At 60.2% G+C, this 57,671-nt stretch carries 50 protein-coding genes and 1 pseudogene (1 of these 51 running past the window's edge); 19 read left to right on the top strand and 32 right to left on the bottom strand.

Annotation, left to right across the window (positions count from 1 at the left end; genetic code table 11):
- The 3 genes from SB749_RS15080 to SB749_RS15070 form a co-directional block, all read left to right on the top strand.
- On the top strand, nucleotides 1-1,485 hold the 3' portion of the coding sequence (locus tag SB749_RS15080) for a relaxase/mobilization nuclease domain-containing protein (protein ID WP_410711035.1). 534 nt of this gene lie to the left of the window's left edge; 1,485 of the gene's 2,019 nt are visible here — the last part of the coding sequence; the start codon falls outside the window, past its left edge; the stop codon is at nucleotides 1,483-1,485.
- A gap of 71 nt (nucleotides 1,486-1,556) precedes the next feature.
- Nucleotides 1,557-1,769 (top strand): hypothetical protein, encoded by a 213-nt coding sequence (locus SB749_RS15075; RefSeq protein ID WP_410711034.1) that lies wholly within the window; start codon nucleotides 1,557-1,559, stop codon nucleotides 1,767-1,769.
- A gap of 29 nt (nucleotides 1,770-1,798) precedes the next feature.
- Nucleotides 1,799-2,344 (top strand): hypothetical protein, encoded by a 546-nt coding sequence (locus tag SB749_RS15070; RefSeq protein ID WP_410711033.1) that lies wholly within the window; start codon nucleotides 1,799-1,801, stop codon nucleotides 2,342-2,344.
- A 71-nt stretch (nucleotides 2,345-2,415) separates the two neighbouring features.
- Here the strand turns inward: SB749_RS15070 and SB749_RS15065 are convergent, their stop codons facing one another.
- Together SB749_RS15065 and SB749_RS15060 are read right to left on the bottom strand one after the other, a co-directional pair.
- Nucleotides 2,416-3,765, bottom strand: coding sequence for a TraM recognition domain-containing protein (locus SB749_RS15065; RefSeq protein WP_410711032.1), 1,350 nt, complete (start codon nucleotides 3,763-3,765; stop codon nucleotides 2,416-2,418).
- A gap of 166 nt (nucleotides 3,766-3,931) precedes the next feature.
- A complete protein-coding gene (locus SB749_RS15060; protein ID WP_410711031.1) occupies nucleotides 3,932-4,204 on the bottom strand; it encodes a hypothetical protein in 273 nt (90 codons plus the stop codon).
- A 162-nt stretch (nucleotides 4,205-4,366) separates the two neighbouring features.
- Here SB749_RS15060 and SB749_RS15055 point away from each other — a divergent pair, with 162 nt between their 5' ends.
- From SB749_RS15055 to SB749_RS15020, 8 genes are all read left to right on the top strand, one after another.
- Complete coding sequence (locus SB749_RS15055; protein WP_169252858.1) at nucleotides 4,367-4,570, top strand: hypothetical protein; 204 nt, start codon at nucleotides 4,367-4,369, stop codon at nucleotides 4,568-4,570.
- The gene (locus tag SB749_RS15050; protein ID WP_410711030.1) at nucleotides 4,567-5,433 is read left to right on the top strand and encodes a hypothetical protein; all 867 of its coding nucleotides are present in this window, start codon (nucleotides 4,567-4,569) and stop codon (nucleotides 5,431-5,433) included. Before SB749_RS15055 ends, SB749_RS15050 begins: the two co-directional genes overlap by 4 nt.
- A gap of 13 nt (nucleotides 5,434-5,446) precedes the next feature.
- Nucleotides 5,447-5,992 carry a hypothetical protein gene (locus SB749_RS15045; protein ID WP_410711029.1) on the top strand — a complete coding sequence of 182 codons (546 nt, stop codon included), beginning with the start codon at nucleotides 5,447-5,449 and terminating at the stop codon, nucleotides 5,990-5,992.
- Nucleotides 5,992-6,135 carry a hypothetical protein gene (locus SB749_RS15040; RefSeq protein WP_410711028.1) on the top strand — a complete coding sequence of 48 codons (144 nt, stop codon included), beginning with the start codon at nucleotides 5,992-5,994 and terminating at the stop codon, nucleotides 6,133-6,135. Before SB749_RS15045 ends, SB749_RS15040 begins: the two co-directional genes overlap by 1 nt.
- Nucleotides 6,135-6,725, top strand: coding sequence for a hypothetical protein (locus tag SB749_RS15035; protein WP_410711027.1), 591 nt, complete (start codon nucleotides 6,135-6,137; stop codon nucleotides 6,723-6,725). Before SB749_RS15040 ends, SB749_RS15035 begins: the two co-directional genes overlap by 1 nt.
- Nucleotides 6,726-6,789: 64 nt before the next feature.
- Entirely contained in the window at nucleotides 6,790-7,068 is a 279-nt protein-coding gene (locus tag SB749_RS15030; protein ID WP_410711026.1) for a VRR-NUC domain-containing protein, read from the top strand.
- A gap of 116 nt (nucleotides 7,069-7,184) precedes the next feature.
- A complete protein-coding gene (locus tag SB749_RS15025; RefSeq protein ID WP_410711025.1) occupies nucleotides 7,185-7,790 on the top strand; it encodes a recombinase family protein in 606 nt (201 codons plus the stop codon).
- 2 nt (nucleotides 7,791-7,792) lie between these two features.
- Complete coding sequence (locus tag SB749_RS15020; protein WP_410711024.1) at nucleotides 7,793-8,134, top strand: hypothetical protein; 342 nt, start codon at nucleotides 7,793-7,795, stop codon at nucleotides 8,132-8,134.
- Nucleotides 8,135-8,458: 324 nt separating this feature from the next.
- On the opposite strand, the gene SB749_RS15015 is transcribed toward SB749_RS15020, so the two are convergent.
- The 4 genes from SB749_RS15015 to SB749_RS15000 form a co-directional block, all read right to left on the bottom strand.
- Nucleotides 8,459-9,937, bottom strand: a complete 1,479-nt coding sequence (locus SB749_RS15015; protein ID WP_410711023.1) for an APC family permease — start codon at nucleotides 9,935-9,937, stop codon at nucleotides 8,459-8,461.
- A gap of 512 nt (nucleotides 9,938-10,449) precedes the next feature.
- Nucleotides 10,450-11,904, bottom strand: a complete 1,455-nt coding sequence (locus SB749_RS15010) for an APC family permease (RefSeq protein ID WP_410711022.1) — start codon at nucleotides 11,902-11,904, stop codon at nucleotides 10,450-10,452.
- 79 nt (nucleotides 11,905-11,983) lie between these two features.
- Nucleotides 11,984-12,958 carry a D-2-hydroxyacid dehydrogenase gene (locus SB749_RS15005; protein WP_410711021.1) on the bottom strand — a complete coding sequence of 325 codons (975 nt, stop codon included), beginning with the start codon at nucleotides 12,956-12,958 and terminating at the stop codon, nucleotides 11,984-11,986.
- Nucleotides 12,959-13,006: 48 nt separating this feature from the next.
- Nucleotides 13,007-14,767, bottom strand: a complete 1,761-nt coding sequence (locus SB749_RS15000) for an IlvD/Edd family dehydratase (RefSeq protein WP_410711020.1) — start codon at nucleotides 14,765-14,767, stop codon at nucleotides 13,007-13,009.
- Nucleotides 14,768-15,093: 326 nt separating this feature from the next.
- Between SB749_RS15000 and SB749_RS14995 the strand changes: the two genes are divergently transcribed.
- Nucleotides 15,094-16,278 carry a Gfo/Idh/MocA family protein gene (locus SB749_RS14995; RefSeq protein WP_410711019.1) on the top strand — a complete coding sequence of 395 codons (1,185 nt, stop codon included), beginning with the start codon at nucleotides 15,094-15,096 and terminating at the stop codon, nucleotides 16,276-16,278.
- Between the two features lie 413 nt (nucleotides 16,279-16,691).
- On the opposite strand, the pseudogene SB749_RS14990 reads toward SB749_RS14995, so the two are convergent.
- From SB749_RS14990 to SB749_RS14930, 13 genes and pseudogenes are all read right to left on the bottom strand, one after another.
- Nucleotides 16,692-18,089 (bottom strand): annotated as a pseudogene (locus SB749_RS14990) (IS1380 family transposase).
- Between the two features lie 365 nt (nucleotides 18,090-18,454).
- Entirely contained in the window at nucleotides 18,455-19,816 is a 1,362-nt protein-coding gene (locus SB749_RS14985; RefSeq protein WP_410711018.1) for an NAD-dependent succinate-semialdehyde dehydrogenase, read from the bottom strand.
- A gap of 80 nt (nucleotides 19,817-19,896) precedes the next feature.
- The gene (iolD, locus tag SB749_RS14980; RefSeq protein WP_410711017.1) at nucleotides 19,897-21,843 is read right to left on the bottom strand and encodes a 3D-(3,5/4)-trihydroxycyclohexane-1,2-dione acylhydrolase (decyclizing); all 1,947 of its coding nucleotides are present in this window, start codon (nucleotides 21,841-21,843) and stop codon (nucleotides 19,897-19,899) included.
- A gap of 129 nt (nucleotides 21,844-21,972) precedes the next feature.
- Complete coding sequence (locus SB749_RS14975) at nucleotides 21,973-23,433, bottom strand: PucR family transcriptional regulator (protein ID WP_410711016.1); 1,461 nt, start codon at nucleotides 23,431-23,433, stop codon at nucleotides 21,973-21,975.
- Between the two features lie 98 nt (nucleotides 23,434-23,531).
- Nucleotides 23,532-24,674: a Gfo/Idh/MocA family protein gene (locus SB749_RS14970; RefSeq protein ID WP_410711015.1), complete on the bottom strand. Its 1,143-nt coding sequence runs from the start codon at nucleotides 24,672-24,674 to the stop codon at nucleotides 23,532-23,534.
- Between the two features lie 164 nt (nucleotides 24,675-24,838).
- A complete protein-coding gene (locus SB749_RS14965; RefSeq protein ID WP_410711014.1) occupies nucleotides 24,839-26,620 on the bottom strand; it encodes a hydantoinase B/oxoprolinase family protein in 1,782 nt (593 codons plus the stop codon).
- A gap of 2 nt (nucleotides 26,621-26,622) precedes the next feature.
- Nucleotides 26,623-28,710 carry a hydantoinase/oxoprolinase family protein gene (locus tag SB749_RS14960; RefSeq protein WP_410711013.1) on the bottom strand — a complete coding sequence of 696 codons (2,088 nt, stop codon included), beginning with the start codon at nucleotides 28,708-28,710 and terminating at the stop codon, nucleotides 26,623-26,625.
- A 57-nt stretch (nucleotides 28,711-28,767) separates the two neighbouring features.
- Nucleotides 28,768-29,661: a fumarylacetoacetate hydrolase family protein gene (locus SB749_RS14955; RefSeq protein WP_410711012.1), complete on the bottom strand. Its 894-nt coding sequence runs from the start codon at nucleotides 29,659-29,661 to the stop codon at nucleotides 28,768-28,770.
- 23 nt (nucleotides 29,662-29,684) lie between these two features.
- Nucleotides 29,685-30,950: an aspartate aminotransferase family protein gene (locus SB749_RS14950; protein WP_410711011.1), complete on the bottom strand. Its 1,266-nt coding sequence runs from the start codon at nucleotides 30,948-30,950 to the stop codon at nucleotides 29,685-29,687.
- Between the two features lie 18 nt (nucleotides 30,951-30,968).
- Nucleotides 30,969-31,922, bottom strand: coding sequence for a C-terminal binding protein (locus tag SB749_RS14945; RefSeq protein WP_410711010.1), 954 nt, complete (start codon nucleotides 31,920-31,922; stop codon nucleotides 30,969-30,971).
- Between the two features lie 514 nt (nucleotides 31,923-32,436).
- On the bottom strand, nucleotides 32,437-33,825 hold the full coding sequence (locus SB749_RS14940; RefSeq protein ID WP_410711009.1) for a GntP family permease: 1,389 nt from the start codon (nucleotides 33,823-33,825) through the stop codon (nucleotides 32,437-32,439).
- Nucleotides 33,826-34,100: 275 nt separating this feature from the next.
- Nucleotides 34,101-35,246, bottom strand: a complete 1,146-nt coding sequence (locus tag SB749_RS14935; RefSeq protein ID WP_410711346.1) for a D-arabinono-1,4-lactone oxidase — start codon at nucleotides 35,244-35,246, stop codon at nucleotides 34,101-34,103.
- Nucleotides 35,247-35,809: 563 nt separating this feature from the next.
- Nucleotides 35,810-37,606, bottom strand: coding sequence for a sigma-54-dependent Fis family transcriptional regulator (locus tag SB749_RS14930; protein ID WP_410711008.1), 1,797 nt, complete (start codon nucleotides 37,604-37,606; stop codon nucleotides 35,810-35,812).
- A gap of 689 nt (nucleotides 37,607-38,295) precedes the next feature.
- On the opposite strand from SB749_RS14930, the gene SB749_RS14925 reads away from it, so the two are divergent.
- Entirely contained in the window at nucleotides 38,296-39,372 is a 1,077-nt protein-coding gene (locus tag SB749_RS14925; protein WP_410711007.1) for a tartrate dehydrogenase, read from the top strand.
- A 622-nt stretch (nucleotides 39,373-39,994) separates the two neighbouring features.
- On the opposite strand, the gene SB749_RS14920 is transcribed toward SB749_RS14925, so the two are convergent.
- From SB749_RS14920 to SB749_RS14900, 5 genes are all read right to left on the bottom strand, one after another.
- Nucleotides 39,995-40,909, bottom strand: a complete 915-nt coding sequence (locus tag SB749_RS14920; RefSeq protein ID WP_410711006.1) for a metallophosphoesterase — start codon at nucleotides 40,907-40,909, stop codon at nucleotides 39,995-39,997.
- Nucleotides 40,906-41,265, bottom strand: coding sequence for a hypothetical protein (locus tag SB749_RS14915; protein WP_410711005.1), 360 nt, complete (start codon nucleotides 41,263-41,265; stop codon nucleotides 40,906-40,908). Before SB749_RS14915 ends, SB749_RS14920 begins: the two co-directional genes overlap by 4 nt.
- Before the next feature lie 33 nt (nucleotides 41,266-41,298).
- The gene (locus SB749_RS14910) at nucleotides 41,299-41,703 is read right to left on the bottom strand and encodes a hypothetical protein (protein WP_410711004.1); all 405 of its coding nucleotides are present in this window, start codon (nucleotides 41,701-41,703) and stop codon (nucleotides 41,299-41,301) included.
- A 126-nt stretch (nucleotides 41,704-41,829) separates the two neighbouring features.
- A complete protein-coding gene (locus SB749_RS14905; RefSeq protein WP_410711003.1) occupies nucleotides 41,830-42,747 on the bottom strand; it encodes a hypothetical protein in 918 nt (305 codons plus the stop codon).
- A gap of 220 nt (nucleotides 42,748-42,967) precedes the next feature.
- On the bottom strand, nucleotides 42,968-43,360 hold the full coding sequence (locus tag SB749_RS14900) for a hypothetical protein (protein WP_410711002.1): 393 nt from the start codon (nucleotides 43,358-43,360) through the stop codon (nucleotides 42,968-42,970).
- A gap of 371 nt (nucleotides 43,361-43,731) precedes the next feature.
- Here SB749_RS14900 and SB749_RS14895 point away from each other — a divergent pair, with 371 nt between their 5' ends.
- A complete protein-coding gene (locus tag SB749_RS14895) occupies nucleotides 43,732-43,896 on the top strand; it encodes a hypothetical protein (RefSeq protein WP_410711001.1) in 165 nt (54 codons plus the stop codon).
- A 10-nt stretch (nucleotides 43,897-43,906) separates the two neighbouring features.
- A complete protein-coding gene (locus SB749_RS14890) occupies nucleotides 43,907-44,095 on the top strand; it encodes a hypothetical protein (RefSeq protein WP_410711000.1) in 189 nt (62 codons plus the stop codon).
- A 234-nt stretch (nucleotides 44,096-44,329) separates the two neighbouring features.
- On the opposite strand, the gene SB749_RS14885 is transcribed toward SB749_RS14890, so the two are convergent.
- The 3 genes from SB749_RS14885 to SB749_RS14875 all read right to left on the bottom strand — a co-directional run bounded on the left by SB749_RS14885 (nucleotide 44,330) and on the right by SB749_RS14875 (nucleotide 46,060).
- Nucleotides 44,330-45,214 (bottom strand): hypothetical protein, encoded by an 885-nt coding sequence (locus SB749_RS14885; protein WP_410710999.1) that lies wholly within the window; start codon nucleotides 45,212-45,214, stop codon nucleotides 44,330-44,332.
- 73 nt (nucleotides 45,215-45,287) lie between these two features.
- Nucleotides 45,288-45,746: a hypothetical protein gene (locus SB749_RS14880; protein WP_410710998.1), complete on the bottom strand. Its 459-nt coding sequence runs from the start codon at nucleotides 45,744-45,746 to the stop codon at nucleotides 45,288-45,290.
- Nucleotides 45,743-46,060, bottom strand: coding sequence for a histone-like nucleoid-structuring protein Lsr2 (locus SB749_RS14875; protein ID WP_410710997.1), 318 nt, complete (start codon nucleotides 46,058-46,060; stop codon nucleotides 45,743-45,745). The genes SB749_RS14880 and SB749_RS14875 overlap by 4 nt, the downstream gene beginning before the upstream one ends.
- A 144-nt stretch (nucleotides 46,061-46,204) precedes the next feature.
- On the opposite strand from SB749_RS14875, the gene SB749_RS14870 reads away from it, so the two are divergent.
- Nucleotides 46,205-46,447 (top strand): helix-turn-helix domain-containing protein, encoded by a 243-nt coding sequence (locus tag SB749_RS14870; protein WP_410710996.1) that lies wholly within the window; start codon nucleotides 46,205-46,207, stop codon nucleotides 46,445-46,447.
- 244 nt (nucleotides 46,448-46,691) lie between these two features.
- Complete coding sequence (locus SB749_RS14865) at nucleotides 46,692-46,859, top strand: hypothetical protein (RefSeq protein ID WP_410710995.1); 168 nt, start codon at nucleotides 46,692-46,694, stop codon at nucleotides 46,857-46,859.
- A gap of 42 nt (nucleotides 46,860-46,901) precedes the next feature.
- On the opposite strand, the gene SB749_RS14860 is transcribed toward SB749_RS14865, so the two are convergent.
- Genes SB749_RS14860 through SB749_RS14840 form a run of 5 tightly spaced genes read right to left on the bottom strand, consistent with a single transcriptional unit; the run spans nucleotide 46,902 to nucleotide 55,403 of the window.
- Nucleotides 46,902-47,714: a GIY-YIG nuclease family protein gene (locus tag SB749_RS14860; RefSeq protein ID WP_410710994.1), complete on the bottom strand. Its 813-nt coding sequence runs from the start codon at nucleotides 47,712-47,714 to the stop codon at nucleotides 46,902-46,904.
- Nucleotides 47,711-48,916: a hypothetical protein gene (locus SB749_RS14855; RefSeq protein WP_410710993.1), complete on the bottom strand. Its 1,206-nt coding sequence runs from the start codon at nucleotides 48,914-48,916 to the stop codon at nucleotides 47,711-47,713. Before SB749_RS14855 ends, SB749_RS14860 begins: the two co-directional genes overlap by 4 nt.
- Nucleotides 48,917-48,919: 3 nt before the next feature.
- The gene (locus SB749_RS14850; protein WP_410710992.1) at nucleotides 48,920-52,123 is read right to left on the bottom strand and encodes a type I restriction endonuclease subunit R; all 3,204 of its coding nucleotides are present in this window, start codon (nucleotides 52,121-52,123) and stop codon (nucleotides 48,920-48,922) included.
- Nucleotides 52,124-52,128: 5 nt separating this feature from the next.
- Entirely contained in the window at nucleotides 52,129-53,403 is a 1,275-nt protein-coding gene (locus SB749_RS14845; RefSeq protein ID WP_410710991.1) for a restriction endonuclease subunit S, read from the bottom strand.
- A complete protein-coding gene (locus SB749_RS14840) occupies nucleotides 53,400-55,403 on the bottom strand; it encodes an N-6 DNA methylase (RefSeq protein ID WP_410710990.1) in 2,004 nt (667 codons plus the stop codon). Before SB749_RS14840 ends, SB749_RS14845 begins: the two co-directional genes overlap by 4 nt.
- Nucleotides 55,404-55,809: 406 nt before the next feature.
- On the opposite strand from SB749_RS14840, the gene SB749_RS14835 reads away from it, so the two are divergent.
- Together SB749_RS14835 and SB749_RS14830 are read left to right on the top strand one after the other, a co-directional pair.
- A complete protein-coding gene (locus SB749_RS14835; protein WP_410710989.1) occupies nucleotides 55,810-56,127 on the top strand; it encodes a VOC family protein in 318 nt (105 codons plus the stop codon).
- A 536-nt stretch (nucleotides 56,128-56,663) separates the two neighbouring features.
- Nucleotides 56,664-57,518 carry a hypothetical protein gene (locus tag SB749_RS14830; RefSeq protein WP_410710988.1) on the top strand — a complete coding sequence of 285 codons (855 nt, stop codon included), beginning with the start codon at nucleotides 56,664-56,666 and terminating at the stop codon, nucleotides 57,516-57,518.
- Nucleotides 57,519-57,671: the final 153 nt, after the last annotated feature.

Here is a 57,671-nt window from a genome sequence, read left to right as displayed (position 1 = left end):
CTCGCCGAGCAGGGCTTCGTCCAGCGCGAGGACATGCGCGAGCTCGTCGCCGATGCGAAGCGTCGGATGGACGAGGCCCGAGAACAGGTCATCGCCGAGCATGGCGCTAAGATCAGCGACAGCCAGCTGCGCCGCAAGATCACAGCGGCCGAGAACCGCGTCACGCTGACGAATGGCGAGGACCGCGCGCTCCAGCAGAAGCAGCGACCCTCGGCTTATCAGGTGCGCGAGGACCGGAGGCAACGCGAGTTCCACCGCTACGAGCTGCGCGAGCAGGAACGCGAGGCCACCCTCGGCATCGGTGCCACTCCCCCACCGGAGAGGTTCAGCGAGATCGTGCTCGAGTCCCGTATCCGGGAGACCCTGAACGATCCGCGCGTGCAGTCTTGGGATGATGCGGCGGAGATCGGTCGCGAGAACGGCGTGACGATCAAGCGCCGAGGCAGGGACGTCAGCTACGGCATGATGCTCGCCCAGTCCGACGGCGCTCTCGCCGAGCCGGCGCGCGCCCACACCCGGCGAGGCGGCGTCAAGGACTCGGGCAAGGGACTCGGCGACGGGTACCGGGTCGCAGACGTAGAAGCGGCGATCGCGCGGAACGCCCAGCTGCAGCGAGCGGCCGATCGCCAGCGCGAGGACCAGACAATCGCGGCGTCGGTGAAGGCACGGGTCGCCCGCGACGATGCGGCCATGCAAGCCCGCTTCGACGCCGACACTCATGACGCGCTCGACAGGATCCAGCGTGGCCCTGTCGAAGACCAACAGAAGCCGGTCGACAAGGTGCCAGAGACGGAGCCCGTCTGCGTTGTGCCTGAACCAACAGAACCGGCAAGGCCAGAGCCGGCCAGGTTCCGCTCCGGCCTGCGCGGTGTGAAGTCGAAGGACGGCTCCGAGAAGATTCAGCAGCGCATCGTCGGCATGGCTCAGCTCGAGGAGGACTACCGCGGCGAGCTGCCCGACGCCGAGTACGAAGCGCGCCTCAACGCATTCGGTATCGGCCCGCACTTCATGCGGCATTACGGCGAGCACCTCGAGCCGGAGACGCGCCGTCAGCTCACGTGGCGCGTGCAGGCCAAGGCCGCCAGCGCCGCCGAGCGCCAGCGCGGCCAGGAACACGCCGAGCGGGGGCAGCGGCTGCGCGAGCAGTACGACCACCTCCGCGTGGACGGCGAACGCAGCGATCCTCACGGCTGGGTGCAGCGACAGGAGGTGCTGGAGGTGCACAACCGGATCCTCGCCTCCGACAGCGGCATCGAGAAGACGAACGGGCGGAGGAAGGAGATCCACGGACTCGTCAGGGACGGCCGGTACGAGGAAGCCGCCCGAGCCGCCGAGCGGCACCAGGAGCAGGACCGGAAGACCCGCGAGGCGATGGAGAACTACAGCTCCGGCCTCGACCACGACGAGGAGCCCAGCGCCTCGGACCGCTTCAGCGCGCGGGCGAAGGCGGCGCAGGAGCGTGACCGCGGCTCGATGAGCCGCTGATGACAAGGACCCGACGCCGCCAGCGGCGGCAGGAGCGCACACCCGACGAGAGACGAGAGGAGGCACTGGTGATGGACCCGATGACGGCGATCGAAGTCGAGGGGCTCGAGAAGCTGGCGGCGCTGCGCGAGCAGCACGCCGACGAGCGCGAGGCACGTGCTGCCGTCTACCACGGCGGCGGCAGCTCCGCCTACATCGAGACCTTGCTGATCGCCGAGCAGTACAGGAACGAGGCCCGCGAGCTGCGGGCCCGGGCGACGCACCTGCGTCGGCAGAACGCATGACACGAGAGAACGAGTGAGAGGACAGGACGATGGCACAGAGGACCCAGGAGCAGATCGACCGTGAGAAGACGGCGCAGATCCAGCAGATGCTCGCGCAGCAGAACAAGGAGGCCGTGGCCCAGCGCTTCGGCGAGCAGGAGCTGGACTCCCCGGAGTACCAGCGTGCCGAGCGAAACCTCCGGGCGCAGCGCGAGCGCCAGCAAGAGATGCGTGAGCGGGCGGCCCAAGGCGAGGGCGTCGGACAGCAGCCGGCCGAGATCGCTCGTCAGCAGCAGGAGCAGGCTCTCGCCGAGCAGGAGGCGCAGCGGCAGGCTCAGGAGCAGGAGCGCCAGCAGCAGATCGAGCAGGAGCGTCAGGCCGAGGTCGAGCGTCAGCACGATGTGGCGGAGTCCCAGGACGCTGAGAAGGAGCACGACGACCGCGGCCGCGTCGAGGAACAGAAGCAGGCGAAGGAGGTCCAGCACGAGACCGAGCCGCGGGAGGAGCCGGAGCGCGAGACGAGCGCTTCGGACCGTTTCAGCGCTCGAGCCCGGGCCGCGCAGGAGCGTGACCGGGACCGTGGCATGAGCCGCTGAAGCACAGCGCGTCGAGCGCATGACAAGAGGCCGTGGACCATCGGGTCCACGGCCTCTTGTCAGCCCCGGTGTCAGGCGGCGTCCGGGAGGTTCCAGATCCCCGGGAGCTGGACCAGCGTCCCCTCCTTGCCGTACAGCAGGAGGCGACCCTCCTCGACGCTACCCGGGAGCATCTCCGAGACAGTGCGCCGCGGGGCCTTCTCTGCCGTCATGGTCCTCGTCTGGTCGGCGTTGATCGTCTCCCGCCAGACGTCGTGCTCACCGGACCACTTCTCGGCGAGCTCCAGCGCCTCGAACTCGGGGGCACCGTCGAGGATGAGGAAAGCCGGGAAGACCTCGCGCAGAACCTTCGCGCCCACAGAACCCCAGCGCAGCTCCATCTGGTTCGTGCTCTGCACGGCGATCACGCAGGCGACGCCGAGACCGCGGGCCTCGGTGATGTACGTGGGCAGCTTCGGCAGCGGCGCGGTGTTCACCGCCTCGTCCACGCTGAGGAGCAACCGCATGAGCCCGCGCTCGACGCCGCGCCGCCAGTGCCGGATCACGGTCTCGATCGCGCCGACGGCAGCGCCCGCGGCGACGCCGTCGGACGGCGCGATGATCGCCAGCGTCGGCTCGCTCGGCCCCTCGAGCATTGACGGAGCGAACGGCACCGAGCCGCGCTGGCCCCTGACGTTCGTCAGCAGCCACGGCGCGAGACCGGCCTTCATCGTCGCGATGACCGAGTCCCGGAGCTTCGCCTCCATGTCCACGACCGCATTCAGGCTCTCCGCGTGGAAGCTGTTCTTCTCCACGAGCTCGTAGGCGTTCGCCCACGAAGGCGAGTCGTCGTTCTCGTCGTCCTTCACCGTCTTCGACGCCGCCCGGACGGTCCACGCGATGCCCTTGCCGGAGGCCTTGCCCGCCAGGAGCAGCGCAGCGAGCGGCTGAGCAGCCTGGGTCTGCCAGAAGGCGTCGTCGCCGCTGCCGGAGTCGCCGCCGTCGGACGCGCCGAGCGAGCCGACCTTCATCAGCAGCGATGCCATGGCCAGCGCGTCGTCGTCGTTCGCGATGAGAGACGTCGGATCGGACGTCACCATCTGGTAGTCGACGCCCTGAAGCCAGTCGAAGCTCGGGTCCAGCTCGCCGGCGAGGTCCATGACGAACAGCGGGCCGCGCCGAGCGATGCCCTTCTTCACGACCCACTTCAGAAAGTCGGTCTTCGAGCTGACGATGACCCTGGGGCCGACCCACTGCACCGCCCCCATCGACAGGATCCTGGTGGTCTTGCCACGACCGGTGGGACCACTAACCAGGACGTGGGGCGCGGTCTCGACGGGCACTCCGTCGATCGAGCCGGCATACGGCGTCTGCTTCTCGTTGATCTCAGCGAAGGTGGGCTCCGTGGCCGCACCCGCCGTCTTGTTCTTGCTGCGCAGCATGAGACTGCTCCTTGTTGTTCTCCAATCCTCACGGTAAGTCCGGGGTCCCGGGGCCGCGTTCTACCGTCGTCTCGTGACGTCTGACGCCCCTTTCGGGGATCGAGCGCGCGTCGGGCGCTCCGGGTCTCTTGGGTCGACCGTCGCCGGGTCAGAAATTAAATGCGGGTCATTCCTGTGCGGGTGCGTCGGCACCGTGCCAGCGCGCCTTCATCGCTGCCTGGCCTGCCGCGGACTGGCGAGCCTGTTCGGCCTCAATCTCCCCAGTGAGCCGTGCTTGGACCCGCGGGTCATCAAGCATGTCGATCCCGGCCTTGATCAGCGCACGGCCGAGCAGACCGGGCCCTACGCCGTTCTCGGCAGCGAGCACGCGCAACCGCTGTCGGTCCTCTGGGCGCATCGGCACCGATTGCGAGACCGAAAGTTCTTTGCCTGCTACCACGACGTTTTCTCCTCGTATACGAGCGTTTCTATGATCCTCGCCCATCGTATCGACCCTCCTCTCGCCCGAGAACTTCCGCGGTACGGTTCCCTAGAATCATAATCCTACGGTACCATAGGAGCTTACAGCGAACACAGGCACATATCGCAGGAGGACAGCCGCATGAACTTCGGCTTCATCTTCAAAACGATCGCGTTCCTCGTGATCGTCGGTTCGATCTTCGGGCTCGGCGTCATCGTCGGCGGCAGCTTCGCCACCGGAATGACCCAGGATGCCGTGCTCCGGTACATGGAGAAATGCCTGCCCGCCGATACGGCCGATCAGCTCGAGCCGTGCCTTGCCACCGACGGCGGTGAGCAGCCGTGACGAAGACCGTCGAGCGCTACGAGAAGGTCAGGGCCGACTGGCTCCTGGCCAACGAGGCGTCGTGGCATCTGTCCGATCGCCGGATGGCGAATGAGCTCAAGAGAATCGCCTCGAAGAAGGACCGTAGTGCGGCCGGTGCCGCTGAGAGCTCCCACCACGAGGGCAGGATCAGGCCCATCGTGTCGCGCTTCATCGCCGGCGGCGAGGACAGCAAAGAGCGAGGCCTGCGCGCCCTGTTCCTCGTCTTCTTCATCCTCCCGACGTTGGTCGTCTGGATCGGACCGGCGCTGGTGATCTCGCACGCGGCCTACTCCGTTGGCACCGAGCGGCGACTCAAGCAGGGACGGGTGCCCGAGCGGAGGCAGTGGTACCTCGCGGCGGCAGCCGTGCTCGGCGCGGGCGCGCTCTTCGCCGTCGTCGCACGGTTCGTCGCCCTGCACCTCATCACCGTCGCGACGGTGACCTACTGGCCCTCGCTCACTCTCGACGTCCACTGGACGACGGTCGGGCTCATCTATCTCTGGGGCCAGGTCGTCCTCGGGCTGCTACTCGCGGCCTGGCAGGTCCGCCGCCACGGCTGGCTCGGCGTGGTGATCAAGACGGGCGCGAAGACGCCGGAGGTCCCAGCGACTCCTCGAACGCCCGTCGCACCGGCCGTGCCCACGGCACCGAAGAGCGTGGGTGCCGACGACATCACCGCCGAGGAACCGGACGGTGAGCCAGCGGCTCCGAAGGCACCTGCTGCGCCGATGGTGCCAGCGATACCCGAACCGCCCGCCGTCGCCGAGTTCGATGACGAACCCGTCTTCGATGACGACGAGCCGGTGTTCGACGACGAGAGCTACGAGACCAAGACCTTTTGAAAGGACAAGACCGATGAATGACGAGCGCGAGATCCACATCCACAACAACACGAACATGGATTCCAATGCCCACATCTTCACCGTGATCGGCACCGTGCTGGCGATCGGCGGCGTGGGGATGCTCGCCTGGGCCCTGTCCAACGCCGGGATGCTCGACTTGGCCGCGACTGGGCTCACCATGTTCGGTTTCCAGCTGGTGAGCATGATGATGAAGGTCGGCCTCATCGTCCTCCCGGAGAGGACCGACGGCAGCTTCGCCGAGACGTCCGGCCACCTGAAGACCTTCCTGCGCGAATTCCACGAATGGCAGGCCAGGTCGCCGATCTGGCGGCTCGCCGCTATGGCCCTGGCCTACACGATCGGATTCCTCATCGTCCGCTGGGGACTCAGCGTCGCCCTCGGGATCTTCGCGAACATCTGGGTCGCCGGAGCGTCGGCCGCCATCGTGGCTTCGATCATCGTCGCCCCTCGGCTCTTCTCGAACATCTTCCACGCGATGAAGACGAGGTCCGGCGTCCAGATCAAGACAACGACCGGCAAGGGACAGGAGGCAGCCTGATGGAGATCCTCATGATCATGCTCGGCTTCGCGACGGCATTGCTCGTCGTGCCGCCGAAGGTGTCGAAGACCCTCCAACGAGCCGTGCGCCGCAAGGTCGGCCACCTCATCCGAAAGAACACGAACAAGAAAGACAGCGTCTGATGAAGACCACGCAGATCTCCACCGCCGTTGCGAGCCTGGCGCTGGCCGTCCTAGCCTTGACCGGCTGCGTCGTCGAGAACGCCCCTGCCGGTGCGAAGGGCCCGAAGACCCCGGCCACCTCGGCACCATCGACCGAGCCGGAGACGCCAGGCGAGGACGACGAGAGCACCGCGGAGGACGGTAGCCAGGACGAGTCGAAGGGCGAGACGACCGACCTCGGTGTCGAGGATGGACAGGTCCAGTACCTCAGGGCGATCCAGAACTTCTCCCCCACGATGGAACGCTGGGTCGTCGACGAGGACGCGGCCGAGGTGACGTACTCGACCATGAACTGCCTAGGACAGCCCGAGGCGGAAGGCGTCGCGACCCTCGAGCAGGCCGGCGGCAACGAGGGGACCGCTTTCGAAGCGACGTGGATCGGCAAGTCGCCGCTGAAGAACGTCGCGGCCGAGTCAGTCCGACTCGAGATCACCGAGGACACCTTGACCAACTTCTCGGACGTCGCCACCTCGCGCACGGAGATCGAGGCACGGAACTTCTCGCGGATGTGCGTCGACGCCGGCGAGACCGCCGCCGACTTCGTGTTCTGAGAAACCGCGGCGATGATCACCATGGTGTCTCAGGTCCACGAAGCCAACCGGACGGCGGCTCCCGATGCTTGAACGCGAGGTCGAATCCCATTTACTGGCCCGGTGTCGGCAAATGGGATTCCTCTGCATGAAGTTCACCAGCCCCGGGCGGTCCGGCGTCCCCGACCGCGTCGTCGCCACGCCGCTGGGCACCGTGTTCGTCGAGACGAAGCGGCCCGGCGGGAAGCTCCGTCGACTGCAGGAGGTGGTCATCGAGAAGATGCGCAGAGCCGGTGCCGAGGTCTACGTCGTCGATTCCGTCGCCGGCGTCGACGAGCTGGTCGGGCACCTTGCGACGGGGTAGCCCAGTGCGATGTCCATCTGGGTCTACCCCGCAGGACAGCGAACCAGTAGCCCACGAACGCGTCCAATGAGGTCGGGACATATGGCATTCAACACAAGTGAGGAGAAGGTCAGGACATGGTTGGACAGAAACAGGGCCAGATGGTCGGGTACGTACGAGTCAGCACAGCCGACCAGAACGAATCGCGACAGATAGAGGCGCTCGGCGAGGTCGACCGGCTGTTCACCGAGAAGGTGTCCGGCAGGAACATCGACAATCGGACACAGCTCAAGGAGATGACCGCCTACGTCCGCGACGGCGACGTCGTCCGAGTGAAGAGCCCGGACAGGCTGTCGCGCTCGACGACCGACCTGCTCTCGCTCGTCGAAGAGTTGAAGGGCAAGGGAGTCGCCGTCGAGTTCGTCGACAGCCCGGAGCTGAACACAGACACCCCGCAGGGCGAGTTCATGCTCACGATCCTCGCCGCGGTCGCCCAACTCGAGACGGCGACGATCCGGGAACGCCAGGCCGAGGGGATCGCAGTCGCCAAGGCGAAGGGAGTCTACGACCGAGAGCCGAAGCTCTCCGATTTTCACATTTCCACGGCGCGTGAGCTCATCGCCCGCGGTGTACCGAAGGCAGCGGTCGCTCGGGAGCTCAGCGTAAGCAGGCAGACGCTCTACACGGCACTGAAAGGCGAAGGTAATTACGGTGCCGACGCAATCACCGAAGGAAAGGAATAGCAATGACCGACCTCCAGGACGAGATCGAACGCTTCGACCGACTCGCGGAGGGACTCGACGACGCCGAGCTCGAGAAGAGGCTCACTAACGAGATCTCGGACCTCTCGCACAAGCAGACGTTCACCGCGGTGTTGTCCGAAGAGCAACGGGTCGAGGCCGGTGCCGAAATCGACCTTGACGGGCAGGTCGAGTCGGTGACGGTTTACCACGCTGTGAACGAGCAGCGTCTCGACCCGACGCCGGTCGAGCCATGCATCGGCGTCTGGCGGACTGTCGTGATCTGGTGGGAGCACATGCGCACTACCGTCCGACGACACCTGCTCGTCTCAGGAGGTCCCATATGAGACTGCACTGCACGAGACACAGATTCGAGGCTGAGACGCCCGCGCTTCTAACAGGAGCGCGGGCGTCTCAGCCTATTAAATTCTACGAGACGTAGTACTTGCCTTCCAACGGTCATCTGTATACGGAGAACCATCTTCGATGTTGCAAACACGGCGGCAATTCTAGCATTAAGTCCCACAGAACTCGAAAGTATTTACCCACTTCGAGGTCTTCATATATGGGGCTGTAGGAGTGCCATCGATCTGCGTAGTTGGAAGAGTTTCTCAGACCAGTGCGCATCATCGTAACCTCGTTTTGATCCAGCGATATGAGGTGTATCTCAATTAAGAGTCCGCCAGGTCGCGCTCCAAATTTTGACGGCCCAGCCTCTTATAGATGGACGGCCGTTTCGCGCGGAGCACGAAGGCGTAGATGAAGCCAGCGAAGAAGAGAGCGAATGTAAAAGTAATAAATACGATGGTGAGAGTATTCGACCCCCCAATGAGCTCTGGGTAGTTCACGATCGCCATATATGTCACGAACCCAAGGAAAAGGACCGCAATAGCTGGTGCTACGACGGTCTTCCACCCGGATTCTCTGTAACTACCTTTATTCTTCTGAAAGTATGCCACGACGGCGGCACTGGCCAGAAGCATCACTAATAGTACTGCAAAGGTTCCACTTCCGCTTGCAATTGCGTAGAGGCGTTCTGGATCTGTATTGAGGATAGCGAAAGTGAAGGTGGCACCACACCACACGGCACCGACCGCAAGCGCAGCTACGCTCGGCGATTTGTGCTTGGGATGTACGTAACCGAACACCCGGGGAAGCGCGCGGTCATTTGCCAGTGCGAAGCCGTATCTGGCTGAAATGTTCTGCACAGAAAGCATGCTGGCCAGCACCGAGGTGATCAACAACACCACGCCGACATCCGCAACGATCTTCCCGGTCAGTGCGATCATCGAATCGTTGAATAGGGATACCGTGTTGGATGTGGCTTGATCTCGCACGTCGGACTTGCCGATGTAGACCACGTATGCCCACGCGGCCAACGCATAGAAGAGCCCGATGCCGACTACAGCGAGGTAGGTAGCGCGGGGAATCGTCTTGTTGGGATTGCGCACTTCTTCTCGGTAGACGACTGTCGCCTCAAACCCGAAGAAGTTGCCGACGGCGAAGAGCAGAGCCAGGCCCAGGCTCGGATCGGTGATCCAGGGCATGTCGAAGACAAACGAGTGCTCGCTCCCAGTGCCGGAAACGAAGGCGTAGACATCGAAGGTGACAATTAGCGCGACTTCAAGGATCATGATCACTGTCAGTACCTTTGCCGACAGGTCAATCCTCCTGTATGCCAAGATCGTCGTGAGAAGAATCAGTATGAGCGCGTACCAATACCAAGGGATTTCAGGCCCATGCAGAGTGTTCGATACGAAGCTCTGCACGGTCACGGCGAAGAACGATGGTGCGAAGAATCCAATGAAGAGGTACCCGAACAGCGCCAAGAAGGCAGCTCCCAAACCAGCGGGCTTTCCGAAGCCAGCAGTGACGAAAGAGTAGAATCCGCCTGGATTCTTCATGTGCTTGCTCATGGTGACCAGCCCTACCGTGAACAGTAGCAGGAAGGCCGTGACTATGAGGTAGATGCCTGGTGCGGAGGGACCGCTGAACATGAGTAGCACGGGCATCGTTCCGCCGACCGTCGCAATCGGCGACGAAAAGGCAAGGACGCTCATCACCAAGGCGGCTACACCCATGTTCCCGCTCAGCCGGGATTGTCCGGAAGTATCCTCTGGGCTTGCGCTTTCGTTCGATACAGTCGTCATCATGGCTCCTTTGCTCGACGTTGAGGTACTGTCGCCGACAAATCTAGGACGGGGCGCAACCGGGCGGGTGTGCCACTTTGGAACAAGGGCAGTCCACACCTCGCTGCTTCCTGCTAATAGGTTTCGAGGAACGGATCGGCGCGTTCCGTTTCGCCTAGTTAAACTGTCAAGGGGCACGATGTACGCATAGATGACCATTGCGGCAATTGCTCTGCCGAAAGCGATAGGCGCAATAGGAGCTGGCAGTATTCACCACAGGAGTTGGCAGGTCTGAACTTGATTGATGAGTTCTGTTGATCAATCAGCACGATGCTCGCCACGGTCCTGTAGTGCTCACTAGTGGAACTGGTAGGACGGGTGAGACATGCTTCGGGAAGCCGATCGCCCCACGAACCATTACGTGGCGTAAGAGTGCCTGGGGCGACAGCAGAGCCACCGGTCCGAAGAACGTTTTCTGAGTATCTGATCTCGTCGTGCCAGTTGAACGGCGGCAAGAGCGCCGTCCCAACCGACTATGGTTGCTGGTGACCGAGCCGAGCGTAGGCGTCTGGACGGTTCCGGCGCAGGATCAGTGCGTAGATCACTCCCCCGACGAACAAACCGAAGGTGACACCGAGAAATACCCACGAGAGAGCTCCTGAGCCGCCAATGAGTTCAGGAAAATTGGTGATTGCCACGTAAGTGACAAAGCCGAGGAAGCATGCGCTGATAAGGGGAGCCAACAATGTCTGCCAGACGGGGAGATCGATTCGCCTTCTGCGTCGGAGAAAATAGACGAAGACAGCGACGCTAGCGATGAACATCAACAGCAGGACTGAAAACGTTCCGCTTCCACTGGAAACCGGGTAGATCGTCTCGGCTGGAATCTTCAACAACGCCAGCACCACTGTGGCGAGAGCCCAGAATACACCGACAGAAGCGGCTGCGATATAGGGCGAGAAATGCCTGGGATGGACTTTCCCGAAGAGTCCTGGGAGTGCGCGATCTTTGGCGAGCACGAAACCATAGCGTGCAGCGATGTTCTGGATCGAGAGCATGCACGCCAGCGCCGAGGTCAGAATGAGGATGACGACGATGTCGTTGAACAACTTTCCGAGAAGAGCGCTCACGGACCCGGTGAAGAGATTTGCGGTGTCTGCCTCGGCAGCGGCCTGTGCATGGTCAGAACCGAAATAGGCGACATAGGCCCAGGCGGCGAGAGCGTAGAAGACCCCGATCCCGGCCACGGCCAAGTAGGTTGCACGAGGAATTGTCCGCTGCGGGTTCTTCACCTCGTCCCGGTAGATGACGGTGGCTTCGAATCCAAAGAAGTTCCCGATTGCGAAGAGCAGTGCCAAGCCCAGACCGGCATCCGTGATTGCTGGAAAAGACAGACTGGCATCGTGTGCGACCTGCCCTGTGCCCTGAACGAATGCCGCGACGTCGAAGACAATTATCACGAGAACCTCAAGAGCCATGACCACAGTCAGCACCTTCGCTGACAGGTCGATCCTGTGATAGGCAAGAAGCGTCGTGATGGCAATGATTCCGAGCGCATACCAGTACCAAGCGATCTCCGGGCCGTTCAACGTCGTCTCCACGAAGCTTTGCATAGTCACGGCGAAGAATGCCGGCACGAAGAAACCGATGAATAAGTAGCCGAATAGGGCGAGAAATGCACCCCCCATCCCTGCCGGTTTGCCAAGTCCTTCGGTAACGAACGAGTAGAAGCCGCCGGGCTTGTCGATATATCGACTCATCGCCACGAAGCCCACGGAGAACACCAGCAAGAGTGCAGTCAGAATGAGATAGATCGCCGGTGCCGTGTTTCCCCCGAACATCATGAGGACTGGCATGGTTCCAGCAACCGTGGCAAGAGGAGACGAAAATGCGAGCACGCTCATGGCCAACTCGCCTACTCCCATATTGCCGCTGAGCCGTCCTGACTCTGTCGAGACGTCGGTTGTCGAGTCCTGATTATTGAGCATGTGATCTCCGTTGATAGGCAAATAGCGTTGTCGGGCCCCGATGCGCTAAGCGAACGGGGCCCGGCAGAAGTCAGTTGTGTCAAGTGTTGGTTGACGCCGTCGAGACTCCCATCCTCTTGAGATCGACGATGTCGTGAAGTTCCTCTCCAGCTTTCCAACGTTTCAGGTTCTCCGTGAACACGTCCACGACGCGTCCCCGCCAACCCACGAGATCGCCTGATGCATGGGGAGAGACCAAAATGCTACTGCGCGACCAGAAAGGGTGCTCTTTCGGGAGTGGTTCGTGCTCGAAGACGTCGAGAGCCGCTCCTCCAAGCCGACCATCATCGATCGCGTCGAGCAGGTCATCGGCTACGACGACAGCTCCGCGCCCGACATTGACGAGGTTCGCTCCTGCACGCATTCGGTCGATGCGCTCGGCATCGAACATTCCCCTGGTGTCTTCTGTCAGTGGAAGCGTCAAGACCACATCGTCAATGGCTGGCAGCGTGGAGTCCAAAACGTCAAGAGACTTGATGTGTCCCAAGTCAGGATCGATTCGTTCCGAGCGTCCGATAACAGTGACGTCCATGCCTGCTGCGCGAAGCAAGAGGGCTGTCTCCCGCCCAACCGGGCCCGGCCCAACAACGACAACTCTTCTGCCCAAAATCGGCTGTGTCTCGCGGTGCAACCATCGCCGCTCCTGCTGCAACTCAATAGTGCGACGCAGATCTTTGGCAAACAAGATGAGAACACCAAGAACCCACTCCGCGATGGGTCGCTCGCATACGCCTCGGGAGTTGCTGACCAGGATATCGCTGTTGACGATCTCCGGGGTCAGGAGAGGGTCGACACCGATGCTCGAGGTGTGTATCCATTTAAGATTACCCGGCCCCACCTCCCGTAGCAATGTGGTCTTGAAATCGTTGATGAACAAGATTTCAGATGACTTCTGCGCGGTGCGCAACTCGTCTGCAGTGCGCACGACAGTGACATCAGCTTCTTTGTGAAGATTGTCCAGCGGTGGCTCGCTCGATCCGGCCGGGACGATGACGATGACTGATGGTTTAGACATGTGGCCTCCTGTGGCGACGTCCGTGTAGTGTCCTTTCGACGACCCTTGTCACCAGCCGCCCTGCCAGCCGCTGAAAAGTCCGTAGGGAAGTCGTTGCGGCTCTTCGTCCGGGAGAGACTGCAGGAAGTCGAAGTCGCATCCTTCGTCAGCCTGGAGCACATGATCGACGAAGAGTCGACCATAGCCACGACGATAACGCGGGTCGGGAAGTTTCAGCTCTTTCAAGCGACGTTCGATCTCGTCGTCGGGGATGTCGAGATCGAGACGTTGGTTTTCGACGTCGAGGACGATGGGGTCGCCGTCGCGCACGATGGCGAGTGGGCCGCCGACAGCTGCTTCGGGAGCGACATGCAAGACAGTGGTTCCGAACGCAGTTCCACTCATGCGCGCATCAGAAATCCGAACGATGTCGCGAATACCTCGTTTGAGCAACTTCTCCGGTATCGGCAACATTCCCCATTCGGGCATACCCGGTGCGCCGGCCGGCCCACAGTTGCGAAGAACGAGAACTGAATCCTCGGTGATTTCCAGATTCGGGTCGTCGATCCGTTCTCCCAAGTCGTAAATCCCATCGAAGACAACTGCGGGACCTGTGTGCGTGAGCAGTTCGGGAGAGGCAGCACTGCGCTTGATCACTGCGCCTTTGGGAGCAAGCGAACCCCGGATGACTGCAATCCCACCTTCGGTATCATAAGGCTGGTCCAACTTGCTGATGACTTTTCCATCTGGCTCGGGGGCATCGATGTAGCCGTCTTCCAGCGTCTTTCCGGTGACAGTCAGCGCCTCTGAATTAAGCATCGGTGCCAATTCCTTCAGAACGGAGGCCACTCCCCCAGCGTGGAAGAGTTGTTGAACGAGGTGCTCGCCCGACGGTCGCACATTCACAATCCGTGGTGTGTGCTCTGAGATCTGGTGGAAACGGTCCAAGTCGAGCTCGTAACCGACTCGACGTGCGAGGGCGAGAAGATGGATGACAGCATTCGTCGATCCACCGATGGCCATGAGGAGAGTGATGGCGTTGTCGAACGCTTCCGGAGTCAGGACCTCGCTGGGCTTCGGTCCCTGAGACGCAGCCATCTCGGCTGCCCGACGTCCCGTGGCCTCAGCAAACTGCGACCTCCGTGCGGCAACAGCGGGAATCGATGCACTGGAGGGAAGACACATGCCCAACGCCTCAACAATTGAGGTCATCGTCGAAGCAGTTCCCATCTCGCTGCAGTGACCGGCCGAGGGTTTAGCCGAGGCTTCGAGCTCGTCGAAGTCTGACTGGGTCATCTTCCCTGCCCGCAATTCGTCGGCATATTTCCAAGTGTCAGTGCCGACGCCCAGCTGCTTGCCTCGAAAGTATGCCGGTTCCTGCGGACCACCGGTCAACATGATCGTCGGAATGTCGGCACTGGCAGCTCCCATCAGCTGTGCTGGGACTGTCTTGTCACATCCTCCGAGCAGAACGATAGCGTCGAGCGGGTAGGCGCGTATCGACTCCTCAACATCCATTGCCATCAGATTGCGAAATTGCATGGCTGACGGTTTCATCAGGCTTTCGCCGAGGGAGATCGTCGGAAACTCCAGTGGCAAACCGCCAGCCATGAGGACTCCTCGTTTGACGGCATCGGCCAGGAGTCGGAAGTGGATGTTGCAGTTGACTAGCTCTGACCACGAGTTGGCGATACCAACCACTGGACGGTCCTTGACTGCAAAACCGGAGAATCCCTCCGCTTGGATCGCCGTTCGGTGCACGAATCCAGTGAGGTCGTGAGATCCGAACCATCGTGCGCTACGGAGTCCGCTGACGTCTGATTCTTCCATTGCCGTGAAGCCCTTCTACTTGTTGTCAATGCCGATCACAATCCGTCACCAGCAAGAACGAAAGTTCTTGATACATCCATCGACTACCTGATAAACCGTCTGTTCTGATTGAAACGAATACTGAACTCGTTAGACGCAATCGATTGACATTCCTCTGTGCTGGTCGGATGACTTCAACCAGTAGACCAGTCCGATCGAGGCGAATTATGTCCCAGATTGAGACGGCTAGCTGACGATCGCAGCTCCTAGGATTCTTCACAGACGGTTGTTCACGGCTTATCGGGAGCAGCATCGTCGAACGCAAATCTGACACTCTAGGAGTTCATGTGAACCAGCAAGACCGTATCGGAGTAGGGCTCATATCAGTGGGTTGGATGGGACGTCTGCATTCGCGGGCCTACCTTGCCACTCGACAGTTCTTCCCCGAGCTGCCCCAGCAACCAGAACTCATCGTTGCTGCGGACCCAGATGAAGAGGGGCGTCTGCACGCGGAACAGTCTCTTGGCTACCGTGAAACGACCCCCGACTATCAGGAGCTGCTCGAGCACCCTGATGTCGATGTCGTCTCAATCTGTGCACCCAATTTCCTTCATCGTCAGATCGCTCTCGACACGATCAAGGCAGGAAAGCCGTTTTGGATCGAAAAGCCAATGGGTCGTAGCGCTGTTGAGTCGAAAGAAATTGCCGAGGCCGCCCGAGCAGCCGGCCTCGTCACCGCGGTCGGTTTCAACTACCGTCATGCCCCTGCACTGGCGGAGGCGCGACGGATCATTCGATCCGGAGAACTAGGTCACATCACCAATATCCAAATTCGGATGATGGCAGATTACGCCGCCGATCCGTCGTCAGTGTTTACTTGGCGCTATGAGAACGACCGTGCTGGATCAGGAGTTCTCGGTGACGTGCTCTCTCATGGGTTCGATCTGGCTCAGTATCTTGTAGGAAGGATCTCATCGGTCACTTCAGTTACCGATACCTTTGTGCCTGAACGCTCATTGCCGGCCGGTACATCAACGAACAGTTTCAACAAGGGCGAGGCATCACCGGAAAAGCGGAAAGTCGAGAACGAGGATTACACGGCCCTCCTCGCCCGCTTTGACGGGGGTACTTTGGGAGTCTTCGAGTCGAGTCGAGTCGCCACAGGACCGCACACTGAATACACAGCCGAAGTGTACGGCTCGTCAGGTTCACTGCGATGGAACTTCGAGAATATGAATGAACTCCAGCTCGCAGATGATCCGCGCGGCTACCGTTCAATTCTTACCGATTCGTCGCACGGCGAGTTCGGTCGATTCCAACCCAACGCGGGGCCGGCCATCGGATTCAACGACCTGAAGACGATCGAAGCTTCGTTGTTCCTCCGATCGGTCGCAGAGAACAAGCAACTCGCCCCTTCAGTCGCCGACGGTTGGTCAGCGGCCGAACTTGTCGATGCCACCCTGCGCAGCGCGGAGTCCGGAGCTTGGACATCCGTGCCAAAGGTCACTGGCGAAACGACGTACGACAGCTGACAAAGCTGAAGCGCGCGAGTGGTAGTTCAGCTCTCCCCACTGCAGAACGGCTCGTCTCGTGCTTCACGTAGCAAAGTGAGCGGTGCCCACCTCAGACCGAGGAGGGCACCGCTCTATTGTGGACTTAGCCGACGCACACTGCATCGCTCCATTTGGGCCGTGTCGGGACCTCAACGAACCAGCACGAGAAAAAGAAGCGTCATCCCTCTTATGGTGTGGCCGAAGAATGGCATGCTCTATTAACCTCGATTTTTCACGGTGTGGCTCGCGCCCGTGATTCTCGCGCTATGGAGCGCATTCGTTTCTGATTTTGTCATTCGGGTAGGACGCGGTGACCGTGTCTCGCCACGGTTCGGCGGAGTTTCCACCTCAGCTGTTTTCCTCTACTCGAACGAACACGGGCACCAGGACGGTCATCCCGGCGCGGGTCCTGGCAAGGCACGCAGTCGGTTCAGGCCGACGACGATGTCTTGAGCGAACCGGGCAGTGTTCTTCATATGCACCACGATCCGGCGGGCGGTCCTGGCGATCGTGGCCGGCGCGGTGTAGATGTGCATGCGCAGTCGCTTCGGTTCCCACCGACGAATCTCGTGGTCGGCGAATGCCAACAAGCCACTCCAGGCCTGCAGATCACCTGCGAGGGCGACGATGGCCAACCAGATCCGATTCTGGTCGAAGCCCTTGAGCGGGAAATTTGCCAGCCCGGTGTCTTTGGCGATCCGGATCCGGTCCTCATCTCTGGCCCGAGATCGGTGTCGGACTTCGAGATCGGCGAGTTGGCTGCCTTTCGTGTTCGTCGCGAACGTGGTCAGCCGGTACCCGTCGACATCATCAAACCGCAGCTACGCGCCCGGGTGGGGGCGCTCCCGGCGGACGATGACGCGCATTCCTTCTGGCCAGTCGTCGAGGTCGACGACGCCGGTGAGTTCGGCGACGTCGGCACCCTCACGCGGGGCACCGTTAGTGTCATAGGCCGGCTCCCATGCGCCCAGTTTCGTCAGCTGGTGGTAGAGCTCGGGCATCGTCGCAGGCAACATCCACCCAACCGAGTACGACAGACGCCTGTTGGTGAGGAAGTTCAGGAAGTCATGGGTGCCGCCGGCGGTATCGGTCCGGATGAGCACCGACTTGCCCGGACGAGGCTTGCTGCCGGGGAGACCGGCGAGAACATCCTTGACCAGCCGGATGTGATCGGCGGCGGTATTCGACCCGGCATTGCCTGGCCGCAGCAGCCCGGCGACGGGTTCGCCGCAACCTGGCCTTCCGTGGTCGATGAACGCCAGCAAGGGGTGGAACCCGAACCCTTTCTTGTAGGTGGGTTGCGCGTCTTCTTTCTCGCTATGGGCGGTGACCAGGGTGGCATCGATATCAACGATCAGCGGAGTCTGGGCATCACTGTCATGGTTCGGTGCCTGAGTCCCGGCGAGTTCCCACACGCGGGCACGGGCGGCTGCCCGAGCAGTGTTGATCGCCGTTAGCGCGGTATCGGCATCGGTGGCGAGAGTGCGGATGAGGCGGGTGATCGTCGGGTTCGACGCCACCGGGCCGTAGAGGTCGGGTTCGTCACGGAGGACGGAACTATCGGACAGGGCATCGCCGCCGAGAGCCAAGGTCATTGCGACGTCGGTGAGGATCTTTCCCGGGTCGTGGGCGGCGAAGGGCTTCTTCCACGCCGCCAAGGCTTGCTTCAGGTGGTGGCCGAGGCTGCTGGTGTGTACGGTTTCGGTCAGCAACATGCCACCGGCTTGGCCGAGAGCGTTGCTGGGCGCGGTATCGATGTGCAGGCGAGGGTAGGTGCGGGTAGGCTTCACTCTGAGAGTGCTCCTTTTCAGTGGACTGATGTTGTCTTCGCAAACACCATCATCCCTGGTCAGGAGCACTTTTCTCTTATCGGTCCGGCATCTGGCCCACACTAATCATGAAATCCCGAGGTTAATCACCTGAGCACTCTGCTGCCATTGGACAGTCTCGTCAACTCACTGGTGCCTATGAGTCTGTGATCGTGAGCTTCAGTGGCCGAACATCCGGATTGCCACTGTCGGAGACCATTCAAACGCATCGCCTTATTCCCGCGTAGAGATCACGGCCGTCGATGGAAGGTCCATCGACGGCCGTGCCACGGCTCAATTGCTGTCAATCATGACAGGAGTAGATCGTCATAGACGGAAAGACGTGCTCACGACTCTTTAGCAAAACGAAAGAGCTTCTTGTTCGCGAATTCCAGCATCCCTACTTTGCCCATCTCCCGGCCATAGCCCGACTTCTTGACTCCGCCGAATGGTACGTCGGCCCCGACCAGCCCAGCCGCGCCGACAAAGACCATGCCGACGTCAAGCCGAGTCCCAACGTCCTCTGCGCGTTCGATGTCATCGCAGATGACAACCGAGCCGAGTCCGTAGGGCGACGAGTTGGCGATATCAATCGCCTCATCGTCGGTGGAGGCTCTGTACAGCTGCGCAACGGGACCGAACAGCTCCTGGCTGTACACTTCCATCTCAGGAGAGATACCGCCCAGCGCTGAAGGCGTGTAGATGTTCCCGTCCGGATCATTGTCACCGGTCAGAAGCTCGGCACCCTGCTCAAGCGCTGTCTTCACTTGCACCTGAAGATCATCGGTTGCCGATTTCGACGAAAGCGGGCCGAAATCTCCGCGATCATATGAAAGAGCTCGGAGCGCCTGGACGAATTTGACAGAGAACTCGTCGTAGTACTTCTCCAGCACAATAATCCGCTTCGAGGCTGTGCAGCTTTGCCCGCTGTTGTCCATGCGACCCTTCACCGCCTCGGCGACTGCGAAATCGATATCATCGGTGTCGAGGACGATAAAGGGGTCCGCTCCGCCGAGTTCGAGCACACACTTCTTCAGATGACGCCCTGCCTGCTCTGCCACGATCGCCCCGGCTTTCTCCGAGCCCGTCAGTGATACTCCCTGAATGCGGTCGTCGGCGATCATCGTCGAGATCTGGTCGTGTGACGCAAACACGTTTGTGTAGGCGTCATCGGGAAATCCTGCGTCGGAGAAGAGCTTCTCCAGTGCCAGAGCTGAATTGGGGCATTGCGACGCATGTCGCAGAATCACGGTGTTTCCCAGGATCAGGTTCGGCACCGCGAACCGAACGACTTGGTAGTAGGGAAAGTTCCAGGGCATGATGCCCAGCAGCGGGCCGATGCCCTGGAACCGGAAGAAGCTCCGCAGACCATCTTCGACCTCAAGGACCTCGTCTGCGAGCCATTCCTCTGCTTTCTGAGCGAACTTTCTCGTGATTGCACTGGAGAATTCGACTTCGCCCCGTGCCTGAGCCAGAGGTTTGCCCATCTCCAGGTTGATGATCGACGCGAGTTCGTCCTTCCTTTCGAGGAAAAGTCCAGCGAGCCTCTCAGCGTGTTTGGCTCGATCTGCAACGGACGTTTGCTGCGACCAGGACCGGTACAGCGTATGGCTTAGATCGAGCGCTGTCTCGATCTCCGAGTTCGACGTCTCGGGGTACTCGGCGATGACCTTGCCGGTCGCCGGGCTGGTTACTGCAAATACACTCATTGCTACGTGTCTCCTTACTATTCGACAGGATTGACCATTTTGTGGGCTCCGGTCCCCGCCCCTATGCTCCAGATGTTGACCTACTTGTCAGTCGAGGGGACCGTGGCGGCATAGAACCGCTGAGTGGCCCTGCCTTCAAGGTGCTTCGCGGTGCCGGCTTGGTTCCCGGGCCGTTCGGACGTCATTGGCACCCCGACGTCCCAGAAGGCTCCGTTCGAGGTGAGATAGCGCCACGGTTCCACATGTGCGACCACGACTGCCGGGCGATCCTGGTTCTTGGCTTCATCCAGGGCGGTGTCGAATTCCTCGAGAGTCGTGGCCGACCAGGACGCGCAGCCGAAGCTGGCCGCGTTCGCGGCGATATCGACATCAACAATGGGGCCGTCGAGTCGTCCGGTCTCAGGGTTGCGTTCGCGCAACTGAGTGCCAAATTCTGCCGGGGCACCCTTGCCAACCTGAAGAGGCCAGATGCACTGGTGCCCACGGTTGTCGATGACGATCACGATGATCTTCTTGTGCTCCTGAGCGGCTGTCACCAGCTCAGTTGGCTGCATGAAATAGGCACCGTCGCCGATCACCACATAGATCTCGCCCGGATCATCAGGTTTCGCAAGACGATGACCAAGACCGGCCGGGAGCTCGTGGCCCATGCAGGAGTTAGCGTATTCGAAGTGAATCTCGGTGCCGTTCGATGGATCCCACGCTTTGTGAATTCCTTCAACCACACCGCCGGACCCTACGACCAGAGTATCTTCATTCGTGGAAACCTGATTGAGCGACTCGATGACCTGTGCCTGACTCATCAATTCGTCGGAAAAGTCCTGAAGATCATGATCGCGGATCTCTTGAGTGGCCGATTGTGCTTGTGCGATCTCCTCACGGTATGCGGCGGGGGTCTCGTACCTTGTCAGGGCCAGCCTGTCATGCAGCGATGTCAGCGACGTCCGAGCATCTCCGATGACGGGGAACGACCCCATCTTGTGAGCATCAAAGGAGCCGACGTTGAGGTTGACGAACTTGACGTCGGGATTCTGGAAGAGTGAGTGAGAGGCGGTGATGAAGTCTTGCAATCGTGTGCCCACGCAGATGACGACATCGGCGTCGTGTGCCAACCGATTCGCTCCGATCGTGCCCGTTGTTCCAATCCCTCCGACTCCGAGGTCGCCGAGAGGCCCGGAGCCTTTGCCGGCGAAGGTCTCTGCCACTGGAATTCCGAACGCAGTGCTGAACCGTGCCAGTTCTGATTGCGCCTTGGAGTATCGGACACCTCCGCCAGCGATGACAAGTGGTTGCTTTGCTCCACGGATGATTTCGGCCGCAGCATCGATCTCGTCCTCTGTCGCCGGACGGCGGCGAATATTCCACACTCGTGGGGTGAAGAAGCTCTCGGGGAAGTCGAATTCGGCACCCTGAATGTCCTGTGGCAGGCAGACGACGGCAGCTCCGGTATCGACGGGATCTGTCAGAATCCGCATTGCCTCGGGCAGAGTCGACAGCAGCTGGGCCGGGTGAGTGATCCTGTCGAAATACCGGCTCACCGGTCGAAAGCAGTCGTTGGCTGAGACGTCCCGTTCGACGGGATGTTCGATCTGCTGAAGGACAGGATCACCGAAGCGGTTGTTGATGATATCGGCAGGGAACAGCAGGACCGGCAACCTATTGGTCGTCGCCGTCGCCGCACCAGTGACCATGTTGGTTGAGCCTGGACCAGCAGACGCCGTGCACGCCAACGTCGCCGCGCGATTCGAGGCCTTGGCGAACCCGATTGCGGCATGGACCATGTTCTGTTCGTTCTTTCCCTGATAGTGCGGGAAATCAGTTCCGTATTCATCGATGCCCTGCGCGAGTCCCACGGAGTTGCCGTGACCGAAGATTCCATACATTCCTGGAATCAGACGGCGGCGTTCGCCGTCGTACTCGCTGTACTGAACTTGCAGATACTCAACGATCGCCTGGGCAACAGTCCTACGTCGGACTGTATTCGCAACGTCTCTTGTCGGTGATTCTGCAGCGACAGTGGTGCTCATGGTTGCTCCTTAGTAGTTGAAGGTCGTCGGCGATAATGCCGGTGTGAACGTTGTCCAGGATCACACCCCTGTTCTCCAGGAATGTGTACCACTTTGAAACGCACGCTGCGCTCGAGTCGAAGACTTCTCTCATAGGGGCGTCGAAGAAAAGTTTTCGACTGCTAACCAGAGTTCGAACGCATCTCGATATGATTTGATATCGCGCCCGGTCAATTGCCCGATGCGCTTCAGCCGGTATCTCAAAGTATGCTCATGGATGTACAACTGCGCCGCCGTCGCCCGCAGTTGTCCCTGGTTGTGAAAGAACAGCCTCAAGGTGTGCAGCAGTTCCGTACCTTCTGCCTCGTCGTACTCGAGCACCGGCCGGAGAGTATCAACAGACAGGGTCTCGATCTGACCTTGATCAGGGTTCAGCCAAGGTGCGAGAGTGTGATGGTCTTCAGCAAAGACAGCACAGTTATTAGTCTCTTTGTTGGCCAGAGTCAGCGCCCACAGTGCTTGCCGGTGCAGTCTCGTCATGCCCCGGACATCTGTCGACATCGCGCTGACACCGATCTTCGCGCCGGTGTCGCAGGCGAGCTGCGAAATCACGTTGTCGCCGCAGGCGACTACAGCAATCAGAGCGCCCTGAGACGTCATTAGGTGAGATCGTGCCCGATCGGCGAGCCAATCGCGTAGTGCGATTTCGAAGTCGTCATTGTTCGAACGACTCTCGATCGCCAGCAGCCGGAAACCTTGTTCGGGCGGGATGCCCGCGTTGATGAATCGAGCCTCTAGCAGCTCGGGTGATTCACTCTGCTCCAGAGCCGACGATAGGGTCGTACTGTTCTGGCGATGTTCGGCTTCACGGCGTCGTTGAACGTCCACGGCGTCGAGTGCAGCCACAGTGCTGATGTGCTGCAGAACTGTCAGACCCTCAGGAACAGAATCAGCGTGTTCCTGTGCGACGAGATACGCGGTGACACGATGACCGACGAAGAGCGGAACAACATACCCACCGTGCACGACTTGCAGCTCATCGCTGAGGTCGAGCTCGAAATCGGAAGGCACCCAAGGCCAGTCAGTCAGCAAGGGACTCTTCGCCGGAGTCACTAGTGCAAGCCTGTAGCCAGACACTCTCTCCAGCTGCTTGTACATCTCTTTGACGTTGTTTTCAGCGGTGTTTCGCAGGCGAAGAGTGTCGTAGATGCCCACGTGTCTGGCCAAGCGGTCGCGTGAAGCACGTTCGTTCGCGTTCGCGACAATGTAGGACAACTCGATGAAGGGTACCTGGCGAGGAATGCGCAGGATGGGAAAACTGGCCTGATTGGCCGCACGGAGTAGTTCGTCCGTCAGAATCGGAGCTCGGACACTGACAACGATTCCCGCCAGTCGGTGCTCGGCCAAACGCTGCAGATACTCAATTTGCCGGTTCGGAGTCTGAGGAATTCCGAACCCGTTGACGATCAGCAATTCGCCGCCCTCGAACCATGGGCCCGGATCCTCAAGCTCCGAGGTGTGAGTCCAACGCACGACGTTACCCGCGCCAGCAGCCCCCGCGATGAGCTGCAGACCGAGGTGGGGTATCGCCATCAGCTCAGCGATGGTCATGCTGCCGTCAGCGGGCCTGCTCCTCTGGACTCCCATCAAGTCATTCCTCACTCCTGGAACTGTCGTGCCCTCGAATGATGACGGGACACGGCCTTCCCTCAGTCGAACTTGTACGGTTCGTGTGGCCCGACCGATGGCAGCGGCCGGGGCCTCTGGCAGGTACTTTGCACGTCGATGTGCTCGCCGCGTTGAGATGACTCTTCGAAGGCCAGCAGCACTTCGAGGACGTGGTATGCGAAACTCGCTCCGGTCCGCGGTTCGACTCCGGTGCGAATCGCGTGTCCGAACTCTGCAAGACCGATTCCCCGGTATGCGTCGTCGCGGTGAGTAAGCAGAGTCTCCCGCCAGTCTCCGCCTCCGGGCGGAGTCATATCGAGGGCAAGGTCGCGCGCCTCTCCCCTGCGGAGAATCGGCGCTCCGTCGAAGTGGTCAGGATTCGGGGCAGCGATCGAACCTGACGATCCGTAGATCTCGAAATGAGGAAGATTGTGATTCCACACGTCCCAGCTGACAATGACTGTCGCCACTGCTCCGGATTCGAAGTCGATTGTCCCTGACACATGGGTCGGGGTTCGAATGTCGATCTCGCCGTCATAACCACCTTTGCCGTCTGGACGTGGCCGTGTCTCTGAGCTGCGTTGAGCGGAGGCTGATACGCGCCTGACCGGACCAAAGAGGTTGATGAAGTTAGTGACAAGATACGGTCCGATGTCGAGCATCGGGCCGGCACCCGGGCTGTAGAACGGATCGATGTTCGGATGCCAGTGCTCGTAACCGTGGTTGGCGAACGAGGCGAAGGCCGCGACCGGATCTCCGATCCACCCGTCATCGACGAGTTTGCGAGTCGTCTGCATTCCCGACCCGAGAAATGTCGTCGGAGCGGATCCGACCTCGACTCCTGCTTGCCGTGCAGCGTCAACGACCTTTCGGGCTTCCTCGAGTGAAGTCGCGAAGGGCTTTTCGGACAGCACATGTTTTCCGGCATTGATCGCCTGCAAAGACACAGGTGCGTGAAGGTTCGGCGGCGTGAGGTTAAGCACCAACTCCACATCTTGGTCCGCGAATAGCTCATCCGGTGTCAGAGCCTTAGGAATGGAGTACTCTGTCGCCCGTCTGGTGACAGCGTCGGCGTTCACGTCAGCCAGGGCGACGACGTCGACATCGGGATGTACTCCGATCTTGTCGAGGTATTGGTTGAGAACATTGCCAACACCGATGATTCCTACTCGAATCGGTTCCATTTGCATATTCCTTCAGTAATAGAGGTGGTCAGTCTCGGACTTTAAGCGGATCTGAGTAATGACTGTTCACGTCGGCGGAAGTGTTGAGGCAGCCGGCGTGCGAGCCCAACGGTCAGGTCGTCTCCGCTATGTACGCTTTCAAAATGGACGGCAACGCTACTGTGTCATTGCGGGACACTTCCGCTGCCCTGCGAGAGATTTCGCCGCTGCTTCTCGGTGGCTGATGAATCAATCGTGCCGTGCTCGTCGATCCGCACGCCATAAACTTCCCACGCGGCTCTGGCCGAAACTCGTCCGTCATTGACGTCGACCAGGACCGCCTGGGGGTCTCGCTCCAGTGGATCACCGTAACCGCCTCCTCCTGGGGTGATCGACACCACTTTCTCACCCCGACAAAGGTCGTAACGGCCGACGACGGGTACCGCGCGCGGCTCGCCGCCCGAGACGTCTTCCACCCACGCTTCCGGCGCTGCTCCGCCGAGTCCGCCGCGGACTCCCTTCGGGGGATTCTCTTTTCCTTCGATCCCATAAGTCAGCGTGACCTGGTCAACCCTTGGCTCAAAGGTCACTCGCGATGCGAGGCCACCACGCTGTTTCCCCGCGCCTCCGGAGTCGGCGACCAGGGCTCGTTCGTGAATGAGGATCGGATAGCGCTGTTCATCGACCTCGACGCTGTCATGGTAGAGCAAGGCACCGCAGACAGGACGCTGATAGGTCGGCCAACCGTCTACATACGGGGTCGCAGGGCCTCCCACGCCTCCGACGAGGATCTGATTGACATAGGCATTCCCGTTGCGCTCGTCAGTGCCCGAGATCACGGCCTTCGCCGGTGTCTGGCCTGCAGCGCCCTCGGCGGAGCCATACCCGTCATCGATCCGAGCGAATGATGATTGGACGATGTTGACAACGCGGTCGGCCAAGTTCGTCGTCCCGGACGAGCATGAATGTGGGTGCTTCGGCACACCAACGGCACAACCTTCTCTCAGTTTGACCTCGATCCGTCGGAACGTGCCCGCGTTACTCGGCAGGGTCTCAGGAAGACCGGACAGAATTCCGGCAAGCGCGGCCCCTGTCGCTGTAGCCCGGGTGAGGTTGAGACCGTTGGGCAGGTTGTCCGGATTGTCTCGAAGGTCGATCGATACACGTCCCTGTGTCGGTTTCACAGACACCGTCGCTTGAATGTGCACGCCCTCGGGATCTGTCCCCGGGAACGGGTCGTGGGTAGACTCACCATGCAGATCGACTTCCGGCAACGTCTCGATCGCGTTCTGGGCCAGACGTTCTGAATAGTCAAACCACGCTTCGACGAAGTCGACGACGTCATCGGTGCCGAACTTTTCAGCCAGTTCCTGAATGCGACGTTCTGCGATGCGCGAAGCACCTACAGACGCCAGATAGTCGCCATACCACTGATCGGGCACCCGGATGCGAGAACGGCACATCCGCACGACGTCGTCGACGTCGGTATAGTCACGCTGGACTCGCACGCAGGGAAAGATGAGTGCGCCCTCTTCGTAGACATCTCTCGCAGTGGCAAAGAACGTCGTCGGCAGCGAATCACCGCAGTCTGCCTGGTGAGCCTTGGTCACCGCCGTGAAAAGATGCTGACCACCGATGAAGATCGGCACGAGAATACAATGGTCCGCAGCATGCGAGTTCCCGAGATAAGGATCGTTATGCAAGAAGGCATCGCCTTCTCGGATGTCATCGTGCAATGCGATCATGTCTTCACCGAGTGGTCCAGCTCCGAAGACATGTACAGGAACACCTTCCGCTGCGGCGAGAAGTTGGTTGTCGGCCGTGAGCACCGCGCACGAAAAGTCGCGAGCGGTATTGATCACTGAGGAACGAGCCGATCGCAGGAGTCCATTGGTCATTTCTCGCACGATGCCGTCGAAGGCGTTCGCCAGTACCGAGAGTTTCACAGGGTCGAATTCGCGTGTCATATTCACGCCTCCTTGGTGTTCAAGTAGAAATTGGAGTTCTCGTCCAGTTGGGCGTTCCACGTCGGTGGGATGACGATAGTCGTCGTCGGCAAGTCGACCACAGCAGGACCTGAGATCACATCGCCTGGACCCAACGTGCCGCCTCTGTAGCGAGGTGCGGAGTACTTCTCACCGTCGAACACCATCAGATCAGTTCGGTGCGTCTCTGGTGTTCGCGAGGCGTGGGCGTTCGAATCGATGAGCTCGGGGCGTGGAATTTCGACGCGCGCGCCCCAGGCAATGATTTCTACGCGGCTGCTGGGATCGTGAGTCCCATTTCGGTGGTCGTGTTCCTTGTGGAAGGCCGCTTCGATGTTCTCCGCGGCACTGTCAGCCACGGGGGCTTCGCTCAGATACACGCGAAGGTCCCAGGCTTGTCCCGGGTACCGGGCGTCGACGAAATAGGTGAACTCGGCGTCGGCACCGGTTCCAGGGAATCGGCGCGCGAACTCGTCTGCCTTAGCCGACACCTCTTTCACCGCGTTGGCTGCCGAATCGACATCGAAGCTTCGTGTGTCATTGTGCAGCGGGGACAGGAACTCTGTGGCAATGGGCGCTTTGTGCGCGCCAAAGGCTGCGAGTACTCCCGCAGTGGCGGGGATGAGCACAGTATCGGTTTCCAGCAGCGATCCGATTGCCGCTGCCACCATTGCTCCTGCCCCTCCGCCTGCAACGATGAGAGCACCGCGGGGGTCGACCCCCTGCTCCAGGGCGGACTGTCGGATGGCCGTTGCCATGTGGTGGGCCGAGACGTCCAAGATCGCCTGAGCGGCCTGCTCGATCGTCATGTTCAGTGGTGTGGCGATTCGAGATTCGATCGCCTTCTCAGCCGCCTTCCGGTCGAGCGTGAAGCCACCCTCGAATCCCTGGGCATCAAGATATCCGAGAGCCACACACGCATCCGTAACGGTCGGTTCTTCTCCGCCGAGGCCGTAGGCTGCGGGACCCGGTGTGCTTCGCGCACTCTGCGGTCCGACTCGAAGCAGGCCCCCTGCGTCGATCCATCCGATCGATCCACCACCGGCACCGATGCTCGTAACCGCTACCGACGAAAGGCCGGTCAGATGGCCGACGAACGGTTCTCCGAGCCACGCCTCGCGGGTATGGCGTACGGTGCCCTTCTCAACGAGGGAGACGTCGAAGGTCGTGCCCCCCATGTCGCAGACGACGACTGTCTCCCGGTTCGGAGCGGCAGAAGCACCAACGAGCGGAGCCATTGAGGGTCCGGAATTCAACAGTAAGACCGGTCGGTCGAGAACGTCGTCGACGTCAAGTACCGCGCCTTCGGATGTCACGACGAGTAAATCACCGTCGAACCCCGACCCGACGAGGTCTCGACGCAGATCCCCCAGGTGAGCTGCCATCAGTGGCTTCAGCGATGCGTCGATAGATGCGGCCGATGTTCGACGATACTCGCGGATGATGGGGTTCGCGTAGTTCGAGAGCGTGACCGGCACGCCAGGAAGGATTTCCTCAATGAGCTCGGCGACCCTTCGTTCATGAGCGTCGTTGACGATCGACCAGAGGAACGAGACTGCGATAGCCTCAACCCCTTCTGCAGCAAGGCCCTCTAGCAGGGTTCGGACATGGTCTTCGTCCAGCGGTTCGAGGACTGTGCCTTCGGCCGAGACTCGTTCGCGAACTTCGTAGGTGAGTCCCCGGGGAATGTAGGCCGGAGGGTAGGCAGCCTTCGAGTCGAACGCGTCACGCCTTCCACCCTCGCGCAGGAGCAGGGTGTCGGCGAAGCCTTCGGTGACGAGGAGAGCGGTTTTGGCCGTTTTGCCAGTCAACACCGCGTTCGTCGCATGTGTCGTGCCATAGACAATGACTTCGGCGTTGCGCAAGACCTCGTCTCCGCTCCAGCCGACCGACTCGGCAGCGCGTCTGACGGCGGCTTCAAAACCAGTGAAGACGCGATCATAGGTCGTTAACGCCTTACCCATGGCAATTCCACCGGTACTGCAACCGACAACAACGTCGGTGAACGTGCCGCCGGTATCGACCGCGATTCGATAGTGGACTTTCTTCGACAGAGCAGTGTCGTTACTCATGTGATTTCAGCACCTCCAAGGTGGTAACTCAAGTTCAAATCGATGACTCCTTTGAGCTCATCGACGGGCGACGGTGTTGCGCAGAATTCCGACCTCTTCAATGTCAATCTCCACCACGTCACCGGAATCCAGCCAAACTGGCGGATTTCGCTTCGCACCGATTCCTTGTGGTGTACCAGTGGCGATGACATCGCCTGGATTGAGAGTAAGAAAACTAGAGAGGTAGGAGACTATCCGAGCGATCGAGAAGATCTGGTGTCGGGTATTCGACCGTTGATACTCGACCCCGTTGATTCGAGTCACCAGCTCCAGCGACTGCGGGTCACTGATGTCGTCGAGAGTCACGAGAGCAGGGCCCCACGGCGTTGACCCATCAACGGCCTTGCCCGGAAGCCACTGCGTCCCCCGATACTGAAGATCGCGTGCGGTGATGTCGTTCAAGATAGTCATGCCGGCGACGTACTCCAATGCCTCGTCTTCGGAAACGTTCGCGGCGGCTCGGCCGATCACGACGGCCAGTTCACCTTCGAAATCAAGGTTGTCAGTGACATTGCGTCCGCCGATCTCATCGTCGGGTCCGATGAGGGTCGAAGCAAACTTCGCGAAGACGTCCGGGTGTTCTGGAAGGGCCCGGCCGGTTTCAGCCACATGGTCCTTATAGTTCAGCCCGACGCAGAGTACTTTCGACGGCCCGACCACAGGACCGACAAGATGTACGTCGTCGAGGTTGCCGACTCGGGATCGCGGGGACCTCGAGAGCGTCTGGCTGACCGAGTTGGACAGCGGGGTGATGGCGTCGCCGTAGTTCTCGAGCAGATCCGTCACGGAGTTGTATGCGCCTCGAGTGGCCTCGGGTGTGTCATTTAGCAGCTCTTCGAGATCGTAGATCTCTCCATTGAAGACAACGCCTCCGCGCGTGCCGGACTGGTTGCGGTAGGAAACAATTTTCATGGTTTGGGTTCTCTGCTTTCGTCTTAGCGTGCTGTGGCGACGTCGGCGATTGCAGCGGAGAGCCCCTCGGCAATCTCAGCGCCGACCTTGTCGTCCATGGGGGTCGACAGGGAGAGAAGGTTCGCCGGCGAGCCGAGAAGTCCGCGCCGATACGTTGCCCACCAGAGTCGGTGTTGAATATCTTCGGCGACTTTGTCCGCCCCTTCGGGGACGGCGCGTAGCAGGGAACCTCGTCCGCGGACCTCCCACCCCAGACCCGCAATCGACTTGCTAACCGTTTGACGCACGGAGTCGCCAAGGTCGTTCAAGCGGTTTACCTGATCTTCGGTGTACAGTCGCAGCGCGGCAGCTCCGGCAGCCATGCTGACTGGGTTGCCGGAGAAGGTTCCACCGTGAGGTAGATTGCCGGATCGCGTCGGGTCTACTTCCGCCATCAGGGAACCGAGGCCAGCGACGGCTCCGACAGGGAAGCCACCACCAATCAGTTTCCCGGTTGTCAGCAGATCGGGCTGAACTCCGTACTCTCCACTCAATCCGTTGTAACCGAGACGGAGACTGATGACTTCGTCGATGATCAAGACGATGCCGTGCTTCGTCGCAAGATCACGTGCCGTTCGCGCGAACTCCTCCGAGACGCTGACGAGTCCAGCGCGGTTCGGAAGCAGGTCGAGGATGATCGCTGCATAATTGGTAGGTGCCGACTCCACCACGTGCGTGAGGTGTTCGATGTCATTGAGCGGAACAGTGGTGACATCGTCAATCACCCCTTGTGGGACTCCGCGGGTGTAGCCGGGTCCTCCCGGAACAAGGGCCAAATCGGACGTGCCGTGGTACCCGCCCTTGGTGACGACGACCTTGTCTCGACCAGTGCTGGCGCGAGCGATACGCACCGCTGACATGACTGCCTCAGTGCCCGAGTTGGTGAACCGTACTTGGTCAAGCCCGGGGAGACGGTTCAAGAGCAGTTCAGCTAGTTCCCACTCGTAGAGATTGGGGATACCCCAGCTGGATCCGGCTGACATCGCTTCGACGGCGGCCGCTTTGATTTCGGGGTGAACATTTCCATGGATAAGGGAGGTGAAATTGTTGTTCGCGTCGATGAGTTTTTGGCCGCGATCGTCCCAGACACGACACCCCTCACCTCGAATCGCATAGGGACTTGGCGCGCCTGTGTAGTAGGTGGAACGTCCGTAGCCGCCCGGCAGCATGGGATAACCCCGCGGGCCCTTGCGAAGATGGGGGTCGATGGCTGAGCCGGCGACTGTGGCGTTCTCGGTGTCAATCTTCATCGTTGACCTTTCGACTATTCAGTTCACGAGATCGATCAGTGGCTGACCGGTCAAGACTCGGCGGACACGGTCGACAGCGCCATTCTGCAAGGCCCCAGTGGAGCGATTCGAGCGCCATGCGATGTGTGGAGTAAGGATCGCGTTAGTGGCTGACCTCAGAGGATGCTCCGGGTCGAGAGGTTCCTCTGCGAAGGTATCGATTCCTGCCCCGGCGATATGTCCGGATTCCAATGCTCGTGCCAGGGCGACCTCGTCGACGAGACCACCGCGTGAGACGTTGACCACCACGGCACCTTCTCTCATCCGTTCCAGGACTTCACCTGAGATCAGGTTTCTGGTTTCGCCGGTGAGCGGAAGATGCAACGAGATGACGTCAGAGTTCTCGAGAATGTCATCGATATCGGCGAGTGTGAATGCGCTTTCGGAGACGAATGGATCGTAGGCACGCACGTTCGCTCCGATGGCCGAATACATGCGCGCGACATGCTGGCCGATGCGACCCAATCCGACCACGCCGACGTCCAGGTTGGAGAGCACAGGGGTGTCATATCCGATGACCCCGTTCCACCCGTTGTCCCGAATGGCAGAGTCTCCGGCTGGCAGTCGGCGAGAGAGTGACAGTCCCATTGCCAGGGCATGTGAGGCGACTTCTTCCGAGGCAGTTCCGGGAACAATTGACACAGGGATTCCTGCCTTCGTCGCGGCATCGACGTCAATATTGTCATAACCGATCCCGTACCGGATCACTGCGCGACATTTGTCCATCGCCGGAAAATCGTCGGCGGTCAGCTTCGCATATGGAGTGATCATGACAATTTCGGCATCTGAGAGTCGCTGCTTGAACTCTTCTGTGTCAGTGGTCGGAACCAGTTCGTAGTCGAGTTCTGATGCCAGTGCGTGCTCGCGTTCCAAGTCGGGGAAATGGTGCGGGGCAACCAGGATGATTCCCTGTCGCTCATGGTTCATCGTCATCCGTCCTATCTCATAGTCAGTAGTTGGTGCTCCCGGGCCGCACTCGCACGATCCGGGCTCGAGTTCAATTACATGACAGGTGGACGGCGGGAAACCGTACCAATCCGAGACACCTCAACGGACTCGTCGGTGGTCAGGTCTGTGCACCCATCTTCAGACGTTTTTCAAACGAGTTGCCGCAGTATCAATGCAGTCGAGAAGGTTGCGGGAACACTGACGAGAGTGAAATCACTGGTCAGGAGGCGTCTGCGGAGACCTCACGTGAGTAGCGGTGCCATCGATATGCCGACCGTCGTGGGCCGACCGACAGATTCAGGCATTCTCCGCAGCCAAAGCAATGGTTCGCCAGTTGCAGGAGACTCGTCGGGGTGCCCGGACGCTGGGCTCGGGAGCGGGAAGTGACTTGCTGGGGCCACCTTGAATCTATTCCAACGCCCAGCTTGAGCGGAGTTGTCGGTAGCGCTGTATGAGGCGTTCAAGGTTTGTCGTGCTGGCGACAACTCCGCAAACAAGCTCAGAAGCCGCCGCTGACGGAGTAGACCAACAATACTGCCGCAAACGAAAGCAGGGATTCGATTGTCGACTGCACTGTCCAGGTCTTCAGCGTTGTCTTCACATCCATTCCCAGAAGATTGCCGACCAACCAGAATGCGGAGTCGTTGACGTGACTGGCAAAACGTGACCCTGCCGCGGCGGCAAGCACAATACAGACGAGCTCGACCTCATTGAAGCTTCCCGAGCTCACGGCTGTTCCAAGGAGTCCGCCGGTGGTAGCGATAGCCACGGTGGCAGAGCCTTGTGCTACTCGAAGAGCTGCTGAGATCAAGTATGCCGCGATGACCACCGGAAGCCCGAGACCGTCAAGGGAGGCATAGAGTGCGTCTCCGATACCGGAAGAACGAAGGACTCCCCCGAACATTCCTCCAGCACCAGTGATGAGGATGACGGAGGCAACTGGGCCAAAGGCACCGTCGACGAGCTTTTCTAGGGCGCTACCGCTTTCGCCACGGAATTTTCCGAGTACGAGAATTGCAGTCAGTACTGAGACCAGGAGCGCGACAGGGGAGGCTCCAATGACCATGACGACCTTCACCCATGTTGTGTCAGCGTCGACGACGCCAGCGCTCGTGAGGGTGTCGAATCCGGTGTTCAAGAGAATGAGCATCATGGGGAGGACAAGGATGAAGATCACCCAGCCCACTCTTGGCGGCGTTTGCGGCTGATCGTCATCAAGTGCACCGAATAGCGCAGGAATGACCATCGGATACCTCGCATTGACCAAGCGAGCCCACAGATATCCGCTGATGTACCACACCGGCAGCGCAATGAGCAGACCGAAGACCAGGACCAGTCCGATGTTTGCGCCAAAGAACTCACTTGCCATGACCGGCCCTGGATGCGGAGGAACCAGTACATGCATGATGGAAAATGCTGCAGCAGAACTAATCCCGTATAGCAGTAGGCTTCTACCGCCCATTCTGCGCGCAACCGCGAAGACGATCGGAATCATGACGACGATGCCGGCATCCGCGAACATGGGTATTCCCATGACCAGAGATGAAATACCGAGAGCGAGTGCCGCCCGTTTCTGCCCGAACACGGCCACCATTCGTTCCGCGATCACCCGCGCACCGCCACTGGCTTCAAGCAGGCGACCGAGTATGGCACCGAAACTCACGACGAGGGCAACCGACGTCAGCGTACTGCCGAACCCGTCAAGCATAGCTGGAACGATCTGCTCCGCGGGAATCCCAGCAAATGCTGCAGTGAGCAAGGAGACAAGCACCAGAACCACGAATGCATGGAGCCGAACGACGATGATGAGGAAAAGGATCAAGGCCACACCTCCTGCCGCGATGGCGAGGAGCGGTACCGTCCCTAGAGTCTGAGTCCAATCTTCCATATCTTCTCTTTTCACACAGTTCGATCAACGGGGCAGAGGACCCGAAGCAGGTCCTCCACAGATTCGGCCATCGCTCTTGGCTCATCCTTCACGAACCGCGATACAGACATGAAGATGCTTCTATGCACTGGGCACTATGGCAGACGAGATCGTTCAAGACCTCGCAAAATGCGACGACTGGGGGAACCGACGGACCGTCAGAATTGGTGGCTCATCGGGTGAGAATGACACATGGTCCACGTCCAGGCGTGACGCGAGCACGCACCTGCGCCATTTCATTCGAACAGACTGCGCAGAGGCGCGTTCAGGAACGTGCCGCTCGGATCCATCTCTCGCCGCAATTGAATGAAATCGTCCCACCGGGGGTACACGCTTCTATAGAAGTCTGCCGTGCGAAGACGCGGTTGCTTACCCCAGTGTGGACGTCCGGGGAACGGATCTAGTGCTTCCTCCATCGCACGAAAGAAGGCCCGATTGTCATTTCCCCACGTGCGGACAGTGTTCAGCGACACCGCCGCATCGCCGCCGGTCGGAGACAGCCACGCATTGTCTCCAGCGGCAGTGCGCACCTCCAGAGGAAACGTATCGGGGAACCTCTCAAGTACTTGCAAGCAGGACTGAATCGCATCGAGCGCAGTGCCATAGGGAACGTAGGGTTCCACCTCCTCCCACGGCGGAGTGTATTGATCAGGATAGATCTTGTATGGGCGGTTAGTTCGATGTGCCGGGGAGCAGTCATCGTCGACGTCCGGGTCCACCTCGTCGAAGATTCGCACCAAAGTCGGCGTCGACGTGTCTGGCAGCGGAGGGAGAATTGCTGACATGTTGTACTGCTGTCCATGCACAAAGCTGAAGTGGCGATGGTTATGCGTCAGCTCTTCCCATCGCTCGAGCACGTCCGCTAAAGGCCGGAACTCGAGCGTTTCCTGCAGCTTGAACTTCGGTTCGAGCTGGATGTCGAGGCTCACAATCACACCGAGCATTCCCATCGAGGCGCGAAGTGCGGGCAATCGCGGATCATTGATACCTATCGTTTCCACTTCACCTGATGAAGTGACCACCTTCGCGCCGACAACCTCACCAGACAGCAGCTTCAGCCCAAGCCCTGAGCCATGCGTCGATGTGCTGATCGCGCCGGCGATGGTCTGCGCATCAATCGCACCTTGATTGCGGAGGCACAGCCCCGCGTTCCAAAGTGGCTCACCGAGGTCGGCAATCTTAGTCCCTGCTCTGACGGTCGCCTGTGCTGAAGACTGATCGATCGATTCGATCCCGCTCACTGCCGAAAGATCGAGCACTATGCCGTCTGTCGGCACCAGCGGAGCAAACGAATGGCCGCTCCCCACTGGCCGCACGGTGATGCCACGGCGTGTGGCATCGGCGACGACCTCGCTGATCTGCTCCACAGACTCAGCCTTCACGATAGCCTCGGGGCGGCAACTCTCCGTCCCCGCCCAGTTTTTCCAGATCCTGTTGATCACGAGGTCAGTTCCAGTTCTCTCGAGTTGGGCGCAACTACACAGCAGTCGACTCCATTGCAGCCGCTACCGACTATCGAAGTTGAAATACGGAGGCTCAAAATGTGCCAGTTTGACACGTGCGGGTGCCATGTTCCGCTTCAATTGGGGATGAACCGATGATCTGAGAAACGACGGTCGGGCGTGAGGACCGACTCACCTCGACGAACGTGAGTGTAATTGGTGAAGGGCGCAACAGAGCTATGTCCTGCTGCTTACAGGCAGGTCTTCCCAATCTTGTGGGCCAAGCTAATCGGGGTGATTTTGACTTCGTTCATGAGGACCACCTCCCGACATCACTCTGCAGGACAGACGTTGGCGAATCGTGCCTCAGTGATCGCGGCGAATCCGATCAGTGCGTGCTCCGCTCTGTTGCGGTCTCCGAACCCGTCATTCGGAGGCAGGCCACGACATAGGCGGAGTCGGATGGACCTCAACAGCACTGACTCGCTATGGCAGTTACCCGCTTAAAGATCGAGTCCCTTGCGGAGGAAGAAGTCCATTCTCCGATAAAGGGTCGACCGCCCGATTTGCAGGATCTCGGCCGTCTTGCGTCGATTGCCTCCCGCTTCTTTCAAAGCGGCTCTCAACTCGCCCAATTCGGCTTCTTCCAACCTGGAGAGTCGTCCTTGAGCGAGCGAGCGTTGATACTCCTCAGGTATGTCTCTCACGGACACCTCGTCGCCCCGAGAGCGGTCGAGTGCGTTGGAGATGACTGCGCGAAGCTGGTCGATATTGCGCGGCCATTCGGAGTTCGTCAAAGTGGTGACTAATCGCTTCGACAGCTTTCGGCCCTCGGATTCCTCGGCAATCGACCGTGCAATCACTGGGATGTCTTCCCTGCGGAGTCGAAGCGGTGGCACGGTGATTTCTATGGCACGAATGCGCTCAGTCATATGTAATGTAGCGTCTGTGTGGTGCTTCGCGGTGAATACGAGCCTCGTGTGATGGCTCTGTTGAATCCGGTGGACGATCCTTCTTGCTTCGAGGACTGACAGTTCGTCGGCGTTGAGCACGACAAGCGCCGAAGGATCGACGGCGAAGGCTTGGTTGAGGAGTTCAGGGAGCCTTTCGGAGTCCCCCTCGGGAGAATGAGCATCCACGAATACGCTTCCGCCGATAAGGGCTGTGATTTCCTCAGCGAGCCGTTGTTTGCCAGTCCCGGCCTCTCCAACGATTGCGACTGAGCGGGCTTGATCGACTGCCTTTGCAGCGAGACCGATCATCTGCTCAAACTGAGGGCTGGTTCCGTCGAGGCTCGCCTTCAATTTGTCCGTTGTCGAGGAACGTGTTGGTTGGATGGCCGGCGTACTAGCTTCGAGGCCAGTCCCGCTTCGGGTTGAGCGGGGTCGGATCACAGCAATTGCGCCCGCACTCGTCGCGGACAGCGATACAGCAGATACGCTCAGCTCGGACCACCCCGCACCATGCAGACTCACTTCCGTACTCGTCGGGCGGCCCGAGGACATCACTTCTTTCGCATAGCCTGAGACTACAGCCATATCGCCGTCATCGATCAACTCAACCGCAGCGTTGTTCATCAGCGAGTTTTTACCGTCCATTGCGATGACCGGCAGATTACCTCGCCTGCGCGAGACCGTCAGATACTCGTTCAATAGCGAACGCTCTTTCGCCGATGTCCGATCAGCAATCTCGTGTTCGATACGTGAGGTGATCCCCTCGAGCATGAGCAGTGTCGAGGTCGGCTCGATGGCGGGCACACGAGCCGAAGGGAAGGTCAGGCCGATCACCCCACGCACACGGTTGTGGAACGGATCCCGAATGAGAGTCGCAAAGCACCAGTTGCCGCGCATATCTTCTCTGAAGTGTTCTTCCGGAGCCAGCCAGACACTTCGTCCTTCTTCTAATGCAAGCCCTTCCCCATTGCTGCCGCAACTCTCTTCGAGCAACGAATAGCCTTCCGGGAACTCCTCTTCAGAACGAAGGAAGTCAGGTCGAACCAGTACACCGTTCGGAGCCGTCAAACTGACATAACCTCCAAGGTCCGACGCAAAGTTGTCGAGAGTTCTCAGATGGGTATCCGCCGCTTCTAAGGTTCGATCGTCAACCCGACCAGCATCGAACATGCCACGGTCGATCACCGCGTCCACGCCGGCAGCCCTGCTTCGAAACCATGATCGAGCGATCAACGGTCGGAGCCCAGTCAGCTCGACGTCATGGTCGCTGAGGAATCGGTCTCGGATGGAATCGACATCACGGGACTTTCGGTTTCGCTCAGGCGTCACCAGCGGGGACAGACTCATCGTCAGCAACTCCTCGTTTCTCGGCATCTTTGACACGATTTTTGAAAGGTTAGCACAACAACTTTCGGTTTTGAATTCGCGAAATATCCAGTCGCACCCATAGCCGACTCGACTTTTCAACAAACGGAACGGATGACTCCACACGGCCTTTCTCTGTCACCGACTCTTCGATCGTAAGCAGCTTCAACGATGTGTCCCATTTTGATACACACTTACCCTCGTCGAACGCGCGAGAGTCAGTTGACCACATTTTTCCTGTCGACCAGCATCGCCGATAAGGGTGCAATGCGGATCAAGACTTGCTGGCGCTGCAGAAAGGACTAAAATTTCCGTTCAGATTCTCATTGACCTGAGACGGGTCAACGATCGATCGGATTCAATTACTCAATCGTCCTCGATAAATAGCCGCATGATCCTCGCCAACCGGTGCGTGTCCCGCAGATCACCGACTAGAAGGTTCTATCGCCTGGCTGCCAAAACTGACTCATGGGATTGTCCCCCTCCCGCCCATCTCCGCGTTAAAATCCATCTCGGGAACAATGAGACCGCAATATCTGCAATAACAGATCCATCTGCTGACGATTAGATTCGTGCGGCAACCATTAATTCTTACCAGCCCCTCAATTTCGATTTTCCCGTATTTTCTCAGAAACCATTGACCAGATACACAAATTCCATAAAAGGAAAAGATGAAGCAATACACTATTGATTGCATTGCTGGAGACGGAATTGGACAGGAGGTAGTCCCTGCTGCGGTAGCGTGCATAAATGCAATTGCTGAATTGTATGGTTTTCGGATCTCTTGGCGCGATCGAAACTGGGGTTCTGATCGCTACTTATCCAAGGGCGCAATGATGCCAGTTGATGGAATCGATCAGCTAACCGACGGAGATGGGATCCTCCTAGGAGCGGTAGGCCATCCCGACGTCCCCGATCACATAACGCTGTGGGGCCTGCTCATCCCGATCCGACGTGCATTCGACCTGTATCTGAATATTCGGCCAGTGCGATTGTTACCCGGAATCGAACCTCGCATCACTGGAGATGGTCAAATAGACACTGTCATCGTCCGTGAGAATGTGGAAGGAGAATATTCGGAGGTCGGTGGTCGAGCGTACCAAGGCACTCGTCACGCTATGGCCTTTCAACAAGCGCTTTTTACCCGGCGCGGGGTCGAGCGTGTTGCTGAATACGCTGCAAAAATCGCTGAAGAACGAAGTGGCAAGGTCATCTCCGCGACCAAATCAAATGGCCTGATCCACTCAATGACATTCTGGGACGAAGTCGTCGAAGAGACGGTCTCCAGGCACGCTGGCGTCGAACTGCAAAGCGTGCTGGTCGATGCCCTCGCTGCCCGACTGGTGATTGCACCTTCGTCGGTTGACGTGATCGTTGCGTCAAATCTTTTCGGAGACATTCTCTCCGATCTCGTGGCTGCGACCGCTGGCTCTATCGGCATTGCTCCCTCGGCAAACATCAACCCGGACCGGACACAGCCATCCATGTTCGAGCCTGTCCACGGTACAGCGCCAGATATCGTCGGCAAAAACCTCGCAAACCCGATCGGTCAACTTTGGGCTGGCAGCATGATGCTGGAGCACATTGGCCAAGCTGCCGCAGGCACCGACCTGATGAAGGCCGTAGAGAACACGCTTTTACGTGGCGTTCGGACGAAGGATCTGGGCGGCACTGCGTCGACATCTGAGTTTGTCGCCGCAGTATTGGAAGACATTGAGGTCGCGGGGTCCGCCGGAGTCGAAGGCTGAACCGCGGTTCCACATTCGAATACGCATGAAATGGTGCTTTTCGCATGCAGATCGATGCGGTTGCACCTCGTTCGCAGGGCAACGCAACGCCTTGGCTCGGTTGGTGAGCTTCCCATTGATCGTCACACTGCCCGTGAGTTCTCATAGCCGCTCACGCGACCGTCCCCTCGATCCATGCTGTGAGAAGCGCCGTTATACAGTCCCGTCGGCGCAAGAAGCGACGTCTCGTGATCACGATGAAAGGCACTGCTGGAACCAGCCAACGAGCTCAGCTGCATGAGCAGTGGCAGCCTGGCCGGGTCATCCTTGGACAATGTCAGTCTTCACACGAAGAGTCATTCTCATTTTCTCAGGCCGCACAATGGCCTCCGGCTGTCCGGCCTGCGCCGCCGGTCGGTCAGGTGAATCCGGGTGTTGACCATGCTTCTACCAAGCGCTCGTTCAAATGTCGTCTGCCCGAATCGCGTACAATCGGTTGGGTAACGCCCCGGTGACCATTCGAGCTTCACAGCTCGGACTCTCGGGGCGACAGTCGTTTAGGACTGCTTCTCTCCGTCCGAAGACTCGGTTTCGAGTTATAGGCCAAAATGTGTGTTTGGGAAGGGCGTGTCGATGCTGTTCTTCATCGGGATCTGCCGCCCCAGCCCTTCTGGATCCCATTGCCATCTTCGACACTGAATCCCGTCCCGTAGAGATGATTCGTCTCCTCCCGGCCCGTCTCAGGTTTCACCGCCTTCGGTACGCTGCGCGATTGTGTCCACGCTCGTGGAGTAACGAAAGACCCGTACGTTCCATCACTGGCCGAATATCGCAAAACGTTCAATCGACCGGTCACTTCTACTGACCCGTCGATGTAGTAGTGGCTGTCGCCATCGTGGAATGTGCCGTGCGAGCCGTCTCCGTGCATCTCGGAGGTTCGGACATGGCCGGCGATCACGGTCTTGACGAACGGCCCGAACGTCGGAGGAAACTTCTCGGTGAGCACGTAGTCGGGCGTCGCCGCTCGCCACATCTCTCCCGCTTCCTCGTCAATGCCGGCGTGCACGAAGATGTGGTCGTCTGTCTCGTGGACACGCGGCAGCCTGCGCAGCCAACCGACGAGCTCTGAGTGCTTCTCCAGAATGGCGCTCTTGATGTTCTGGTTCATCGTCGGTCCGTCGAGCGCGGATGCGTCGCTGCTGGGATCGTCGTGCCCGAGCGCGTGAGCGAGCTCGAGAGGGTCGAGGAACGATTTCACGGTGCCGAGGTCGGCATCGCCCGTCAGCCAGGAGAAGTCCTCGTCATCGCCGTCCAACCAGTCGAGGAACCAGTCGTCATGATTGCCCAGGAGAGCCGTCACCCGGTCCGGGAACCGCTGCTGCAGGTCCCTGACTGTTTCGAGCACCTCTCGGCTGGCCGGGCCGCGGTCGACGTAGTCGCCGAAAAGGACGAGCTCGGCACCGGGGTCACGGTCCAGGCCGACGTGCTCGAGCACCACGCGGAACGGCTCGATGTGGCCGTGGATGTCGGAGACGGCGTAGGTGCGTTCGATGGTCATTCTCCCTCGGCGAAAAGCTCCTGGGCCGCTGCTCGCACCCGCGTCGCAAGAGAACACGGGTCGTCGTCCCCGTGGATCTCGATTTTCCGCTGATTGCCCTCGGAGGACTCGACGACGATCGAGACGACGGGGTTCCAGTAGTCGGCATCCTGGAGGATGGTGACGCGGCACTGATGCTCGTCGCGGAGGGCAAGACTCTCCACGGCGAGGATCGCGAGGTTCTTGGGATGGCGCTGGCTATCGGAGAGCGAGTCCCAACGCCGCATCGTCTCGGACCCTTCGTCATGCATGCTCGTGATCCCCTCCTGCACCAATTGTCCACCTTCATTGACTGCGACGAAACTGGACTCGGCCACCAGCATGAAGCCGATGGCCGAGTCCCATCCTCGTCAGTGCGCTCGAGCTGCTTTCTCCTCCGCGAGCCGTGTCGCGAAGCCCGCATGCGTTTCCCGGATCGCGACGTCGATGAGCAGACCCGTGGCCTCGATGTCGCCGATGTCGTGGTCGGTCACCTCGATCTCACGGACGAGCTTAGCCGTCGCGAATCGCCAGTCGAAGACAGTCCACGGACCTCGTTCGAAAGCCTCGTTGAGGTTCTCAGGCTCCTCGGTCCAGTCCCTGATGCGCTCGGTGATCTCGTCCTCGCTCAGCTTGGACACGTCTTCGCCGTCGAGAATGTCCTCGGCGTCGATGCTGAACTGGTAGCCGTCGTTCCCATACAGCGTTGCTTCGAACGGCCCCTCGGCTTCGATCTGTGCAATTTCCTTGGTCAGGTGTGTAAGTGCGTCGTTCATGCTTGTCAATCCGTTCCTGAGCACTGAAGGCTCGGTCGTCGTCCTGGGTTGTTGATCGGTCGTTTCGTGGCCCTGTCCTGACAAGGCGGGCGGGCTCGCACGGATAACGCCCCAGCCTTTCGCCTGTCACCGCCCTAGCAGGTGCAGCGGAGCCTCCGTGCGGAAGAGCTGCCCGTCGCTCATGACGTAGTTCGACGCACGGCGCTGGGCGACCGCGTCGGCAAGCTTGGGAAAGGTGGATTCGATCACTTCGAGAGTCCGCGCCCGGATCGCGGCGTGGGCGCTGTTCTTGAGCTCGTCGAAGAAGGACTCGATCGGGTTCTCGCCCTCGTCGTCGGTCACTTCCGCTTCCAGTTCCCACAGGCCTTGCTGGATCTCTCCGAGCTGGTGGCCGTAGGCGGTGCGCTCGTGCCGCAGGAAGTCGACCGCGAGCCTGCCGTCAGATGGCCGAGTCCACGACGCGCGGCCGCGGGCCTCGCGCCAACCCTCATCGGCGTCCCAGTCCGCCCGGGCCAGAGCGACGACCTCCGCGAGCGTCTCGTCGCCGGCCACTGAGTACTCGAATCCGGCGAGGAGCTGTGCGACCACCTGCTCGGCCTGCAGCTTGATTTCGTTCTGCCGGTGATTGCGCTCCCTTGAACGTGCAGCCTTCCGCGACATCTCTGCCGCGATGGCAGCGCGCTCCTTGAACCGGTCGGTCGCTTCGATCGCCTCGACCCGCCTTGAGGCGAACACGTGCCGCCGCCTGTTCGGGCCGAGCGATTCCACGACGTCGGGCTCCGGGAGGAACTCGGCGACCATGGTCACGCTCCAGTGGCGGTCGGCGAGCAGCTCCTGGCGTCGGTAGAGCAGCGGCAGTCCGGCATCCGCGCGTGCACGGTCCGCCTGCCAGTCGGGCGTTCCTTCGAGGGCCTGCGCTCTGGCCAGGGACCATCCCTGGTCGGAGCCGTGGAGGCGGTAGAGCTTGAGCATCTCCGGCGTCCATCCGCGATCCTTGAGCACAGAGAACGGGACAAGCTCACTCGTGTGCTTGTCGATGGGCATGAGAAGCGTTCCTCTCGTCGTGGATGCCTGTCACCCACCCGCCCGGGGCCGGCTCCGCCGGCCCGAATGACCACCGAGCGCGACCACGCCGGAGGCGGGGCGCTTCGACCTCACGGCCGCTTATCCTTTGCGGTACCCATACAGCCGCACGGACTGACCAAGCGTCGCGAAGGGGTCATGCTGTGGCCGGCGGAGCCGGCCCGGGTAGAGGGCGAGAAGATCACTGCGGCAAGCGGTGGACGTCGTCGATGTATTGCCGGATCGCCGCCCGCGCTTTCGCTTCGTCGTCCGGGACGCCGAGAGTCCTCTCGAACGTCGCCATGGACTCGTCAATGACGGTCTCGACGAGGACGTCGGCGTCGAATTCTTTCGCACCTCCCCCGAGAATGAGCCGTTCTCCTACCTTGAGGAACCTGCCGCTGATCGTCTCGGCCATGTAGTCCTCCTGGCTCACCGTGAACGGCTTCGTCAGCTCTGCGTAGCGCTCCTGGGCTCGTTGCGTTAGATCGTCACCGCTGACGCCCGCATCTCCGACCTCTTCGACGGCTTCCAGGATCGCGCGCTCCACCAGCGTCGCGATGAGGTCTGCTTCATCGACTCGATTTGGAAACATGTGATACCCTCTTTCTCAGATATTCGTATAACTTGCAACACTCCTCCCGGGACGGGCTCCGCCCGTCCATCTCTACACTCGAAGTCGACGTCTTCTTCAGGTACTTATTGGCTTCTCATCCAAATGCGTTGCCGTCATACCTTTATGGCCGGGCGACGGCCGACCCGGCGCATCCGGGGGCCGCAGTTACCAATTGCCCGGGGCACGGTGTTAACCTGACATCACTAGATCCCCCACGCCTCTCGGAGATGCGCACTTGGGGGATTTTCTTCTATGCAAAGCCGGGAAGCCAGGCGATGCCGCTGCCTGTAAGCGGGGAGTGTCCGCGCTAGGCAATTCGAAGCGACTGTAAGCTCCTTGCGCCTACCGCCATGTCCGCGACCGAGACCCTCGCCCCGTCGACCCATTCCGCCGGCGACGAGCAGCAGCTCCGCCGCGTCTACGACATGCTCACCGTCGAGGAGGCACTGTCCCCGCGGCCGCGGCACTACCCAGTGGGCGGAGCAGTAGACGACCCCGTCGAACTCCGCCAGTAGGTCTACGAAGGTGCTGCTGCGCGTCGTGGACGCGATGAGCAAGGGCCTGTGCGTCACAGTCTCGCCGACCTCGCGGACGCCGATCACTCCGCAGTCCGCCGACGTCGACGAGATCAGCTGCATCGACCAGATTCTGGCCGACGTGCACCGCACCCGAAAGGCGATAGCCGCCGAGCGTCGGGAGGCAGAAACGGACTGAGCTCAAATCACCGGCCTAATTGTCACTATCCTCCGGTGGGTCGAGGATGCGACCTCACTCGCAGACGAGATCTTAACCTGTTTGCGTCAGTACAGAACGGCGAAAGACGGCTATCACCAGACTTCCGCACCCAGCCAGAGATCGCCCCTACGGCCAACACCACGGACCACCCTCTCGGAACATCACCCGTCGGTCCAGGACGATCGCACTCGCTCGCCGCGACTAACAGCCTGCTTAGCCACCAAGCTTCTCGCGCAGCTGCCGCGCTTCGGCCTCGATCTTCGCCAGGCGAGTCTCTGCCTTCTTCCTCTGCTGCTCGTCAAGCTTCATACCTGTCTTTTTCTGGGTCGTCCGTGGCACCAGCCAGCCGATTCGCTGGTACCCGGTGATCCGCTGGGCGAAGCGGCAGGTGCGGCAGTCCTGCTCCGGCTCCGGTCTCGGCCAGCGTTGATCGATCATCCGCCGCTCATGGTCTCGTTCAGCCTCCGTCGTTGGCCATTCGGCGGCGCTGGACCAGTACGATTCGAAGTCACGCCGCATTTGCGCGGCGCGTTCTTCGCTGACGAGCTTCGGACCGTCCTCCGGCTTCCATCCGACTTCGGTGACCACGTGCTCGAAGACGTGACCGCACGAGAGCCGAACGCGCCAGAAGGTGGACGAGTGGCGTTCACGCTGCCGGACCTTGGCCCAGAAATCGGCGTCCATGTCCTCCCACGGAGGCTCTTCGGGATCCGGCGGGAATTCCTTGATCTCGGAGTCGAGCCATTCGACGATGTCTCGATAGATCTCGCCTCCCTGGCCGTGATCGTTCATGCACCAGAACTCTCCTTTGGGGAGCTTGCGGTTGGGTCGCGGAGCATTCCAGTTCTGATTGTCCGGAAAGTCGTCCTTCCCACGAGTGAAGAGCTCGTAGACGCACCCGCACTCCAACTGCACCCGCCAGCGGTACATATTCGCGGCCTTCGGCACTAAGAGATCTCGGAACTCGGGCTTGTAGCGTCGGCGCAGCAGCTCGGCGCACTCATCGAAGTCTTCCTGCGCCTTGGCACGTGATCGCGCACGGCCCGGCACTCGCGTCAGCAGCGCCCCGGCCTCGGGTGGCTTGCTTTCCTCGAACATAAAATCGCTTTCCTTAGTTGACCGCGCTGGTCACGTCTCCGTAGACGTTTCCAGAACCGAGTTCGGCCGTCGCCTACTTCCGGTCGAACATGCGGCGGATCTCGTTCACTTCCTCGCCACTGAAGATGCCTCCGAATCCGTCGTTTGGCACCTGTGGAACTTCCGACTTCAGCGTGAGCTTCACGTACCCCTTCGTCGGCTGCGACTCAATGACGTAGACGATCTCGTGGGTGATCGTCACCTCGCCTCGGTACGAGTCGCTGCTCTGCTCGTGCGTGAGCACGCGGAAGCCGTGCTTGTAGCCTATGTAATCGAAGAACTTCTGCTGGGCCTGCTCGTCGATCTGTCGGATCTGCGACGAGGATCCGCGCGCGATGATCCGCTGCGCGTGCGCGCAGTCGCGGTCCTCGGTCGGCCTGCCGCCGTCGTCGTTCTCGATAAAGTCGCACTGCGCCCGCACCCGCCGCATCTGCTCCTGGCTCGGGTAGGCGACGCGGCCCTGGTAGTACCTGATCGGTGCGATGCGGGTCATGCGTGCACAGCCGTGAAGGCCTTGTAAACCCTATTCGGAATCTTGCCGTACTCGGCGACATCGTAGCCCTCTCGCTTCGCCCAGGCGCGGATCTCCTCGCGCTCCTCGACAGTCGTGTCAGGCACGAATCGGTTCGACGGCTTCTTCACCGCCTTCCTGCCGGCCGCGATGTACGGGGCGAGCATCTTATCGAGCTCAGCGCGCTCCGACGCAGTCAGCTCCGTCTCGTACCAGGCGGCCTCCCACCCGATCGTCACGGTCTCTGCCTCGGGCTCGCCGCTCAGATCGGAGACCAGAATCGTCTTTGTCACCATGATCTTTCTCCGTTTCATCTCGTTGTGAGCCGGCGAACAGGTAGCGCATTGCTCGGCTCTCGTTGCCTATCGATCGGTCATTATGACTTCAATGATACTTATAAGTACGTGGATCTATAAGTACCACCGAGTGAATCTGTTTGAGTGCAGAAAAGAGGTCCACTCAACCAACGACTTGGGACGAATCTCCGTGCCATTCGTCTAGAACGCGGCTTCACCCAGGAAACGTGGGCTGAACACCTCGGATACGACCGCACCTACGTGGCCTCGTTGGAACGGGGCGAGCGAAACATGTCACTGGACTCGCTCACAGCCTTGGCAGAAAAGCTCGGGATCGAGCCTCTGTCGTTGCTGGCGGATCCCTCTACTCCTCGATCAGGTGACTGACCTCATCGAAAGCTGCAGTTCTGACTGGAGGAGTCTAGTCGCATCGAAACATTGACTCACTTGGCGTAGTTTCGAGCCGAGTCATCTGAAGCGGTGGGCACTGCTGAAATGGCCGCCCTCACGCTCACGCAGACGTCGGTAGAAGAATGCGCGTCGTCTCGAGCAGAGCGGAGACAATGCCTCTGCTTCCTCCCCCAAGGCATTCGTGAAGCAGCGAATCCGATTACCGCAGTACCCTGGAGACGTGCCCGATCCGTTTTCGCCCGACGACGAGTCCTACCGCACCTGCTCGGAGTGCGGCAGCGACTGCAAGCCTGAGCCAGTGCCGACCGAGGCGGGCATGAGGATCGCGTTCACCTGCCCAGAGCACGGGGTGTACAGCGTGGTCGACCCGTTCGACGACCTGAGGTGACCGTCCAGTCGTTCGAAGCAGCGCTCTCCGCCGCGCGATGATTCAGTTGCGATTGAGCCCGTGGGTCCGCGTATCTAACGCGAGTTTGAAATGGCGCTCGGCTTGGTCGATCACGCGAGTCGGCGTTGCCGGGTCGAAGACTCTCAGGATCGAGTATCGGAAGCTGTTCGGGTCGACGTTACGCAGTTCGACGTTGCCGCCGTGACCGTTGGTCGCATAGGCGCTCCAACGCTGGCTAATGCTATCCGCGCCGTCGGCCTTGCCGACGTACTGACGACCGTCGTGGGTGTCGGTGATGAGGTAGATGCCGACCACGGAGGCCAGCGCTGTTCTCCACGAGGCGTACATATGCTCGCGCATGATTGCCTGCAGCTGAGAATGGTCGAGGACGAGCCAGTCGAATCCGGGGAACGGAACGGGCTGCGCGTCGGCGATCTCTAGGACTGGGTAGGCGGCGGCCGTCGGTCCGTTGAGTCGCCAGGCACGCGGGGACCTCCAGCCGATCACGAGTCGACCTGCGAGGTCAGCGAGATGGTCGGTGGCAACGAGGTCAAAGGTGCGTCGAGCACCGTCGTTGGTCACTTCACCCCGGTTCTCCAGCACTGACCACAGTCTTGCCCGGTCACGGCCTTCAGGCAGGAAAACTATCCAGCGCTTGGGCGGCATCGCCGGGAATATCCGCGGCCTCGCCGACTGTTCGCGCGTGTACGCGAGAATCTCCTCGTCGGTCGAGTTCGCGTTGACGCCGGGCATTCCCGAGTCCTCGTGCTCGCGTACAAAAGCGTGCCGGATCGCCTGCGTCTCGGCCGGGTCAATACCGGCGCTGCGGAGGATCGCGTCGAGGGTCAGGGTCATGGAGCCTTGGGCTCCTCCGGCTTACCGAGAGCCTTCGCTGCATCCTTCACGAGGTCCGGCAGTTGGGCAGCGTCGACGTCACCGGCGTGCTTGGCGGCGTCACGGTGTGAGAAACGAGAGAGGACGTTCTTAACGAGCACCGCGTCGCCGACCTGAACTCGTGCGCTGAGCCGGACATCGTCGTCAGAGTTTGCGTAAAACGGGGCCAGTGCCCTGAGGGACAGCGCGACGTCCTCTGCTGTATCAGCCTCCCGGAAGTGTCGGCCGGCCTCACGGAGCAAGAGCGCGCCGAACGCACCAATAACGACAGCGACCGAGGCTCGCAGGATGCCGCCGCCGACTGAAATGTCGAAATTGTTGGCGATGGCCTCGCTGACGATGAAGTATCCGACGGCCCCGGCGAAGATGAACGCCGCCAGAGCACCCGCCCGAATCCATTGGGCAGCGAGTCGCTCTCGCTTCGCCCGCCCGTACCAGTCGCTAGCGCTGAGGTCTCCCGCGGCGTGCTCAGCGAGAGCAGTGCCAGCGCTTGCCGTAGCCGCGAGAATCGCCACATGCTCCAGGGCATTGGCATCGTGCTCATGATCAGTCTCGGCGCGCCGCTTCTCCCACTTTCCGATCGCTTCGCTCCACTCGTCGTCGATCTTCGCCTCGGCCGAAGAGCTGACGTCTGCAATGTTCTTGCGTTCAGTCTCGATGTCGGAGGCCAACGTATCGAGACGCTTGCTAACGCCGTCGAGCTCATCGACGCGCGCCTGGAGCGAAGCCTCCGTCTTTTCAACTTTGTCCTCCAACTGATCGAGACGCGTCGTGCGGGCCGCAATCTCGTTGTCGAGAAGCTCGACGTAATTTCTCGCGAGCTCCTTGGGCGGGGGCAGCGGGAGCGCACGTAGCGCTCCCTGCAATCGCCAGATCCGTTGCGGGTTCTGCGGTTGGTACTGAACACCTATGTACTGGCGGAACTCGCCGTCGCCGGTCTGCAGCTCATTGAGCGCGGCACTCAGTTCATCGAGAGCGCTGAGGTACAGAGCAGGCTGCTGGGCGAGCTTCGACTTCTTGGCTTCGGACAGCCACTCGACGACGTCCTCGCGCATCTGCTCCGCCTTGGCTTCGTCGTATCGAGCCGCTTTGAGTGCGTCCAGCTTCAGTTCCAGGGTCTCCCAGACCTTGTGTGAGCGATAACGCTGGGTGCCTGTCGTCATGTCCTACCTTGCCTGGCCGTCCGAGCGGCCCTCGTCATCCATTCGCAACCGCCGCGACTGGTAGAGATACTGCCCGATCAGGCGGATGAACTCATCAGCGCGATCACTCTCGCCTGTGAGCGCACCCGTCAGCTTGCCGAACGCGCCCTCATTGAGCACCGCAGCGTCGGTGAGGGTCTCGCGCAGCTCCGGTGAGGCCATGAACTGGTCGAGAGCGTTGTGGTCGATCTGGTCGGCGATGCGCGGGTCTTCCTCGGCCATGCCGGCTGCCGCGCGGACGAAGCCCTCGATCTGTGGGTCGGCGAACTCGGACCCGAACAGCTCGTTGATCTTCGAGACCACCTCCGACAGCAGCGCCTGCTCCGGATCCTGGTGCGACACGCGAGTTCCGATACCCGTGATGCCCTGCAGGCCGGGCGTCTCCTGATCACCGGACAGCGCAATGTCGGCGCTGCCCTGGTCGATCTGCCGGACACGGCGCATCTCCAAGCCCGAGACATCAACGTCCGGTTCTTCCCCATCGATCGTCAACAGCCGCACCAATTGACGCAAGAACTCGGCGAGCTTCTCCAGGTCGCTCGTGCCATAGTCCACGACCTGTGACATGAAGTCATACAGCCTGACGTACGAGCCGCAGTCCTTCCGGAACGTTCGAAGCTCATCGAGCGCTTCACTGTCTTCGCTAACCTTCGCGTCGTTCCAGCGGGCGAGGAACTCATTGCGCGCGGGAGTCACGGCCGCAGACAGTGCAGCATGCGTCTGCTTTTTCGCCCACCAGGCCTCTGCATAGCGCTCGACATCCTTCGGCGTGTAGATCCGCGCCTGAGCGAGCTTCGTCGCCAGCTGGTGGACGAGGTTCGGGTCGGTCTCTTTTTCCACGTGAGCCTCGAGGTAGTACGTCAAGAACGCCTCAAGGATGTCATCGGGGTCGTTGACGAAGTCGAGCACGAAAGTGCGGTCCTTCATCTCCCCCGACGGCGCACGGTACGTGCGGTTCAGGCGCGACAGCGTCTGAACCGCGTGCACGTCCGGTAGCTTCTTGTCCACGTACATCGCGCACAGCAACGGCTGGTCGAAGCCGGTCTGGAACTTGTCGGCGACGATCATGAGCCTGTATTCAGGACGACGGAACTCGCGTGCGAGGTCGGACCCGGTGCCGGGGTTCATCGACGCCTCGGTCGCGTCCTCGATGCCGTAGTCCTCATCGCTCAGCTTGCCGCTGAACGCGACGATCGACTGATACCCGTACCCGCGCTGCTTAAGGTACCTGTCGGTCTCGATCTTGTACCGCAGAGCAGCCTGGCGGGAGTCGGTGACGACCATCGCCTTCGCGTGCCCCTCCAGCAGGTGCGCGACGTTGGCCCGGAAGTGCTCGACGATGATCTCGACCTTCTGGCCGATGTTCGTCGGATGCAGTTTCGCGAACCGCATGATCTTCCGCGTCGCGGTCTTCGGATCCACAAGCGTGTCGTCCTCGGGGCCGATCCCCGTGGCGATGCCGGACTGGCCGTGCTGCTCGATCTCGAACGCTGTCTTGTAGGTCTGGTAGCCGCGCAGGACGTCGAGGATGAAGCCCTCCTCGATCGCCTGGCGCATCGGGTACACGTCGAACGAGATCGGCTTGCCGTCGTCACCGGGACGCCCGAAGAGCTGCTTCGTCTTCGCCTTCGGCGTCGCGGTGAACGCTAGCAAGGACACGTTCCTGGCCCCTGCGCGCGCCGCCGTCTCCAACGCGATCTGGCGCTCCATATCAGTGTCAGCCTCGACGAGCTGGTTGATCACGTCCTGACCGTCGACCTCGCCCTCATCATCAGCGACCTCGCCGCCCTCGGTGAGCACCTTCTTCAGCTCCGCCGCAGTCTTGCCCGACTGAGAGGTATGAGCCTCATCGACGATCACCGCGAAGTTCTTCGTACCGAGCGTTGTTTCCAACAGGTTTTTGACGAATGGGAATGTCTGCAGCGTGACGACGATGATCAGCGACGATCCGGTCAGCGCGTCCAGCAGCGCTCGGGACTTCGAGCCGCCGGAGCGGCGCACAGCCGCTGAGTCGATGACCGCGACGCTGCTGCCGGTGTCATCGACCTGCTCGACGGCCTGCTGCAGCTGCGCGTCGAGAACGCGGCGGTCGGAGACGATGATGACCTTGTCGAACACCTTCTCGTTCGACCGGTCGTGCAGGCGCGCGAGGCGGTGCGCCGTCCAGGCAATCGTGTTCGTCTTCCCCGAGCCGGCAGAATGCTCGATGAGGTATCTGCGGCCGGGTCCTTCATCGCCGATCGTGTCGACGAGATTCTTCACCGCACGCCACTGGTGGTAGCGCGGGAACATCAGCGCCGTCGAGCGCGTAATCTTCCCCGTCGCCGGATCTTCGTCCACGTCGGTTTTGAGGAACATCTGCGTCCCGAGGACGGAGAGGAAGTTCTCCCGCTGCAGCACCTCCTCCCAGAGGTACGAGGTCGCAGGGCCGGTCGGGTTCGCAGGGTTCCCCGCGGCACCGGTATCGTCATGGCCGAGGTTGAACGGCAGGAAGTAGGTCTTCTCCCCCGCGAGCTTCGTCGTCATGTGCACCTGGTCGTCATCGACAGCGAAGTGCACCAGCGCGCGCGTGCCGAAACCGAGCAGCGGCTGGCCAGCCGGTTCGCGGTCCTTCCGGTACTGCGTGACGGCAGTGCGCCATTGCTGCTTGAAGAACGACTTCAACTCGCACGTGGCGACCGGCAGCCCGTTGACGAAGAAGACGAGGTCGATCGACCGCTTGTCGCCTCGCTTCGGCGAGAAGTACACCTGCCGGGCAACGCGCAGCCGCACCTTCTCGTATTGCTCCGTTACGGTCTTGTTCAGCGTCGTCGCCGGTTTGAACTGGCACATCCGGAAGTGCGCCGTCGCCCCACGTGTGTGCGAGAACTTCCGACGCAGCACGTTAAGAGTACCGCCGCCCGAGCTCATCGGGGTGTCCAGCCGCGTGACGAGCGTCGACAGCAGTGCCTCTTGGTCGGCCTGCTCGGCACCCGTGGCAACGCGCACGACCTTCGCGTACTCTTCCGGCTGGGTCTCGCTCAGCCACCAGAGCACGTCCTCGGGCCAGATCGCGCGGTCCGCGTCATAGCCGTCATCGTTCGGGCTGTAGAGCCAGCCACGCGCGCCGAGGTATTCGGCGATCTCCACTTCGAGCGCTTCCTCGCGGGTGCCGTCTGGTGACGCCATCGTCTTCATCCAGCCTTTCGTGCTGTGCGTACATCGAACTGTCCTGTCACGGCCGCTGTAATCAGCGCCGACCGGCGCTCCTTCGCCAAGGCGATGTGTTCCTCAGCCTTAGTGATGAGTTTGTCGATGCGGGAAGTCTGTTCGTCGATGTGTTTGACGATCACGCGTTGCTCGTCGAGAGGCGGAATCGGAAGGGGCAGGTTGTCGAGGTCGTTCTGCTTAATTCGTCTATCGAAGGTGGTATTTGCGCGGGTATAAAGTTTGTACTGATCGAAATACGGCGCGGAGCGAAGCACTGCATGCAAATACCAGGGGTATAGCGCCTCATTAATCTTAAAGACACGATAGTCGGGGCTAACCGCTCCACGCTTGTCAGAGACCCCGATCGCGCCGCCGATCAACCACATCGGGTTCACTACAAGATCGTTCGGACGGGCGACAAAGTAACGAGGGATCGATGAGTCCGAGGCATTCTGTTGGATAGTCATGCTGGCCCGATCGACCAGATGACCTCTGACCGTCAACGACAGCATTATCTCAGTGCCAGCAATATTGCGCTCGGATCGCGGCAGGCAGACGCTCTTGAACCGCTCCATCCCCCAGCTTTCCGGCGCTCTTGAGAGCCACGGCTCCACAGCGAGTGAGCTCCCCCAGCGCGAAATATCGTGCTCGCCTGCCGCTTCGTGCCGAAGCCCCGTCAACGCTGTGGCGGTTATGACTGCAAGTCGGCGCTCCTCGAGCCGGCGAATCAGTTCCTCCTGCTTAGCCACGAGTGCGTCGATCTGGGCCGTCTCCTGGTCCAGGTAGTCGGCGATGGCGCGCTGTTCGCCGAGAAGCGGGACGGGGACAACCAGATTATCGTACCTGTCAGCGTTAAAATTCTGGATTGTACTAGTAATAGCATCGGCGTTTACTGCATCTTGGAAATCTGCTGACTGAGTGCAGTAGTAAAGGAAACGGGCGTCCGTATCAGGCGTGGGTGTATATCGCACCAAAAAGCCCGCCCATGCCATCCCCGAGGCTTCCTCGGGTACCAAGAAGGCTCTTCCGATGGTCCCAGAACGCGAAAGCAGAAGATCCCGGTACGACAATCGATGCTGAGTCGAGACTGCTTCTTCCGGAACAAATATCCCATTCTCCGCTGCCGTCAAGTGACCGCCGGCCAGATCGGTAGTTCTGATCAGCCGAACACCATCGGCGACATATTCGGACGCCGGAAAGTTGAGGCCGTACTGACCTCTCCCGGCAATGTGCTTCAACTTGGCGCGTGAACGAGTCACAACTCCACCTCCCGCAACAGCGACATGATTTCGCCAACGACGCGCTCGAGATCGGCGTCGATCTCCTCGAGAGGTCGGGGCGGCACGTACTCGTAGAAATGGCGCGTGAAGGGGATCTCGTAGCCAGTCTTCGTCTTGTCCCAGTCGATCCACGCATCGGCGACGTGCGGCTTCACTTCGGCGTCAAAATAGGCCTGCACAGTTTCCTGGAACGCGCCATGCGTCTTGGGGTGGTCTCCCCAGCCGAAGGGCACGTTCTCGGTGTCGCGCAGATCAGGATTAGGCTCTAGCTGGCCCTTGTTCTTGCCAGACTGCACCCGGCAGTAGTCGGCGGTCTCGTCGTGGACGCCGATCGTCTGCCATAGCTTCTTTCGCTGCGCGGGCGTGAGCCGCACGCCGTGGTCGCCGAGGTGACGGCCGAGCGCCTTGTCGAACTTCTCCCGGTTCAGATACACCTCGTCGCCGAACGCCTCGAGCGCCTCGGTGAGCCCTTCGACCTTCGCCAGGGTCTTCTGCTCCGCGAAGGCGCTGATCGCTTCGGGTGTGCACTGGAACCGCAGCTGCAGCGGACGCTCGACTGTGACGGTCCAGTATGCGAAGTCGCGCTTGTTGAACGCCTTCACCGGGACCTCGACGTCGTCCTCTTTCAATGTGCCGGCGAAGGCATGAACGACGGCATCGCGGTGCGCGTCGGGGATCTCGTTCCTCTTCGACCCGATCGACTTGCGCAGCTTCGTACCCAGCTTGGTCGCGTCGATGAGCTGAACCGTGTCCTTGCGATCCGCCGGCTTCGCATTCGACAGGATCCACAGGTAGGTCGCGATGCCGGTGTTGTAGAACATGTCGTTCGGCAGCGCCACGATCGCCTCGACGAGATCGTTCTCGAGCATGTAACCGCGGATCTCCGACGGCCCTGAGCCGGCCCCACCGTTGAACAGCGGCGAACCGTTGAGAACGATGCCGGCTTTGCCCCCGCGCCCCGTCTCGTCGACGTCGCGCATCTTCGAGGCGACATGCAGGAGGAAGAGCATCGCCGCATCGCCCACGGCAGGAAGCCCCGGCGCGAAGCGTCCCTGACCTCCGCGGGCGTGCTCGGCCTTCACCTGCGACTCGACGGCCTTCCAGTCGGTGCCGAAGGGAGGGTTGGACAGGACGTAGTCGAACTGACGGTCCTCGAACCGGTCTGTGGTGAGCGTGTCGCCCTGACGCACGTTGGTCGGGTCTTGGCCGGTGATGAGCAGATCGGCCTTGCAGATCGCGTAGGTGCGCTTGTTGATCTCCTGCCCGTACAGGGCCGTCGACGCGTCCGGGCTGAAGCTGCGCAGGTGCTCGTCGGCGACACTGAGCATGCCACCGGTGCCGACAGTCGGGTCATAGATTGACCGAACGGTACCTCGACCACGAAGAGCGTCCGCGTCATCGGCATAGAGCAGATCGACCAGGAGGCGGACGACGTCGCGAGGCGTGTAGAACTGACCCGCGCCTTCGTTGGCCGACTCGGCGAAGCGGTAGATGAGGTTCTCGAACAGGTCGCCCATATCGGCGTTCGACACTGCATCCGGAGACAGGTCGATGCCCTCGAAGTGCTGGGTCACCTGCGACAGTCGCTCGCGGTTGTCGAGAGTGCGGATGATGTTCTCGAAGTCGAAGGACTTGAACACGTCGAGGTTCGTCGAGAACCCGCCGACGTAGTCGATGAGGTTCTCTGCGAGGTTGTCGGGGTCCTGGAGCGCTTTCTTCAGCGTGTAGTTGCTCGTCGTCCAGAACGATAAGCCTGGGTTGTCGGTCGTTCGGGTCTTCAGCTTCAGGTGCGTGCGCCGCTGCTGTTCCCCTTCGTAGCCAGCGACGATCTCCGCCATCACGTCTCGATGCGGGGCCATGACGCACTCCAAGCGTCGCAGCACTGTGAAGGGCAGAATGACTGAGCCGTACTCGGACTCGGAGTAGGGGCCGCGCAGAGTGTCGGCGACACTCCAGACGAAGCCTGACAGAGCTGACACGATCGAGAATTCTCCTGGTAGACGAGACAAAATTGTGAGTTGACTCGATACTACCGGTGAGGTGTGACGCAACGACGAAATAGCTCAGCGATGCCTCGATCAGACAGACATCGATACCAGGAACTCCAACGCAGACAACCTTCGTTCGGCCGAATCGTCAGCACCTCTGGTCACGCGACGGCACGCTTCGCCCATGCCCTTATAAGCGCAGTTACCAGAGACCCAGCCGAACTCTTGGACTGCTTTCCCATGGCCAAGGAGGGCACTATCGATGGGCATATAGGGGCTTGTCACCGTCCGGGACCGCCTCTCGCGGAATATGCATGTTCACACATTGATTGACGCACTGTCGATATTCGCGAACACCAGGGAAGGCCATACTCATGACAGAACACGTTCCACACTCATGACAGAACACGTTCCACTGACACGCGGCGCTTGGAACGTCCAAGCAGACGACCCCGAGGCGCTCGGCGATTACTGGGCGAGCTTCCTCGACGTGGTACCGAACCACTGCTCGGGGATGGAGTACCTTCCGGCTTACGAAAGCGGAGGCGTCCCGATGATGTTCCAGCCGCGGACCACACCGCGTCCGGAGCATCGGGACTCCCATGTCGATCCCACTGTTCCTTGGGGCCAGCGCGGTCCATACGTCGACCGGGCCGTCTCGCTTGGTGCGACCGTGAAATGGGACGTCCTCGACGAGCATCCTCACGTTCGATAGACGACGCTCGCCGATACCGAAGGGAACCTGTTTTGCATCGCTGAGCACCCGCCGGCGGAAGCGGGATAGTCTGCCGAAATGAAGATGGCCCCGGCCTCACCTAACGGTGGGATCGGGGAATGTATCGTGGCTCCGCAAGCCTCCCTCAAAGCTTGCAACCGATCGGCCGAGCGCAACGGACCGCTCAGTAGTAGTGAGATCCGCTCAGTCGCTGCGAGCTCGATGTTATCCCTGTGCACGGCTGGCACAGGGTATCAACTCTTAGGCCTTGCCGAAGTCAGACTTCGACCCCAAGGTCGCGGATCCACTTGCTCGACGTCGAGCTTCTCATGCCGACCGATGCGGCTAAGTCGGCAAAGTTCTCGCTCGCCCCTCGGCGCGGGGTGATCTCCGAACTTGGGCGGTCAGGCTCAGCGGGGGCCGAGTTTTACTTCCCTGGGTTATCACCCGAAGTTGCCAGGAGCGACAAACTGCGAAGTCGGTAGAGCCGGGGTGGGTCTTGCGCTCGTACAGGATCTCAAAGACAATCTATTTTCATGGAGAATACTGAAACCCCAGCGGTTGATCGGCCAGTTTGTTTTGTGATCTCTCCGATCGGAGCTGAGGGTAGCGAGTCCCGAAAGCAGTCCGACACAGTGCTCAAGCATTTGATTCGCAAATCACTGGGATCGGAGTACGAAGTTGTCAGGGGAGACGAAGAGGTAAACCCAGGATCGATAACTTCTAGGATAGTTAGCTCGATACTTGAAGCGGATTTGATTGTTGCCGATCTATCGGGATTTAATCCAAATGTTTATTATGAGGTCGCTATTGCTCACGGGTACGAGAAGCCAACGGTCCACATTCAACGCGATGATGAGTCTCCAGCTTTCGATTTGAAAGACATGAGGCTTGTCCGCTACGACACGACTGATCCGGAGAAGCTTGAGAAGGCTCAGACTCTATTATCCAACTATTCCAAGTTTGCAGTAGGAGAATCCGGAGAGATTGTTACGCCGCTTTCTGACGCGAAACGTTTTATTCAGCTTGCAGACAGCGTTGACCCGGTGGCTCAGAGTAACTTCGAAGTAATCGAGCAGCTGAGCTCTCTACGCGCCGAGGTGAGGCGAGCTTTCTCACCAATCGCGCCGCGCAGGAAAACACCTATTGCGAAGCCAAAGGATATCAGCTCACTCATCGCTATTATCAACAACGCATCGAATCGCGGAGTGCTCGAGGCGTCGGATTTTGCTTCGGTCATCAACTCGGAAACTTCCACTAGCTTTGACAAGTGGGTCAAGAAGAGGCTATCTCGACTGATTGGAGACGATGACGACGCTGTCTTGGATGAGATACTTGTCGATCTTGAGGATATTGTTCACGGTGGAGTAGACGATAGCGATGTCGATTAAACTTTGGCGATTACCGTTCGCATGAGATGGGTGCTCGTGTATCGATTATCTGTACCTCTCGGCTTTTCTTCGATTCTGAATTCCAATCGACTTTCATCATTTTCCACGCGACGCCTAGACCGATGTTCAACACAAGAGCTATACAGCGTCAAT

Source organism: Brevibacterium sp. SIMBA_078 (assembly GCF_046534565.1).
Classification (GTDB): Bacteria; Actinomycetota; Actinomycetes; order Actinomycetales; family Brevibacteriaceae; genus Brevibacterium.
The sequence above is the reverse complement of the archived record's forward strand: the minus strand, read 5'-3'. Positions and strand labels throughout refer to the sequence as shown.

What these genes read in the sequence shown, in the direction of transcription:
- SB749_RS15005 (WP_410711021.1), bottom strand. Translation starts at nt 12,958, where the DNA reads ATGTCTAAACCATCAGTCATCGTCATCGTCCCGGCCGGATCGAGCGAG.
- SB749_RS14850 (WP_410710992.1), bottom strand. Translation starts at nt 52,123, where the DNA reads ATGGCGTCACCAGACGGCACCCGCGAGGAAGCGCTCGAAGTGGAGATC.
- SB749_RS14960 (WP_410711013.1), bottom strand. Translation starts at nt 28,710, where the DNA reads ATGAGTAACGACACTGCTCTGTCGAAGAAAGTCCACTATCGAATCGCG.
- SB749_RS14940 (WP_410711009.1), bottom strand. Translation starts at nt 33,825, where the DNA reads ATGGAAGATTGGACTCAGACTCTAGGGACGGTACCGCTCCTCGCCATC.
- SB749_RS14885 (WP_410710999.1), bottom strand. Translation starts at nt 45,214, where the DNA reads ATGTTCGAGGAAAGCAAGCCACCCGAGGCCGGGGCGCTGCTGACGCGA.
- SB749_RS14830 (WP_410710988.1), top strand. Translation starts at nt 56,664, where the DNA reads ATGGAGAATACTGAAACCCCAGCGGTTGATCGGCCAGTTTGTTTTGTG.
- SB749_RS14950 (WP_410711011.1), bottom strand. Translation starts at nt 30,950, where the DNA reads ATGAAGATTGACACCGAGAACGCCACAGTCGCCGGCTCAGCCATCGAC.
- SB749_RS14945 (WP_410711010.1), bottom strand. Translation starts at nt 31,922, where the DNA reads ATGACGATGAACCATGAGCGACAGGGAATCATCCTGGTTGCCCCGCAC.
- SB749_RS14875 (WP_410710997.1), bottom strand. Translation starts at nt 46,060, where the DNA reads ATGGTGACAAAGACGATTCTGGTCTCCGATCTGAGCGGCGAGCCCGAG.
- SB749_RS15025 (WP_410711025.1), top strand. Translation starts at nt 7,185, where the DNA reads ATGGTTGGACAGAAACAGGGCCAGATGGTCGGGTACGTACGAGTCAGC.
- SB749_RS15030 (WP_410711026.1), top strand. Translation starts at nt 6,790, where the DNA reads ATGCTTGAACGCGAGGTCGAATCCCATTTACTGGCCCGGTGTCGGCAA.
- SB749_RS14905 (WP_410711003.1), bottom strand. Translation starts at nt 42,747, where the DNA reads ATGCCCATCGACAAGCACACGAGTGAGCTTGTCCCGTTCTCTGTGCTC.
- SB749_RS15015 (WP_410711023.1), bottom strand. Translation starts at nt 9,937, where the DNA reads ATGACGACTGTATCGAACGAAAGCGCAAGCCCAGAGGATACTTCCGGA.
- SB749_RS14835 (WP_410710989.1), top strand. Translation starts at nt 55,810, where the DNA reads ATGACAGAACACGTTCCACTGACACGCGGCGCTTGGAACGTCCAAGCA.
- SB749_RS15045 (WP_410711029.1), top strand. Translation starts at nt 5,447, where the DNA reads ATGAATGACGAGCGCGAGATCCACATCCACAACAACACGAACATGGAT.
- SB749_RS14910 (WP_410711004.1), bottom strand. Translation starts at nt 41,703, where the DNA reads ATGAACGACGCACTTACACACCTGACCAAGGAAATTGCACAGATCGAA.
- SB749_RS14900 (WP_410711002.1), bottom strand. Translation starts at nt 43,360, where the DNA reads ATGTTTCCAAATCGAGTCGATGAAGCAGACCTCATCGCGACGCTGGTG.
- SB749_RS14880 (WP_410710998.1), bottom strand. Translation starts at nt 45,746, where the DNA reads ATGACCCGCATCGCACCGATCAGGTACTACCAGGGCCGCGTCGCCTAC.
- SB749_RS14985 (WP_410711018.1), bottom strand. Translation starts at nt 19,816, where the DNA reads ATGAGTGTATTTGCAGTAACCAGCCCGGCGACCGGCAAGGTCATCGCC.
- SB749_RS14855 (WP_410710993.1), bottom strand. Translation starts at nt 48,916, where the DNA reads ATGACGACAGGCACCCAGCGTTATCGCTCACACAAGGTCTGGGAGACC.
- iolD (WP_410711017.1), bottom strand. Translation starts at nt 21,843, where the DNA reads ATGAGCACCACTGTCGCTGCAGAATCACCGACAAGAGACGTTGCGAAT.
- SB749_RS14930 (WP_410711008.1), bottom strand. Translation starts at nt 37,606, where the DNA reads ATGAGTCTGTCCCCGCTGGTGACGCCTGAGCGAAACCGAAAGTCCCGT.
- SB749_RS15020 (WP_410711024.1), top strand. Translation starts at nt 7,793, where the DNA reads ATGACCGACCTCCAGGACGAGATCGAACGCTTCGACCGACTCGCGGAG.
- SB749_RS14970 (WP_410711015.1), bottom strand. Translation starts at nt 24,674, where the DNA reads ATGGAACCGATTCGAGTAGGAATCATCGGTGTTGGCAATGTTCTCAAC.
- SB749_RS14925 (WP_410711007.1), top strand. Translation starts at nt 38,296, where the DNA reads ATGAAGCAATACACTATTGATTGCATTGCTGGAGACGGAATTGGACAG.
- SB749_RS15035 (WP_410711027.1), top strand. Translation starts at nt 6,135, where the DNA reads ATGAAGACCACGCAGATCTCCACCGCCGTTGCGAGCCTGGCGCTGGCC.
- SB749_RS14895 (WP_410711001.1), top strand. Translation starts at nt 43,732, where the DNA reads ATGTCCGCGACCGAGACCCTCGCCCCGTCGACCCATTCCGCCGGCGAC.
- SB749_RS14975 (WP_410711016.1), bottom strand. Translation starts at nt 23,433, where the DNA reads ATGACCATCGCTGAGCTGATGGCGATACCCCACCTCGGTCTGCAGCTC.
- SB749_RS15065 (WP_410711032.1), bottom strand. Translation starts at nt 3,765, where the DNA reads ATGCTGCGCAGCAAGAACAAGACGGCGGGTGCGGCCACGGAGCCCACC.
- SB749_RS15055 (WP_169252858.1), top strand. Translation starts at nt 4,367, where the DNA reads ATGAACTTCGGCTTCATCTTCAAAACGATCGCGTTCCTCGTGATCGTC.
- SB749_RS15070 (WP_410711033.1), top strand. Translation starts at nt 1,799, where the DNA reads ATGGCACAGAGGACCCAGGAGCAGATCGACCGTGAGAAGACGGCGCAG.
- SB749_RS14965 (WP_410711014.1), bottom strand. Translation starts at nt 26,620, where the DNA reads ATGACACGCGAATTCGACCCTGTGAAACTCTCGGTACTGGCGAACGCC.
- SB749_RS15075 (WP_410711034.1), top strand. Translation starts at nt 1,557, where the DNA reads ATGGACCCGATGACGGCGATCGAAGTCGAGGGGCTCGAGAAGCTGGCG.
- SB749_RS15000 (WP_410711020.1), bottom strand. Translation starts at nt 14,767, where the DNA reads ATGGAAGAATCAGACGTCAGCGGACTCCGTAGCGCACGATGGTTCGGA.
- SB749_RS14920 (WP_410711006.1), bottom strand. Translation starts at nt 40,909, where the DNA reads ATGACCATCGAACGCACCTACGCCGTCTCCGACATCCACGGCCACATC.
- SB749_RS15010 (WP_410711022.1), bottom strand. Translation starts at nt 11,904, where the DNA reads ATGCTCAATAATCAGGACTCGACAACCGACGTCTCGACAGAGTCAGGA.
- SB749_RS14860 (WP_410710994.1), bottom strand. Translation starts at nt 47,714, where the DNA reads ATGACCCTGACCCTCGACGCGATCCTCCGCAGCGCCGGTATTGACCCG.
- SB749_RS14955 (WP_410711012.1), bottom strand. Translation starts at nt 29,661, where the DNA reads ATGAAAATTGTTTCCTACCGCAACCAGTCCGGCACGCGCGGAGGCGTT.
- SB749_RS15040 (WP_410711028.1), top strand. Translation starts at nt 5,992, where the DNA reads ATGGAGATCCTCATGATCATGCTCGGCTTCGCGACGGCATTGCTCGTC.